Source organism: Mesorhizobium sp. P160219, from assembly GCF_057786095.1.
In genome coordinates this window covers 6,552,287-6,608,429 of the sequence record NZ_JBYNWG010000001.1, presented here as the reverse complement: position 1 = coordinate 6,608,429, position 56,143 = coordinate 6,552,287, and the positions used below count along the sequence as shown (strand labels likewise).

Annotated in this window: 53 protein-coding genes (2 of these 53 cut by a window edge); 27 read left to right on the top strand and 26 right to left on the bottom strand. The window is 63.1% G+C overall.

All coding sequences use genetic code 11. From position 1 onward, the window contains the following. The 7 genes from phnE to AC3EMP_RS31990 all read right to left on the bottom strand — a co-directional run. Positions 1-270 carry the 5' portion of a phosphonate ABC transporter, permease protein PhnE gene (gene phnE / locus AC3EMP_RS32020; RefSeq protein ID WP_023669831.1) on the bottom strand. It extends 687 nt beyond the left edge of the window, so the window shows 270 of its 957 coding nt (coding positions 1-270); it begins with the start codon at positions 268-270; its stop codon lies beyond the left edge, outside the window. 56 nt (positions 271-326) lie between these two features. Next, a complete protein-coding gene (gene phnD / locus AC3EMP_RS32015) occupies positions 327-1,235 on the bottom strand; it encodes a phosphonate ABC transporter substrate-binding protein (protein ID WP_023698997.1) in 909 nt (302 codons plus the stop codon). 148 nt (positions 1,236-1,383) lie between these two features. Continuing rightward, the gene (gene phnC, locus AC3EMP_RS32010; protein ID WP_023669829.1) at positions 1,384-2,241 is read right to left on the bottom strand and encodes a phosphonate ABC transporter ATP-binding protein; all 858 of its coding nucleotides are present in this window, start codon (positions 2,239-2,241) and stop codon (positions 1,384-1,386) included. Positions 2,242-2,371: 130 nt separating this feature from the next. Next, positions 2,372-2,989 carry a DapH/DapD/GlmU-related protein gene (locus AC3EMP_RS32005; RefSeq protein ID WP_023669828.1) on the bottom strand — a complete coding sequence of 206 codons (618 nt, stop codon included), beginning with the start codon at positions 2,987-2,989 and terminating at the stop codon, positions 2,372-2,374. After that, a complete protein-coding gene (gene phnL / locus AC3EMP_RS32000) occupies positions 2,986-3,693 on the bottom strand; it encodes a phosphonate C-P lyase system protein PhnL (protein ID WP_023712301.1) in 708 nt (235 codons plus the stop codon). The genes AC3EMP_RS32005 and phnL overlap by 4 nt, the downstream gene beginning before the upstream one ends. A gap of 208 nt (positions 3,694-3,901) precedes the next feature. Further along, on the bottom strand, positions 3,902-4,678 hold the full coding sequence (gene phnK, locus AC3EMP_RS31995; protein WP_023669826.1) for a phosphonate C-P lyase system protein PhnK: 777 nt from the start codon (positions 4,676-4,678) through the stop codon (positions 3,902-3,904). After that, complete coding sequence (locus AC3EMP_RS31990; protein WP_023726432.1) at positions 4,675-5,574, bottom strand: alpha-D-ribose 1-methylphosphonate 5-phosphate C-P-lyase PhnJ; 900 nt, start codon at positions 5,572-5,574, stop codon at positions 4,675-4,677. The genes phnK and AC3EMP_RS31990 overlap by 4 nt, the downstream gene beginning before the upstream one ends. A gap of 65 nt (positions 5,575-5,639) precedes the next feature. On the opposite strand from AC3EMP_RS31990, the gene AC3EMP_RS31985 reads away from it, so the two are divergent. Then, positions 5,640-5,843, top strand: coding sequence for a hypothetical protein (locus AC3EMP_RS31985; RefSeq protein WP_023669824.1), 204 nt, complete (start codon positions 5,640-5,642; stop codon positions 5,841-5,843). A 2-nt stretch (positions 5,844-5,845) separates the two neighbouring features. Here the strand turns inward: AC3EMP_RS31985 and AC3EMP_RS31980 are convergent, their stop codons facing one another. The 3 genes from AC3EMP_RS31980 to phnG are packed head-to-tail and all read right to left on the bottom strand — an operon-like array spanning position 5,846 to position 8,031. Further along, entirely contained in the window at positions 5,846-6,958 is a 1,113-nt protein-coding gene (locus AC3EMP_RS31980) for a carbon-phosphorus lyase complex subunit (protein ID WP_023669823.1), read from the bottom strand. Further along, a complete protein-coding gene (gene phnH, locus AC3EMP_RS31975; protein WP_023669822.1) occupies positions 6,959-7,570 on the bottom strand; it encodes a phosphonate C-P lyase system protein PhnH in 612 nt (203 codons plus the stop codon). Further along, a complete protein-coding gene (gene phnG / locus AC3EMP_RS31970) occupies positions 7,570-8,031 on the bottom strand; it encodes a phosphonate C-P lyase system protein PhnG (protein ID WP_023669821.1) in 462 nt (153 codons plus the stop codon). Before phnG ends, phnH begins: the two co-directional genes overlap by 1 nt. 96 nt (positions 8,032-8,127) lie before the next feature. Here phnG and phnF point away from each other — a divergent pair, with 96 nt between their 5' ends. Further along, a complete protein-coding gene (phnF, locus tag AC3EMP_RS31965) occupies positions 8,128-8,898 on the top strand; it encodes a phosphonate metabolism transcriptional regulator PhnF (protein WP_245261350.1) in 771 nt (256 codons plus the stop codon). 99 nt (positions 8,899-8,997) lie between these two features. On the opposite strand, the gene AC3EMP_RS31960 is transcribed toward phnF, so the two are convergent. From AC3EMP_RS31960 to AC3EMP_RS31930, 7 genes are all read right to left on the bottom strand, one after another. Next, positions 8,998-10,017 (bottom strand): zinc-binding alcohol dehydrogenase family protein, encoded by a 1,020-nt coding sequence (locus AC3EMP_RS31960; RefSeq protein WP_023669819.1) that lies wholly within the window; start codon positions 10,015-10,017, stop codon positions 8,998-9,000. 73 nt (positions 10,018-10,090) lie between these two features. Then, positions 10,091-11,056, bottom strand: a complete 966-nt coding sequence (locus AC3EMP_RS31955) for an ABC transporter permease (RefSeq protein ID WP_023669818.1) — start codon at positions 11,054-11,056, stop codon at positions 10,091-10,093. A gap of 35 nt (positions 11,057-11,091) precedes the next feature. Continuing rightward, entirely contained in the window at positions 11,092-12,615 is a 1,524-nt protein-coding gene (locus tag AC3EMP_RS31950; RefSeq protein WP_023828310.1) for a sugar ABC transporter ATP-binding protein, read from the bottom strand. A 147-nt stretch (positions 12,616-12,762) separates the two neighbouring features. Further along, on the bottom strand, positions 12,763-13,755 hold the full coding sequence (locus AC3EMP_RS31945; RefSeq protein WP_023669816.1) for an ABC transporter substrate-binding protein: 993 nt from the start codon (positions 13,753-13,755) through the stop codon (positions 12,763-12,765). Between the two features lie 12 nt (positions 13,756-13,767). Beyond that, the gene (locus AC3EMP_RS31940; protein WP_023669815.1) at positions 13,768-13,983 is read right to left on the bottom strand and encodes a hypothetical protein; all 216 of its coding nucleotides are present in this window, start codon (positions 13,981-13,983) and stop codon (positions 13,768-13,770) included. Between the two features lie 73 nt (positions 13,984-14,056). After that, a complete protein-coding gene (locus AC3EMP_RS31935; protein WP_352711748.1) occupies positions 14,057-15,055 on the bottom strand; it encodes an aldo/keto reductase in 999 nt (332 codons plus the stop codon). A gap of 52 nt (positions 15,056-15,107) precedes the next feature. After that, the gene (locus AC3EMP_RS31930; protein WP_023754237.1) at positions 15,108-16,613 is read right to left on the bottom strand and encodes a UxaA family hydrolase; all 1,506 of its coding nucleotides are present in this window, start codon (positions 16,611-16,613) and stop codon (positions 15,108-15,110) included. A gap of 256 nt (positions 16,614-16,869) precedes the next feature. Between AC3EMP_RS31930 and AC3EMP_RS31925 the strand changes: the two genes are divergently transcribed. The 5 genes from AC3EMP_RS31925 to AC3EMP_RS31905 all read left to right on the top strand — a co-directional run bounded on the left by AC3EMP_RS31925 (position 16,870) and on the right by AC3EMP_RS31905 (position 21,221). Continuing rightward, entirely contained in the window at positions 16,870-17,772 is a 903-nt protein-coding gene (locus tag AC3EMP_RS31925) for a GntR family transcriptional regulator (protein WP_023686615.1), read from the top strand. Positions 17,773-17,983: 211 nt separating this feature from the next. Then, positions 17,984-18,340 (top strand): DUF2946 family protein, encoded by a 357-nt coding sequence (locus AC3EMP_RS31920; protein WP_352711746.1) that lies wholly within the window; start codon positions 17,984-17,986, stop codon positions 18,338-18,340. 104 nt (positions 18,341-18,444) lie between these two features. Then, positions 18,445-18,984, top strand: coding sequence for a copper chaperone PCu(A)C (locus tag AC3EMP_RS31915; RefSeq protein ID WP_352711744.1), 540 nt, complete (start codon positions 18,445-18,447; stop codon positions 18,982-18,984). A gap of 39 nt (positions 18,985-19,023) precedes the next feature. Then, positions 19,024-19,542, top strand: coding sequence for a YcnI family copper-binding membrane protein (locus tag AC3EMP_RS31910; RefSeq protein WP_023686612.1), 519 nt, complete (start codon positions 19,024-19,026; stop codon positions 19,540-19,542). A gap of 53 nt (positions 19,543-19,595) precedes the next feature. Continuing rightward, positions 19,596-21,221, top strand: a complete 1,626-nt coding sequence (locus AC3EMP_RS31905; RefSeq protein ID WP_352711741.1) for a copper resistance CopC/CopD family protein — start codon at positions 19,596-19,598, stop codon at positions 21,219-21,221. Between the two features lie 25 nt (positions 21,222-21,246). On the opposite strand, the gene AC3EMP_RS31900 is transcribed toward AC3EMP_RS31905, so the two are convergent. Beyond that, positions 21,247-21,684 (bottom strand): VOC family protein, encoded by a 438-nt coding sequence (locus AC3EMP_RS31900; protein WP_023692002.1) that lies wholly within the window; start codon positions 21,682-21,684, stop codon positions 21,247-21,249. A gap of 206 nt (positions 21,685-21,890) precedes the next feature. Between AC3EMP_RS31900 and gndA the strand changes: the two genes are divergently transcribed. After that, positions 21,891-23,318, top strand: coding sequence for an NADP-dependent phosphogluconate dehydrogenase (gndA, locus tag AC3EMP_RS31895; protein ID WP_352711739.1), 1,428 nt, complete (start codon positions 21,891-21,893; stop codon positions 23,316-23,318). A 34-nt stretch (positions 23,319-23,352) separates the two neighbouring features. Here gndA and AC3EMP_RS31890 read toward each other — a convergent pair whose 3' ends face one another. Next, complete coding sequence (locus AC3EMP_RS31890) at positions 23,353-24,396, bottom strand: LacI family transcriptional regulator (RefSeq protein ID WP_023700133.1); 1,044 nt, start codon at positions 24,394-24,396, stop codon at positions 23,353-23,355. Between the two features lie 392 nt (positions 24,397-24,788). Between AC3EMP_RS31890 and AC3EMP_RS31885 the strand changes: the two genes are divergently transcribed. The 7 genes from AC3EMP_RS31885 to mgrA all read left to right on the top strand — a co-directional run bounded on the left by AC3EMP_RS31885 (position 24,789) and on the right by mgrA (position 32,140). Beyond that, a complete protein-coding gene (locus tag AC3EMP_RS31885; RefSeq protein WP_023683028.1) occupies positions 24,789-26,027 on the top strand; it encodes an ABC transporter substrate-binding protein in 1,239 nt (412 codons plus the stop codon). An 81-nt stretch (positions 26,028-26,108) separates the two neighbouring features. Further along, entirely contained in the window at positions 26,109-27,002 is an 894-nt protein-coding gene (locus tag AC3EMP_RS31880; RefSeq protein ID WP_023704232.1) for a carbohydrate ABC transporter permease, read from the top strand. Beyond that, positions 26,995-27,930: a carbohydrate ABC transporter permease gene (locus AC3EMP_RS31875; protein ID WP_023669802.1), complete on the top strand. Its 936-nt coding sequence runs from the start codon at positions 26,995-26,997 to the stop codon at positions 27,928-27,930. The genes AC3EMP_RS31880 and AC3EMP_RS31875 overlap by 8 nt, the downstream gene beginning before the upstream one ends. Before the next feature lie 5 nt (positions 27,931-27,935). Continuing rightward, positions 27,936-29,036, top strand: coding sequence for an ABC transporter ATP-binding protein (locus AC3EMP_RS31870; protein ID WP_023686606.1), 1,101 nt, complete (start codon positions 27,936-27,938; stop codon positions 29,034-29,036). Between the two features lie 99 nt (positions 29,037-29,135). Then, complete coding sequence (locus tag AC3EMP_RS31865; protein WP_023669800.1) at positions 29,136-29,882, top strand: sugar phosphate isomerase/epimerase family protein; 747 nt, start codon at positions 29,136-29,138, stop codon at positions 29,880-29,882. Between the two features lie 11 nt (positions 29,883-29,893). Further along, positions 29,894-31,036: a Gfo/Idh/MocA family protein gene (locus AC3EMP_RS31860; RefSeq protein ID WP_023754239.1), complete on the top strand. Its 1,143-nt coding sequence runs from the start codon at positions 29,894-29,896 to the stop codon at positions 31,034-31,036. Between the two features lie 57 nt (positions 31,037-31,093). After that, positions 31,094-32,140, top strand: coding sequence for an L-glyceraldehyde 3-phosphate reductase (gene mgrA / locus AC3EMP_RS31855; RefSeq protein ID WP_352711734.1), 1,047 nt, complete (start codon positions 31,094-31,096; stop codon positions 32,138-32,140). Between the two features lie 80 nt (positions 32,141-32,220). Here mgrA and AC3EMP_RS31850 read toward each other — a convergent pair whose 3' ends face one another. After that, positions 32,221-33,312, bottom strand: a complete 1,092-nt coding sequence (locus AC3EMP_RS31850) for a S1 family serine peptidase (protein WP_023754241.1) — start codon at positions 33,310-33,312, stop codon at positions 32,221-32,223. A gap of 401 nt (positions 33,313-33,713) precedes the next feature. Here AC3EMP_RS31850 and AC3EMP_RS31845 point away from each other — a divergent pair, with 401 nt between their 5' ends. Both AC3EMP_RS31845 and AC3EMP_RS31840 read left to right on the top strand, forming a co-directional pair. Then, on the top strand, positions 33,714-34,793 hold the full coding sequence (locus AC3EMP_RS31845) for a trypsin-like serine peptidase (protein WP_023754242.1): 1,080 nt from the start codon (positions 33,714-33,716) through the stop codon (positions 34,791-34,793). 188 nt (positions 34,794-34,981) lie between these two features. Beyond that, complete coding sequence (locus AC3EMP_RS31840) at positions 34,982-36,784, top strand: MORN repeat-containing protein (RefSeq protein WP_245261351.1); 1,803 nt, start codon at positions 34,982-34,984, stop codon at positions 36,782-36,784. Between the two features lie 29 nt (positions 36,785-36,813). On the opposite strand, the gene amrB is transcribed toward AC3EMP_RS31840, so the two are convergent. The 5 genes from amrB to AC3EMP_RS31815 all read right to left on the bottom strand — a co-directional run bounded on the left by amrB (position 36,814) and on the right by AC3EMP_RS31815 (position 45,129). Beyond that, positions 36,814-38,532, bottom strand: a complete 1,719-nt coding sequence (amrB, locus tag AC3EMP_RS31835; RefSeq protein WP_023704226.1) for an AmmeMemoRadiSam system protein B — start codon at positions 38,530-38,532, stop codon at positions 36,814-36,816. A gap of 149 nt (positions 38,533-38,681) precedes the next feature. Further along, a complete protein-coding gene (locus AC3EMP_RS31830; protein ID WP_023704225.1) occupies positions 38,682-41,684 on the bottom strand; it encodes a caspase family protein in 3,003 nt (1,000 codons plus the stop codon). Positions 41,685-41,717: 33 nt separating this feature from the next. Next, positions 41,718-42,431 (bottom strand): DUF4760 domain-containing protein, encoded by a 714-nt coding sequence (locus tag AC3EMP_RS31825; RefSeq protein ID WP_023700125.1) that lies wholly within the window; start codon positions 42,429-42,431, stop codon positions 41,718-41,720. Further along, entirely contained in the window at positions 42,428-42,808 is a 381-nt protein-coding gene (locus AC3EMP_RS31820) for a hypothetical protein (protein ID WP_245260181.1), read from the bottom strand. Before AC3EMP_RS31820 ends, AC3EMP_RS31825 begins: the two co-directional genes overlap by 4 nt. Positions 42,809-42,909: 101 nt before the next feature. Continuing rightward, on the bottom strand, positions 42,910-45,129 hold the full coding sequence (locus AC3EMP_RS31815) for a caspase family protein (protein WP_023704223.1): 2,220 nt from the start codon (positions 45,127-45,129) through the stop codon (positions 42,910-42,912). A gap of 293 nt (positions 45,130-45,422) precedes the next feature. Here AC3EMP_RS31815 and AC3EMP_RS31810 point away from each other — a divergent pair, with 293 nt between their 5' ends. Beyond that, entirely contained in the window at positions 45,423-45,827 is a 405-nt protein-coding gene (locus tag AC3EMP_RS31810) for a Fur family transcriptional regulator (protein WP_023669789.1), read from the top strand. A 203-nt stretch (positions 45,828-46,030) separates the two neighbouring features. On the opposite strand, the gene polA is transcribed toward AC3EMP_RS31810, so the two are convergent. Beyond that, the gene (gene polA / locus AC3EMP_RS31805) at positions 46,031-48,958 is read right to left on the bottom strand and encodes a DNA polymerase I (RefSeq protein ID WP_023700122.1); all 2,928 of its coding nucleotides are present in this window, start codon (positions 48,956-48,958) and stop codon (positions 46,031-46,033) included. A gap of 444 nt (positions 48,959-49,402) precedes the next feature. Here polA and AC3EMP_RS31800 point away from each other — a divergent pair, with 444 nt between their 5' ends. The 9 genes from AC3EMP_RS31800 to AC3EMP_RS31760 form a co-directional block, all read left to right on the top strand. Beyond that, positions 49,403-50,788, top strand: coding sequence for a M20/M25/M40 family metallo-hydrolase (locus AC3EMP_RS31800; RefSeq protein WP_352711728.1), 1,386 nt, complete (start codon positions 49,403-49,405; stop codon positions 50,786-50,788). A gap of 77 nt (positions 50,789-50,865) precedes the next feature. Beyond that, positions 50,866-51,486 carry a ribonuclease D gene (locus AC3EMP_RS31795; protein WP_023698188.1) on the top strand — a complete coding sequence of 207 codons (621 nt, stop codon included), beginning with the start codon at positions 50,866-50,868 and terminating at the stop codon, positions 51,484-51,486. Positions 51,487-51,566: 80 nt separating this feature from the next. Next, entirely contained in the window at positions 51,567-51,773 is a 207-nt protein-coding gene (locus AC3EMP_RS31790) for a hypothetical protein (protein WP_023683046.1), read from the top strand. A gap of 105 nt (positions 51,774-51,878) precedes the next feature. Further along, entirely contained in the window at positions 51,879-52,133 is a 255-nt protein-coding gene (locus AC3EMP_RS31785; RefSeq protein ID WP_023683047.1) for a GlsB/YeaQ/YmgE family stress response membrane protein, read from the top strand. A gap of 25 nt (positions 52,134-52,158) precedes the next feature. After that, complete coding sequence (locus tag AC3EMP_RS31780; protein ID WP_023683048.1) at positions 52,159-52,305, top strand: hypothetical protein; 147 nt, start codon at positions 52,159-52,161, stop codon at positions 52,303-52,305. A 143-nt stretch (positions 52,306-52,448) separates the two neighbouring features. Then, a complete protein-coding gene (locus AC3EMP_RS31775; protein ID WP_023669780.1) occupies positions 52,449-52,631 on the top strand; it encodes a type II toxin-antitoxin system HicA family toxin in 183 nt (60 codons plus the stop codon). 63 nt (positions 52,632-52,694) lie between these two features. Then, entirely contained in the window at positions 52,695-53,105 is a 411-nt protein-coding gene (locus tag AC3EMP_RS31770; protein WP_023669779.1) for a type II toxin-antitoxin system HicB family antitoxin, read from the top strand. A gap of 183 nt (positions 53,106-53,288) precedes the next feature. Next, positions 53,289-55,565 (top strand): transglycosylase domain-containing protein, encoded by a 2,277-nt coding sequence (locus AC3EMP_RS31765; protein WP_023669778.1) that lies wholly within the window; start codon positions 53,289-53,291, stop codon positions 55,563-55,565. Between the two features lie 130 nt (positions 55,566-55,695). Beyond that, positions 55,696-56,143, top strand: partial view of an SDR family NAD(P)-dependent oxidoreductase gene (locus AC3EMP_RS31760; protein ID WP_023669777.1) — the 5' portion only. It continues 305 nt past the right edge of the window; only the first 448 of its 753 coding nucleotides appear in the window; the start codon lies at positions 55,696-55,698; the stop codon falls past the right edge of the window.

Here is a 56,143-nt window from a genome sequence, read left to right as displayed (position 1 = left end):
GTCATGCGGCGAGGCGATGTCGAACAGCGCCCGCCAGACGTCGTTCCAGTCCTTCGGGATCAGCCAGCTGAGGAAGTCGAATATATGCGGCAGCCGGTCCCAGAAGTGACCGGCATTGGCCTCGTCGGCGAACCACATGCTCGACAGCGTCGCCGCCAGCAGCAGGCCGATGCCGAGGATGGTATAAAGCCGCCGCAACGATATCTGGCGCTGCCAAGCGTTGGCTACCTGCAGGGTCGCGTTGGAGCGGGCTGTTGCTGAGATGGTCATGATCGGGACATGCAAAAAGGGCGGCGTTTTTCACGTCGCCCTTTCTGATTTTGCCGTCAGCCGCCGATGGCTGCCTTACGGGCTTCGACGATGACGTTGTAGAAGTCAGGCTTGACCGGGACGTAACCGGTGAAGTCGCCGCCTTCGACGCCTTCGAAACAGGCCTTGTCTTTCTTCGGCAGGTCGGTGAAGAAGGCGGCAAGCTTGGCGGTCATGTCGTCGCCGAGCGCGGTGCGCACGACCAGCGGGCCGTTCGGGATCAGGCCCGAGCGCCAGACTTCGACGAAGTCGTTGGGGTCGACGGCGCCCTTGGCGGTGACCTTGTGGAAGGTGCCGGAGGTGTAGCCGTTCTTGAAGTCGCCGATGCCGGAGGAATCGTCAACCGCAACGTCGACCTTGCCGTCGCGAACGGCGAGGATGTTGTTTTCATGGCCGCCATTGAACTGGGTCGAGGCGAAGTAGGCGTCGTTCGAGGCGCCGGTGTCCTTCGGGATCTGGGTCAGCGGGATCAGGTAGCCCGAGGTCGAGTCCGGATCGGCGTAGCCGAGCTTCTTGCCCTTGGCCGACTTGATGTCGGTAATGCCCGAAGACTTCAGCGCCAGGCCGATGGAATAATAGCCGGTGGCGCCGTCGGTCTGCTGGGTGGTGAGGACCGGGGTGACCGCCTTCGGGTCCTTGATGTAGACGCTGGCGTAGCCGGAAGCGCCGAGTTCGGCGAAGTCGAGCGTGCCGCCGAGCAGGCCCTGGATGACGCCGTCATAGTCGGCGGCGGGGAACAGCGAGACCTTTTCGAAGCCGAATTCGGTCTTCAGGTGATCGGCCAGGCACTGATAGTTGCGCAGGCGGTCGGTTTCGTTCTCTCCGCCGAGGATGCCGACGCGGAATTCCTTGAGGTCGGCCGCATGCGCGGCGCTGGTTGCCATGGCGAGAGCCGAAACGGCGCCGAATACCATCTTCCTGAACATTTGATGTCTCTCCTGTAAGTTCCGGCCCCGCGCCGGCAGCGTTCTTGATTTTTGCAAGTGCCCTTGACGCGGGCGGTCGATCCAGTGCGGCTCAGTTTTGGTCCATGATCTTTTCCGAAAACCGGTATCCACTTTTCGGGATCATGGATCAGTACCCGGGGAATGCGGGCTCGAGCGGGCTGGCGGATGCGGCGATCTTTTGCTTGTAGGCGATGCTGGTCGAGGTGATGGCCTCGGAGATATCGACGCCGTTGCCGTCGGCGCCATAGACCAGGCGCACGGCCTCGCGGTTGAGCGCTTCCGGCGGACCGTCGAAGACGATCTTGCCGGCAGCCATGCCGATGATGCGGTTGCAATAGGTGCGGGCGGTGTCCAGCGTGTGCAGATTGGTGACGACGGTGATGCCTTCGCGCAGGTTGATGTCCTGCAGCGAGTCCATCACCACCTTGGCGTTGAGCGGGTCGAGCGAAGCGATCGGCTCATCGGCGAGCAGCACCTTGGGCTGCTGCATCATGGCGCGGGCAATGGCGACGCGCTGCTGCTGGCCGCCAGACAGCGTGCCGGCTGGCTGCAGTGCGGTGCGGGCGATGTCGAGGCGCTCGAGTGCTGCAATCGCCTCAGCGCATTCGGCGCGGGTAAACATGCCGAGCAGGTTGGAAAAGGTCGAGCGATGATTGAGACGGCCGAGCAGCACATTGGTCAGCACATCGAGGCGCGGCACCAGGTTGAACTGCTGGAAGATCATGGCGCAGTCGCGCTGCCAGCGTCGCAGCGGCGAGCCACGCAGCCGCGAGACCTCGGCACCGTCAAAAAAAATCGATCCCTGGCTGGGGTCGATGAGACGGTTGATCATGCGGAGGAGGGTGGATTTGCCGGCGCCGGAACGACCGATGATGCCGACCATCTGGCCCTGCGGGATCGACAGGTCGATGGCGCTGACAGCGGTGTTCTTGCCAAATCGGCGCGAGACGCCGCGGATTTCGAGCGTGGCAGGGGTCGATAACATCGAAGAGTTCCAGACCTGAATTGATCGTCTGGTTCTCGCCTAGCGCAGCGACATGAACCTGCCATGTCATCACGATGTCAGTTTTGTTACGCTCCACAGCCGTGCGGCAAGTGGGGGTGGTCGCACCCGATCAGGCGCCGTATTTCTCGAGGAACGCGTCTGCCTCGAGTACGCGAAAATCGTCGAGCGCGGCGCGCAGCCTGGCGTGGTCCCAGTCCCACCAGGCGAGCGCCTGGTAGCGTTCGGCCGTGCGGCGATCGAAACGCTCGCGGATCGGCTTGGCTGGCACCCCGCCAACGATGGTGTAGGGCGCGACATCCTTCGACACCACAGCGCCGGCGCCTACGGCAGCACCATCGCCGACGGTGACGCCGGGCAGGATGGTCGAGCCGTGGCCGAGCCAGGTGTCGTGGCCGATGGAGACGCGTTTGGCGCGGCGCTGGGCGAAGAATTCTGTTTCGTGCTCGGCGTCGTCCCAATAGTCGGAGGCGCGATAGGTGAAGTGATGCAGCGTCGGCCGCCAGGTCGGGTGGTTTGTGGCGTTGATGCGCACGGCGGCGGCTATGTTGGAGAACTTGCCGATGGTCGCGCACCAGACGACGCAGTCCTGCATGATGTAGGAATAGTCGCCGAGGATGCTTTCGGACACGCGGCTGCGGTCGGCGATCTCTGTCCAGCGCCCCAATGTCGAGTTCTCGACCTGCGCCGTGGCGTGGACCAACGGCGCTTCCGATAGTTTCCTGCTCATGCAGCGATTTTTCCGGCGGCGAAAGAGGTCACGTCGATGATGCGATCGGCGACGGCGTCACGCACATCCGGGTCATGGAAGATGCCGAGCAAGGCGACACCGCCGGCCTTCTTGGCGGCGATCAACGCAACCACAACGTTGCGGTTTTTCGAATCGAGCGAAGCTGTCGGCTCGTCGAGCAGCAAGACCGGATGCTCGGTGATGAAGCCGCGCGCGATATTGACGCGCTGCTGCTCACCGCCCGAGAAAGTCGCCGGCGGCAGCGCCCAGAGCTTTTCCGGCAAATTGAGCTGCCCCAGCAAGGTGCGTGCTTTTTTCCGCGCGCTCTCGCGGTCCTCGCCGCGTTCGACCAGCGGCTCGGCGACCACGTCGAGCGCGGAGACGCGCGGCACGGTGCGCAGGAACTGGCTGACATAGCCGATCGTCTGGCGGCGCACGGAAAGCACCGTGCGCGGGCTGGCGATGGCGAGATCGATCAGGCCGCCCTCATGCTGAACGATGATCTGGCCTTCATCGACGGCATAATTGCCATAGAGCATTTTCAGGATCGAGCTTTTGCCGGCGCCGGAAGGCCCGCCGAGCACGGCGCATTCACCGGCCCGGATCGAGAATGAGACGCCGGCGACAACCGGCAATCTGATGCCGTCGCGCAGATGCATGGTGAAGCTTTTGGCGACGCCGGAAACAACGAGGGGCGTCGGCATCAGAAGGTTCTCCAATCGTTGTTCGTCCGCGGGCCAACACCCCCCTCTGCCTTGCCAGGCATCTCCCCCTCAAGGGGGGAGATTGGCTGTCGCGTTCGACTTCGCCATTCTTCTGCATCGTAGAAGGGGCGGGACATAAAAGCTGCTGATCTCCCCCCTTGAGGGGGAGATGGCCGGCAGGCCAGAGGGGGGTGCCTTGGCGCCATCTTCACACCTGTAGAATCGAGGAAACAAGCAATTGCGTGTAAGGCGCGCGGGGATCGTCGAGCACGCGATCCGTCAGGCCGCTTTCGACGACACGGCCGTCTTTCATCACCATCATACGCTGCGACAGAAGCCGGGCGACGGCGAGATCGTGGGTGACGACGATGGCCGCCAGGCCGAGATCGGTGACCAACCCGCGCAGCAAATCGAGCAGGCGCGCCTGCACCGAGACGTCGAGGCCGCCGGTCGGCTCGTCCATGAACACCAGCCTCGGTCCGGTGACGAGGTTGCGGGCGATTTGCAGGCGCTGGCGCATGCCGCCGGAAAAGGCGCGCGGCTCGTCGTCGATGCGGTCCTCGTCGATCTCGACGCGCGACAGCCAGTCGACGGCAGTGGCGCGGATCTTGCCGTAATGGCGGTCACCGACCGCCATTAGCCGCTCGCCGACATTGGCGCCGGCAGACACCGTCATGCGCAAGCCGTCGGCGGGGTTCTGATGAACAAAGCCCCAGTCGGTGCGCATCAGGAAGCGGCACTCGGCCTCGCTCATACGGTAGAGTTCGCGGAACTGGCCGTCGCGCATGCGGTAGCTGGCGGTGCCAGAAGATGGTAGCAGCCGCGTCGACAGGCAGTTGAGCAGCGTCGTCTTGCCGGAGCCGGATTCGCCGACGACGGCCAGAACCTCACCCGGCCACAGGTCGAAGGTGACATTCTCGCAGCCGACGCGCGAGCCGTAGAATTTGGACAGTTCGGAGACGCGCAGCAGTGGGTCGCCGGTCATTCTGCTGGCCTCATCTTTCCTGCGGTAACATGGCTTTCAGCCGCAAGGTGGCCGCGATGTCCTTCGGCGCGCCGCTTCTCGCAATGGTCGGTGTCGGAGCAGACGAACATGTGGTCGCCATGGTCGTCGAGGATGACCTCGTCGAGATAGACATTTTCCGCCGCGCACAGCGCACAGGGCAGGTCGAAGGTCTGGACCTCGAAGGGATGATCCTCGAAGTCGAGGCTGACGACATCGGTGAAGGGCGGCACGGCATAGATGCGCTTTTCGCGCCCGGCTCCGAACAGTTGCAGGGCCGGCGAACGGTGCATTTTGGGGTTGTCGAATTTCGGCGTCGGCGAGGGGTCCATGACATAGCGGCCCTCGACCTTGACCGGATAGGCATAGGTGGTGGCGATGCGGCCGTGTTTGGCAATGTCCTCGTAGAGCTTCACATGCATCAGGCCGTATTCCTCGAGCGCATGCATTTTGCGCGTTTCGGTTTCGCGCGGCTCGAGGAAGCGCAACGGCTCGGGTATCGGCACTTGGTAGACTAGAACTTGGCCGGCGCTCAGCGGGTGTTCCGGGACGCGATGGCGGGTCTGGATGATGGTGGCGCTGGCGGTATCGGTCGTCACCGCGACGTTGGCTACCTTCTTGAAGAAGGCGCGGATCGAGACGGCATTGGTGGTGTCGTCGGCGCCCTGGTCGATGACTTTCAGCACATCGTCCGGCCCGATAATCGAGGCGGTGACCTGCACGCCGCCAGTGCCCCAGCCATAGGGCATCGGCATTTCGCGCGAAGCGAAGGGAACCTGATAGCCAGGGATGGCGATGCCCTTGAGGATCGCCCGGCGGATCATCCTTTTGGTCTGCTCGTCGAGATAGGCGAAGTTGTAGGTGGCGATGTCGGTCATGGCGATCAAATCCACTCCCTGCTATTGCATTGACGCCCAGAAAACGGAAATAAAGGCGAAGTCGAATGACTCAGACCGGTTGGATCCAGATTGCAATTCTGCTTCTGGCGTTTGTCTGCGTGGTCGGTTTTGTACCTCGGCGCTTGTTTCTGCCTGCTTCCAGAGATGGCGCGCATGTCACAGGCGGAAACGGCAGCTACGTCGGCGGGCATAGCAGCCATTCCCATGACGGCGGCAACGGGGATGGCGGCAATGGCGGGGGCGATTAGGCTCATTCGGCCGCCTCCCGCTTCTCTTCCACCTTTGCAGGGTTCTCTCGAGCTTCGTATTCGGCGCGCATGCGGCGCACCAAATCGAGCTCGGCCTGGAAGTCGACATAGTGCGGCAGCTTCAAATGCTCCACGAAGCCGGTCGCCTGAACATTGTCGGAGTGCGAGATGACGAACTCCTCGTCCTGCGCGGCGGCGACGACATCTTCGCCGAGTTCCGTTGCGCGCAGCGCGCGGTCGCACAGCGCCATGGCCATCGCCTTGCGCTCGCTTTGGCCGAAGACCAGTCCGTAGCCGCGGGTGAATTGCGGCGGCGCCTTGGCCGAGCCCTTGAACTGGTTGACCATCTGGCATTCGGTGACGCGGACCTTGCCGAGCAGCACGGCGAAGGGCAGTTCCGGCACGTCGAGTTCCAGCTCGACCTCGCCGATACGCACCTCGCCGACAAAGGGGTGGTTGCGGGCATAGCCGCGCTGGGTGGAATAGCCGAGCGCCAGCAGAAACCCTTCATCGCCGCGCGACAGCGCCTGCAGGCGGATGTCGCGCGCCATCGGAAACTCAAGCGGCTCACGGGTGATGTCGCCGGGGACATGGTCCTGCGGCATGTCGCCATCCGGCTCAATCAGCCCTTCGCGGGCGAGGATCGTCGAAACGCGCGGCATGGCCTGCGTTTCCGTCTCGCGCTGCAGCGGTTCGGCGACATCGGCGCCGGCGGCGAGTTCCGGGTCGAGCAGGCGGTGGGTGTAGTCGAAGGTAGGCCCAAGCAGCTGGCCGCCGGGCAAATCCTTGTAGGTCGCCGACACGCGCCGCTCGACCAGCATGGCGCCGGTGTCGATGGCGTTGGTGTAGCCGAAGCGCGGCAGTGTGGTGCGGTAGGCGCGCACCAGGAAGATCGCCTCGATCATGTCGCCGCGCGCCTGGACTATGGCGAGCGCCGCCAGTTCCCGGTCGTAGAGCGATCCTTCGCTCATCACCCGGTCGACGCCGAGCGCCAGCTGTTCGACGATCTGGTCGAGGCGCAGCGCCGGCACCGAACGGTCGCCGCGACGGCGGTCCGCAAGCAGACTGTGGGCATTGGCGATTGCGACTTCGCCGCCTTTTACCGCGACATACATTTATGCCTCCATCGTCTTGATGCGCGTCGTGCGCGGCAGGCAGGCGATACCGTCGGGCGCCGCCAGGATGATGTCGACGCCGCGCGGAAAGCGCTGGCTGTTCTGCTTCCACTGTTCGACGAAATGGCGCGGCATCTGCGCCGGCGCGATGGTCGCCGTCTTTTCGATGCCTGGGCCTTCGAGCAATAGCGGCGCGCCGGAGGTGAGATCGCTGACCTGCAGGATCAGTGTCGTCGAACGGTCGGGATAATCCTGCGTGCCTTGCGAAAGACCGTCGAGGGCGGCCATCTCGGCCGGCGTGGCGACCAACGCGAAATGCGCATCGGCAGGTGTGTTGGCGAGTGGCGCGCCGGCGTGGAAGCCGAGCCAGGATTTGATCGCTGCCGATGCCTGCAAAGCAGGATCGAGCCAGAGCGGTGTGTCGTTGTCGCAGAGCGAAAGTGCAATGGCGCCGGCGGTTGCGGACAGCGGCGAAGGGGGGCGGGCGAAGGCAGGCAGAGGCCGCTCGCTGCCCGGCCGCGCCATGGCATCCATGACCGCGCGGAAGACCGCCTGGGCGTTGAACACCGGATCGGCGAAGCCGCCGTCGATCCATTGGGCTGCGATGTCCATCAGTCTTCTCCGCGCACCATGGTGAAGAAATCCACTTTCGTTGCCGCCGTCTCGGAGCGGCGCTTTTCGCGCGCCTCGCTTTGGGCGGCGCGCAGCGGTGCGACCAGCGCACTCTCGACCGTCTGCCGATGGGCGGGATCCTGCCAAAGTGCATCGGCGATTGCCGCAAGCTTCGCCTTCTGCCTGTCGCGCCCGAGCATGTAGCTGTGGCCGACCTGTCCGGAAGAGAGCCGGACGGTGGCGCGGGTGACGGTCACTTCACCGACATTGAAGGGCGCGCCGCCGCCGCCGATGCGGCCACGCACGGTGACCAGACCGGTTTCCGGGCCGCGCAAAAGCTCTGCTTCCGAGATCAGGCCGGCCTCATTCCACAGCCGGGCGATGTCATCGCCACTGGCCTGCGCCAACGTCGTCATGACGGCTTTGCGCTCGGCCTGGTCGCGGGCTTCCTGTCCTCGCATGGACAACTCCCTGAATGTATATAATTTGTCTAGTGATATAGACAATTATACAAATTATACCTATTATCTAACTTGTGTCCATGACGGGTGGATGACATGGGCGGGAGCGTGGACGAAATGGTGGCTCAAAAGGGCGCGAGCAGCATCGAACGCCGTAGCGGTGTCGCGCTGTGGCGGCAGATTGCGGACCTGATCCTGCATTCGATCGCCGCCGGCGATTTTGCCGAGAATGCCGCGCTGCCGCCGGAAATGGCCTTGGCCGAACGCTACGGCGTCAATCGCCACACGGTGCGCAGCGCCATATCGGCCCTGGTGCAGGACGGCGTGCTGCGGGCCGAGCAGGGACGCGGCACCTTCGTCTTTTCGCGCAAACGGCTGTCCTATCCGATCGGCGCGCGCACTCGGTTTTCGACCGGTCTGCAAGGGCAAACATCGGAACGGCACATCGTGCTGCTAGCTTCTACAGTTGAGTCGGCCAGTCAGCGCGTCGCCGAGGGGCTTGGTCTGGCAAGAGGGGCTGAGGTGATCCGCCTGGAGACGCGCGGCGAAGCCGATGGACGGCCGGTGTCGCGCGCCGCCGCCTGGTACGAGGCGAAGCGTTTCGCCGGCATCAATGCTGCGATGGCCGAAACCGGTTCGGTTACCGCCTCGCTCAAGCGTTTCGGCATTGACGATTATCTCAGGCAATCGACGGTGCTGTCGGCCCGCCATGCCGATGCCGCCGATCTCGCCGACCTCGATCTGCAGCCCGGCGCAATCGTGCTGGTGGCGGTCGCCGTCAACGTCACACCGGACGGCCAGCCGATCCAGTTTGCCGAAACACGGTTTCCGGCGGAGCGGGTCGAGCTGAAACTGTCGGCGCTGTAGCGGGGTCGCGCCTATTTTTCAGCGGCCTGGCGTTTTGAGGACGGAGTGGGAGTCAACCTGCGCGGGTCGTCGTCATTCGGGCCGGGACCACCTGCGATGTTATGCCCCAACCTCGATCACAGCCTTGATCAACCCCGATTTCTCATGCGCCCAGCGGGTGAGATCATCCGGCGTGCCGGCCAGCGTGGTGCGGTGGGTGACGAGTTTTGCCAGCGGCACGGCGCCGTTGCGGATCGAGGCGGCGACGTGGTCGAAATCGACTTTCAGCGCGTTGCGGCTGCCGATCAATGTCATTTCCCGCTTGTGGAATTCCGGGTCGGAAAAGACGATGTCGTCCTTGACGACACTGACCAGCACGAGCGTGCCACCATGCGCGACATGTGCGAAGGCCGACTGCACCGAGGCGGTGTTGCCGGTGGCGTCGAAGACGATGTCGAACCCTTCGCCGCCGGTTGCCTCGCGCACCAGTTCGGCTGCCGCTTTTTGTGAGGCGTCGAGCGTGGCGAAGCCGAGTTCGCCTTTTGCAAAATCCAGCCGCTCCGTGCTCATGTCGAGCAGGCTGACATCGAGCCCGGCGATGCGCGCAAACAGCGCTGCGCCAAGGCCGATCGGCCCGGCGCCGATGACCAGCGTGCGGGCGCCTGGTTCGGCGCGAGCGCGCCGCACGGCATGCGCGCCGATGGCGAGGAATTCCACCGCCGCCGCATCGGCCAGCGACAAGCCGTTTGCCGGATAAAGATTCTGCGCCGGCACCAGGATCTGCTCGGCCATGGCGCCGTCGCGATGGACGCCAAGCACTTCGATCCTGACGCAGCAATTCGGCTTGCCGTGCCGGCAGGCGATGCATTTTCCGCAAGCGAGATAGGGATTGATGATGACGGGCTCGCCCACGGCAAGGTCGACATCTTCGCCGGTCTCGACGACGGTGCCCGACACTTCATGGCCCATGATGCGGGGATAGGCAAGGAACGGGTGCTTGCCTTCGAAGATGTGGTAGTCGGTGCCGCAGATGCCGACATGGCTGACGGCGACCAGCGCCCAGCCGGCAGGCGGCGCTCCTGGCGCCGGCCGGTCTTCCAGGACAAGCTCGCCGGGCGAGCGGCAGACAACAGCTTTCATTCGGCAATTCCAGTGTTTCTCAAAAAGGCGCCGGTCCGTTGTTAAGCAGGCCGGCGCAGAAGGTCAGGGAGAATTACTTGCCGCGACGGCGCAGCCCGTCGAAATAGACGATGATTATGATCAGCGCGCCGGTGATGATGCGCTGCCAGAACGAGTTGACGTTGAGCAGATTGGCGCCGTTGTTGATGGTGGCCAGGATGAAGGCGCCGAGCAGTGGGCCATGCACCGAGCCGACGGCGCCGAACAGCGAGGTGCCGCCGATCACCGATGAGGCGATCGCCTGCAACTCCCAACCTTCCGCCTGGGTCGGGTTGCCGATGCCGATGCGCGCCGCCAGCAGCACGCCGACGAAGGCCGCGCATAGGCCCGACAGCGTGTAGGCCATGTAGATGGTGCGCTGGACATTGACGCCCGAGAGGCGCGAGGCCTCGGCATTGGATCCCACAGAGAAGAGATAGCGGCCCCAGCGGCTGTGGTGCAGGAAGATGTAGGCCGGGATACCGACCAGGATCACCATCCAGAACAGATTGGGGATGCCGACAAAGGAACTGCGCGAGAACGCGGTGAAGCTGTCGCTGTTGATGTTGATCGAATTGCCGTTGGTCATCAACAGGCCGATGCCGCGCAACGAGGTCAGCGTCGCCAGCGTGATGATGAAGGGCGGCAGGCCCATCTTGACGATGCCGAAGCCATGGAACAGGCCGATGGCAACGCCGACCAGCAGCGTCACCAGAATGGCGACCCAGATCGGGAAGCCGGCATTGATCATCATGGCGACAATGACGGTGGCGAAGCCGACCACGGCGCCGACCGAGAGGTCGATGCCGCCGGTGATGATGACGAAGGTCTGGCCGACCGCCATGATGGCGATCATCGAGCCCTGCCGCAAAAGATTGGCGATGTTGTTGGAGGACGCGAAGCTCGGCGTCGCCACCGACAGCACGATCCAGAGCAGAACCAGCAACGCCAGAAGCGTCAGCCCGAACAGGACGTTGTAGTTCCGTTTCGGTTTTTCGATCGCGGCGGTTTCGATGCTCATGGTTCCTCCCGTTTCTTCTTGTCTGGACGGCGTTTTCAGCCGATCGCCTGCGTCAGCACGTCTTCATGGCTGGCGGCGCGAAAACCGTGGCTGGCGACCAGTTTGCCGCGCCGGAACACGTGCAGCGTATCGGCGAGCTCGTAAACCTCGGGCAGATAGGACGAGATCAGGATGATGCCGGCGCCCTTGGACAACAGTTCCCCGAACAGGCGGTAGATCTCGGCCTTGGTGCCGACATCGACGCCGACGGTCGGCTCGTCGAAGATGAACAGCTTGGCGCCATGCGCCAGCCATTTGCCGATGACGATCTTCTGCTGGTTGCCGCCGGACAGGCTGGAGGCCAGGGCGCCGCGCGTCGGCGTTTTGATGCGGAGGCCGGCGATCTGGCGATCGGCCTCGGCCTTTTCCTTCGCACCGGAGATCAGCATGTTGCTGGAGATGCGCTTGTAGATCGGCAGGTTGAGGTTGAGGCCGACCGGCAGGTTCAGGCACAGGCCCTGGTCGCGGCGGCTTTCCGGCGCCAGCGCCATGCCGAGCTTGATCGCGTCGTGCTCGGAATTGATGTGGACCGGCTTGCCTTGCCAAAGGACCTGTCCGGCCGACTTCTTGTGGCGGCCATAGAGCGTGGTGACGAACTCGCTCCGCCCGGCGCCGATCAGGCCATAGAGCCCGACGATCTCGCCGGCGCGCACCGTCATCGAGACGTCTTCGAAACCCTTGCCCGACAGGTTTTTCGCTTCAACGATCACGGCACCGGGGGTGAAATGCTCCTTATGGTAGACTTGCTCGATCGAGCGGTTGATCATCATCTTGACCAGCTCGGCGTCATTGGTCTCGGCAATGTTGCGGGTGCCGACCAGCGTGCCGTCGCGCAGCACCGAGACGCGATCGGCGAGTTCGAACACCTCTTCCATGCGATGGCTGATGTAGATGATGGTGACGCCTTCGCCCTTGAGCCTGCGGATCAGCGTGAACAGCTGGTCGGCTTCCTTGCGGGTGAGATAGGCGGTCGGCTCGTCGAAGATCAGGAATTTGGTGCCGCGCACGGTGGCGCGGGCGGCGGCGATCAGCTGCTGCTGGCCGATGGTGAGGTCACCCAGCATGACATGCGCCGGCAGGTCGAAGCCGAGACCGTCGATGATCTTCTGCGCTTCCTTGACCATGGCGCGCTGCTGCAGGATGCCGAAGCGCGAATTCTCCTCGCCGAGGAACATGTTGGCGGCGACGGTGAGATGGCGACAGAGCACGACCTCCTGATGCACGGCGTTGATGCCCAGCGCCATTGCCTCGTGCGGGGTTGCCAGCGCTGCCGGCTTGCCCTCCCAGATGACATCGCCGGAGGTGCGCGGCATGACGCCGGTCAGAAGCTTGATCAGGGTGGATTTGCCGGCGCCGTTCTCGCCGACGATGGCGTGGATCTCACCTGCCTTGAAGGCAAGGTGAACGGGCTTCAGCGCATGCGTGCCGGGATAGCGCTTTTCCAGCCCGTGCAGTTCGAGGATCGTCCTGCCGGGCGCTAGCGTTGGGGCCGGGTGCAGTTCCTGCGCCATGGGCGTCATGACAATCCTCCCAGATTGGCCTTACGATTGGCACGTCGCGATGCAGTCAAGCCGCATCGTCGAGGTGATTCAAGCCGGTGGATATTCAAGCTTGTATCCGGTGTTTCCGGGGCGCGAGGCCCCGGAAAGGATTTTTGGTCGACGGGCTCAGAGCTTCGGGTTGAGCAGGGCGTCGATCTTGGGGTCTTTCATGTTTGCCTTGGTCACCAGGTTGGCGCCGGTGTCGACATTGGCCTCGACCTTCTCGCCCTTCGAGGCGGCGAGCGCGGTCTTGATGCCGTCATAGCCCATCCGGTACGGATCCTGGACGACGAGCGCGGAAATGACGCCGTCATTGAGGAACTTGATCAGCTTCTCGTCGCTGTCGAAGCCGACCAGCGCCAGCTTGCCGCCAAGGTTGTTCTCGGCGACTGCCTGACCGACGCCCTGCGCCATGATCAGGTTGGACGCGAAGATGCCCTTGAGGTTCGGGTTGGCGGTGATCAGGTCGGTGGCGATGTTGAGACCGGTCGTTGCCTGGCCGTCGGCATATTTGTCCGCGACGAGCTTGAGCCCCGGATATTTCGCGGCCAGCTGCTCGGTGAAGCCCTGCTTGCGCTGCTCCAGCGAACCGGCGCCCGGGGCGTTGGTGATCAGGGCGACGTCGCCCTCGATCTTGCCGCCATTGGCTTCGCCGATGGCTGCTGCAAGACCGTCAGCGGCGACGCGTCCGCCCTGCACATTGTCGGTGGTCAGGAACGAGGTGAACGCCTTGGAGTCGGCGCCGGAGTCGATGCCGATGACCTTGACCTTGCTGGCCGCTTCATCGATCGGCTTGCCGAGCGCCTTGAATTCGGTCGGCGCGATGACGATCGCGGCCGGGTTGCCGGCGACGGCATTCTCGAGGATCGAGACCTGGCCGTTGACGTCGGTTTCAGCCTGGGCGCCGAGTTCGGGTACGTTGACGCCGAGATCCTTGCCGGCCTTGCGGGCGCCGGCCAGGACGATCTGCCAGTAGAAGGACGTGGTGTCCTTGACGATGATCGGAATGGTCACGTCCGCCGCCGAAGCCGGCGCCGTGTGCAGCGTGCCGGCAAGCATCGAGGCGGCAGCTAGTGCCATCAGTGAGCGGCGGTTGAGAATGCTGGTCACGAATTTCATTAGGAATCCTCCCTAGATCGCCCGGTGAAGGTTGCGGAAGCTCCATTTGGATAGGCGCGGCCCAAACAGAACTTTATCAATAAAAAACAGTTGCCGCTTTTTGATAGTGCATCGGTCCGGCCGACGCAAGCGGTGTTTCATATCGGCCTGCGCATGGCTTGGCGGGGAAACCTCCCTGCCGATCCTCAGTGCCACGTCCAGACGCTCCCGATCCTCCTTGATCATCATGGAATATTAATTCCACCGTCGAGTCAATATGGAATATTCATTCCTTCTTGAGAGCCGTGATCGTGGCGTTTCGTCAGCCGAGCTCCTGCACGATGGTATAGGGAGCGTAGCGGGCGAATTCCGCTTGCGGCACCTGGACGTCGAACAGGTCGAGGTTGCGCGTCAGGTTGGCGGGCTTGGCCGTTCCGGTCAGCACGCTGGCCACGACAGGCTCCTGCAGCGGAAACTGCAATGCAGCCGCCGCCAGCGGATATCCGCCCTCATCAGCGATTTTCTCCATCGCCCCAACACGCTCGAGTATGTCCTGCGTCGCCGGCAGATAATCGAAATGCGCGCCGTGCACCGGCCCGGTCGCCAGGATGCCGGAGTTGAAAACGCCGCCGATGATGAGCGAAGTCTGTCGCTCACGACACAGCGGCAGCAACTCGGCTTCAGCCGAGCGGTCGAGCAGCGAATAGCGGCTGGCCAGCAGGATGCAGTCGAGCGGCGCTTCGCACAGCACGTCGAGGCAGATCTGCACCTCGTTGACGCCGAGCCCATAGGCGGAAATCACGCCGGACGTTTTAAGCTCTTCCAGCGCCTTCAAGCCGCCGTCGATCAGCTGGCGAAAGTGCAGCTTCGTCTTCTCGACGCCATGTGTGTAGGTGCCGATGTCGTGCACAAACAGGATGTCTATCCGGTTCAGCCCGAGCCGGGCATAGGAGAACTCGACCGAGCGCATGATGCCGTCATAGGAGTAGTCGTAGTCGAGCGCGAAGGGCAGCGGGTCGACATAGGAATGATCGGGAACCTGGTCTTCCGGCACCGGGCGGAACAACCGTCCGACCTTGGTCGACAGCACATAGGAATCCCGCGGCTTGTAGCGCAGGAAATCGCCGGTCCGCCGTTCCGACAGGCCGAAGCCATAGAAGGGCGCGGTGTCGAAATAGCGCAGGCCGGCATCCCAGGCTGTCTGCAGCGTCTCCATCGCCGCTTCGCGCGGACACGCCCGGTAGAGCCCGCCGATCGCCGCCCCGCCGAAGCTTATCTCGGTTACCTCGAGCGCAGTCGTGCCGATGCGGCGTTTGTCCATCCACAGCCTCCCCTTGTGAGCCGTCTTTGCAGCCCGCTTTTTTCGTCGGTGGTTAGAGCGTCGCGCCGAGGTGCCACGGCACGAACTCGTTGTCGCCGTAGCCGAACGCCTCGCTCTTGGTCTTGCGGCCCGATGCCGTCTCGACGATGAGTTCGAAGAGTTCCCGGCCCATGCCGGCGATGGTCTTCTCACCCGAAGCGATGACGCCGCAATTGACGTCCATGTCCTCTTCCATCTGGTGGTACATGGTCGAGTTGGTGGCGACCTTGATCGACGGCGTGGGCCGGCAGCCGAAGCAGGAGCCGCGGCCGGTGGTGAAGACGATGATGTTGGCGCCGCCCGCCACCTGACCGGTCGCCGAGACCGGGTCGTAACCGGGCGTGTCCATGAACACCAGGCCACTGCCGGTGACCTTTTCGGCATAACCGAAGACGCCGTTGAGCGGAGTCTGGCCGCCTTTGGCCACGGCGCCCAGCGACTTTTCCAGGATGGTGGTCAGACCGCCGCGCTTGTTGCCGGGCGAGGGGTTGTTGTCGATCGAGGCGCCGTGCTTGGCGACATGGTCCTCCCACCATTTGACGAAACCGTCGAGCTTCTTGGCGATCTCCGGCGTTGCCGCGCGATAGGCGAGCAGATGTTCGGCGCCATAGATCTCCGTCGTCTCCGACAGGATGCCGATGCCGCCGACGCCGGCCAGGATGTCGACCGCCGCTCCCAGCGCGGGATTGGCGGTGATGCCCGACATGCCGTCGGAACCGCCGCATTGCAGGCCGACGACGATCTCCGAGACCGGGATCGGCTCGCGCTGATACTGGCCGACTTCCTCGGCGATTTCGGCGAGCACGCCCATCGCCTTTGCGACCGATTTGCGCGAACCGCCGGCGTCCTGGATGTTGAAATGGCGTTTTCCCGCCGCCGCACCCTTCTGGCCGTAAAGGGTGAGCTGGTTGACCTCGCAGCCGAGGCCGACCATCAACGCGCCGCCGAAATTCGGATGGCGGGTGTAACCGGCGAGCGTGCGGTGCAGTACCATCATGCCGTCGCCGGTGCCGCTCATGCCGCAGCCCTGGCCATGGACGATCGGGACGAAGCCGTCGATCCCCGGATATTTCGGCAGCAGCACGCGGTTGGCCTCGTCGGCGATGGCGTGGCAGACGGTGGCCGAGCAATTGACGCTGGCGATGATGCCGATGAAGTTGCGGGTGCCGGCACGGCCATCGGCGCGACGATAGCCCATGAATGTCCGGGCGCGGTCAGCTTCGGTGGCATGCTCCGCTTCGCTCGGCGGCACCACCGGCAGACGGCCGGACTCGAAGACCAGATTGTGCGAATGGACGTGGTCGCCGGGCGCGATGTCCTGGGTGGCGCGGCCGATGGCCTGGGCATACTTGACCACCGCCTCGCCGGCGGCGATAGGCTTGGTCGCCACCTTGTGGCCGGGCTCGATCAAGGCCGTGGCGAGGGCGCCGCCGGGCAGAGGGGTGCCGATCTCGATGCGGCCATTGGCGACCGCGACATTGTCGGCGGGGGACAGAAGAATGCTGTTCGAGGCGTTCACGGGCAGTTTCCTGGGTCTGTTCCTGGGGATGCGCGGATTGACACGCGTCTGTTTACATATAATGTCTTTTATCGTGAAAAAACATTTGTGCGTCAATTGTTTTTTCAGGAGGAGACCATGCGTCCGATGGACGCTTGGCTTGTGGGGACGGCGTCTTACACGCAGAGCGTTTTGCTTTGCCGGGTGAGCGCCAGGACATATGTGATATCGCGCTTCAAGCCAGCCACAGCAAGCGCCGGCGCGCAACGGGGCAGGGATGTCGAAGAGCAACAACGTCTACAAGGACGCTTACAACAGGGGTCTGCGGCTGCTCGATGAGACGCAGAGCCTGCCGTCGGAGCCGGAGCTGGGCACTTTGCTTGGCGTCAGCCGTACCACCGTGCGCACCATTCTGGCGCGCATGGAAGAGACCGGGCTGATCGCGTGGAACAAACGCAGCAAGACAGTGCTCAGGACGCCGAAGCCGGATGATTTCTTCCCCGAGGAGGAGACAGACACACTGGCCCAGATCATCGAGCGGTCGTTTATGCGCAGGTTGCTGGCCGGCGGTGCAGAGGCCGGCATGCAGATCAACGAGCTCGAACTGGCGCGCGAGATCGGCGTCGGGACCACCAGCGTGCGCGAGTTCCTGATCCGCTTCTCCCGCTTCGGCCTGATCGAGAAGCGGCGCAACAGCCACTGGGTGCTGAAAGGATTTACCCGTGCCTTTGCGCTCGAACTCACTGAAATCCGCGAGATGTTCGAGATACGCTCGGCGGCGGCCTTTGCCGCCTTGCCCGGGGATAGTCCGGTCTGGGCGGATCTCGACCGGCTGGAAGACGAGCACCGGCTTCTGGCCAGCGAAATCGCCATCCGCTTCAACGAATTCTCGGAGCTAGACGAGCGCTTCCACCGGCTGATCCACCGGGCGTCGCACAACCGCTTCATCGTCGATTTCTACGACGTCATCGCCATGATCTTTCACTACCACTACCAGTGGAACAAGGCGCAGGAGCGCGAGCGCAACGAAGTCGCGGTGAGCGAGCATCTCGCCTACATCGCGGCGCTGAAATCGCGCGATCTCGGCAAGGTCGACGCCGCCTGCCGCAAGCATCTGAAGTCGGCACGCCACACGCTGTTGACGTCGATCCCGGAAATCGGCGGCCGCCCGGCTTCCTGAGCGCGACGTCCGAAGGGACGTTATGCGCACAAGATCTCTGCCTCATGCCGTTATCCCAAACCGCTGCGCACTTTTGTGCGACATGGATCGAACGCGCCGCGTTGCCGCAGCGATGATTTGGCGATTTTCCGCCGACATGCCGCGTGCTAGATATCCACGCGTTGCTGCGTGAAGAGGCAGGTCTTTGGACTTCCGGCGTAAGAGATGGAGCATGACGGTCGCCTTTGTCGCGGCCTGTGTGCTGCTGCTCCAGTCGACGCTCGGCGTGCTTGCTTTCGGCATTGCGCCGGATGCCTCGCAACTCGACGCTTTCGGCAACGTCATCTGCAGCCATGATGGGGCGGTCCAGCTTCCCGGCGGCGATCCGCACCAGCCGCACATGCCGGCATGCTGCATGCTCGGCTGCAGCATGGCCTCCGTCGCCTATGCGCCGCCGGCAGGCGTCGGCGTGGCGCCGGTGAGCCTGTCTTTTGAAACAGTCGCGTTTCTTCCGCCGGCAGTCAGGCATCCCGACGTTACGCGCGAGCGCTCTCCGGCCAATCCGCGCGCGCCGCCGCTTGCGGGCTGAAAACCGCCGCTCGCTTTGCGTAACCTGCGCAGGCGATAATCATCCAATGACAAACACGTTCGCAGCCCGACAACGGCGCGACCTCATATTCATGGAGCCTACCCATGTCCCGTTTTCGTCATGCCGGCGCGTTGCACCGCAGTGCCCCTTTCTCCATCACTATCGAGCAGCGTCTCGGCAGCGCCCTCTTCGCCTTTGCACTGTTGTTCGCCGGCCCCCATTCCGTCCTTGCGCATGAGTTCAAGGCCGGTGACATCGAGATCGAGCATCCCTGGTCGCGCGCCACGCCGGCCGGCGCCAAGGTTGCCGGCGGCTATTTCACCATCGTCAACAAGGGCAGCGCAGCGGACCGGCTGCTGTCGATTTCCTCCGACATTTCGGGGAAGGCCGAACTGCATGAAATGGGGGTGAAGGATGGCGTCATGACCATGCGCCCGGTCAGTGGCGGCCTGGACATTCCGGCGGGCGGCAAGATCACGCTGGGTCCCGGCGCCTACCACGTGATGTTCATGGATTTGAAGCAGCCCCCTAAAGAAGGCCAGATGTTTGCCGCTAAGCTGACTTTCGAGAGGGCCGGAACCGTGACCGTCGAGTTTGCCGTGCAAGCCATAGGCAGCGCGCCACCCCTGGAAGACAACGACTGACCAATTATTGCCAATCAATTTTTTCGAGAGGGACCCATCATGAACAAGCATCATTTGCCGGCCGCTGCATTCCTCGTCCTGGGGACAAGTGCCGCCTTCGCCCATATCACGCTCGAAACACAGGAGGTTGCGGTCGGTTCGACCTACAAGGCCGTGCTGCGCGTGCCGCATGGCTGCGACGGCAAGGCGACGATTGCCGTGCGCGTGCAGATCCCGGAAGGGGTGATCGGGGTGAAGCCGATGCCCAAGCCCGGCTGGACGCTGCAGGTCAAGAAAGGCAAGTACGAGAAATCCTACCAGCTCTATGGCGAGGCGGTGACCTCGGGCGTCAAGGAAGTCGACTGGAGCGGCGGCAGCCTGCCGGATGAATTTTATGACGAGTTCGTCTTCCGCGGCACGTTGGCCGCCGATCTGCCGGCCGGGCAAAAACTCTATTTTCCGGTGGTGCAGGAATGCGATGGCGCCACCACGCGTTGGATAGAGATTCCGGCGGCTGGTCAGGATGAGGATGCGCTGGAAGATCCGGCGCCCGGCCTCAACCTGCTGCCCAAGAAATGATGCATTGGCGGCGCGCTGCTTCGAAGCGGCGCGCCGCTGTTTTGGTGGATGGCATGAACGTGGCCTGTTTTCAGCGGATAGAACGGACAGCCGGCAGGTGCTTCGGCCTGCTGGCCGCGATCCTGCTGCTTGCCGTCCTTGCCACGCCAAACCAGGCCTTTGCCCATGCGGCGCTGATCAAGGCCGAGCCTGCCGACGGCGCGGTTCTGGAGCGAGCGCCGACGCAATTTTCGCTGACCTTCAGCGAGCCTGTGTCGCCGCTGGTGCTGACCTTGGTGCGGCCCGACGGTACGCCTGTCGCTTTGACCTCGTTTCGGTTGAGCGACCAAACGGTTGAGATCGACAATCCACAAAAGCTCGGGCCGGGCACCCATGTCTTGAGCTGGCGGGTGATTTCCGCCGATGGCCATCCGGTCGGCGGCTCGGTGCTGTTTTCCGTTGGCGCGCCAAGTGCGGCGCCGGCGGTGGGGGAAGCTGTCGATATAGATTTGCGGTCAGCGATCTGGACCGGCAAGGTTCTTCTCTACATCGGGCTTTTCCTCGGCATTGGCGGCGCCTTCGCGCTGACATGGCTGGCGCAAGGCCAGCGCTCAGGCCAGCGCTTCGTCATTGCCGCCATCCTGTGCGGGCTGGTCGCAGCACCCCTGTCGCTCGGGTTCCAGGGGCTGGACGCGCTGGGCGCGCCACTCGCCCGGCTGGCGCAACCGGTGGTCTGGCGGACGGCGCTTGGCACCAGCTTCGGCTGGACGGTGCTGATTTCGCTGGCGGCGCTCGGGCTTGGCCTGCTGTCGTTGGTCGGATCGCGTGCTGGCGCCAGGCCGTTGGCGCTCGCCGGGCTGGCCGGTGTGGGTGCAGCCCTTGCCGCCAGCGGCCATGCCAGTGCAGCCGAACCGCAATGGCTGACGCGGCCTATGGTGTTCCTGCATGGCGCCGGCATCGCTTTCTGGGCTGGAGCATTGCTGCCGCTCGGCCTGGCGTTGAGCAGCCAATCGGTGGAAGCCGGGGCGTTCCTGCGGCGGTTTTCGCGCGCGATCATGCCCGTGGTGGTAGTGCTTGCCGCCGCCGGTGTGGTGCTCGCCATCATCCAGGTGCAGACACCGGCGGCACTGGTCAACACCGCCTATGGCCGGCTGCTGCTGATCAAGCTGGCGCTGCTGGTGTTTCTGTTCACGCTGGCGGCGGTCAATCGATGGCGGCTCACCGCCTTGGCCGAGGCCGGAGCGACGGAAGTGCGGCGACGGCTTAGCCGCTCGATCTCAGTCGAAATGCTGATCGTGCTCCTGATCTTCGGCGTTGCCGCCGGCTGGCGCTTCACGCCGCCGCCACGGGCCCTGGCAATCGCCGCGGCACAACCGACGTCGACCCATATCCACACTATGAAGGCGATGGCCGACATCGACATCACGCCCGGCCATACCGGGGAGGTCACCGCCTCCATCGTCATCATGGATGGCGATTTCGGCCCGCTCGACGCCAAGGAAGTGACGCTGGTGCTGTCCAAGCCCGATTCGGGGATCGAGCCGATCAAGCGTCCGGCGACCAAGCCAGGCGACGGCACCTGGCGCGTCGATAATCTCGTCATTCCGATTCCAGGCCGCTGGACGGCGCGGCTCAATATTCTGGTTTCGGATTTCGAAGTGGTAAAGATCGAAGCGCCGATCGATATCCGCGCCGAGTGATATTCAGCCCGCCTGCGAAGGGCGCTCAGCCGAGTTCCTGGGCTAACCCGATGAGATGCCCTTCCGGCCCGCGGATGTAGCAGAGCCGATACACGTCCTGGTAACGGACGACTTCACCGGCCAGCTGCGCGCCACGCTTGCGGAGCCTTTCAAGCGTGTCGTCGATGTCGTCCACGGTAAACATGACGCGCAGGTAGCCCAGGGCATTGACCGGGGCGTTGCGGTGATCGGCGACGACCGTCGGCGTGAGGAAGCGGGAGAGCTCGAGCCGGCTATGGCCATCCGGTGTGCGCATCATGGCAATCTCGACGTGCTGATCGCCGAGCCCGGTGACACGTCCGGCCCACTCGCCTTCGATCGTCGCCCGCCCTTCCAGTTCGAGGCCGAGCTCGCGAAAGAAAGCAATCGTCTCGTCGAGGTCATCGACGACGATTCCGACATTGTCCATCCGTTTGACTGCCATATGTCCAACCTATCGCCATATGTTCGATCGGCAAGGCGTCGCCTGGTCACCAACTGACCCTTCCTGACTCGGTTTGACACAACGCCGACGCAACACAATTCGGCGAGGCGGTTGACGTGGCGCGAAAGGCCCGTCAATCATCTCGCCGAAAAATGGGCATCCCGAAAAACGCGGCCTCAACAAAATCCGAAAGCAGGGAAGAAACGATGGAAAAAGCCGAAATCGGCCTGATCGGCCTTGGCACAATGGGCTCCAACCTCGCGCTCAACATTGCCGAGCACGGGCACCGCATCGCCGTCTTCAACCGCACCAAGGCGCGCACCGATGCCTTCCTCGAAGGCGCCGGTTCGCTCAGGGACATGGTGGTGCCCTGCTACAGCCTGGAGGAACTGGCAGCTGCGATCAAGCCGCCGCGCCCGATCATCATCATGGTGCTGGCCGGCAAGCCGGTCGACGAACAGATCGAAGCGCTGCGCGGCGTGTTGTCTGACAACGATATCGTCATCGATGCCGGCAACGCCAACTTCCGCGATACGATGCGGCGCTTTTCGGAACTGTCGGGCTCGGGTCTCACCTTCATCGGCATGGGCGTATCGGGCGGCGAGGAAGGCGCGCGCCACGGGCCGTCGATCATGGTCGGCGGCACCGAAGACTCCTGGAAGCGCGTCGAACGCGTGCTGACCGCGATCTCGGCCAAGTTCAAGGATGAACCGTGCGCTGCCTGGCTTGGCACAGACGGCGCCGGGCATTTCGTGAAAACCATCCACAACGGCATCGAATATGCCGACATGCAGATGATCGCCGAGATCTACGGCATCCTGCGTGACGGTCTCGGCATGGGGCCGAAGGAGATCGGCAAGGTCTTCGAGGACTGGAACAAGGGCCGGCTCGATTCGTATCTGATCGAGATCACCGCCAAGGTGCTGGCCGCCGACGATGCAAAGACCGGCAAGCCGGTGGTTGACATCATCCTCGACCGTGCCGGCCAGAAGGGCACCGGCAAATGGTCTGTCATCGAGGCGCAGCAGCTCGGCATTCCGGCGACGGCCATCGAGGCGGCGGTGGCGGCCCGCGTGCTGTCCTCGATCAAGGATGAGCGGCAGGCGGCCGAAAAAGCCTATGGCAATATCGGCGTCACCAAGATCTCTGGCGACAAGGCGGCACTTCTGAAAGACCTGGAGCTGGCGCTGCTCGCCGGCAAGATCGCCGCCTATGCACAAGGTTTCGCGGTGATGAGCGCCGCCTCGAAGGAGTTCAACTGGAACTTGCCGATGCCGACCATCGCCAAGATCTGGCGTGCCGGCTGTATTATCCGCTCGCAGATGCTCGACACCATGGCGGAAGCCTTCGGCTCGGGCGGCGCGTCCACCAACCTTTTGATGGCGCCGGCTTTCACCACCATGATGCAGGAGGCGCATCCGTCGCTTAGGCGCACCGTTGCCAAGGCATCAGAAGCAGGCTCGCCGGTGCCTGCACTGGCGTCGGCACTTGCCTATTTCGACAGCTACCGCCAGGGCCGCGGCACCTCGAACCTGATCCAGGCGCAGCGCGACTTCTTCGGCGCGCATGGCTTCGAGCGCATCGGCGAGCAGGGCGCTTTCCATGGGCCATGGGGAAGTGGAGCGGCCGGATAGGGTCAGGTGAGGCGGACCTCTCAGGTCGTGCCAGTCAGCCCTGATACGCGACGACGTCGCCTGGCTTGACCACAGTCTGCAAAGAGCCAGGTGCCGCGCCGCCTATCCAGCCCAGCACGGCGCGGGCAAGCTCGGTGCCGGCGAGGCGGAAATCTTCGTTGACGATCAGCAACTCCCGGCGGAACAGATGCAGCAGTTCCGACGATTGCTTGGACACGACATCGACGTCGCGGCCGAGTTTCAGGCCGGCATCCTCGATGCCGGCGACGATGGCCAGCGTTGCTGCGGCGGCGCTGCTGACGAAACCGTCCGGCCTGACGTCGCGGCGCATCAACTGCGCGGTCCGCGTCCTGATCTGATCGATCGACTGGTCGATCGAAACAGCGTTGAACGGCACTTCGCTGGCGTCGACCTCGCTCAGTGCGTCGGCAAAGCCATTGACCGTGTGGTCGTAATAGGTGAGCCCGACCGGCGGCGCTACCAGCGCCAGCCGGCGCCGGCCGACGCTGGCCAGATGGCGCACCGCTTCGGCGGCGAAGGCGTAATTGTCGAAGTCGTGATAGGGGTGGACAAGCCCCATATCGGTGCGGCCATGTGTGGCAAAGGGTATGCCACGCTCCAGCATGTAGCGGGCGCGCGGATCGTTGGGCTGCGTGCGTGAGATGATGACGCCATCGGCCGAGCCGGACTCGACCAGATACTTTACCGGGTCCAGCGGATCCTGCGAGCGCGAGTAGGGCGTGACGATCAGGTGATAGGGTGTGTCGGCAATGACCTCCGAGACGCCGTAGATGATGTCCGAGACAAAGCTCATGATCTCGCGCTCGGTATTGAGCACGAGGCTGATAACATTGGTCTTGCCGGTCCGCAGGCGCACGCCGGCGCGGTTCGGCCGGTAGCCGATCTGCCTCGCGACGAGTTGAACCCGCCGCCTGGTCTCGGCGCCGATCTCGGGTGCATCCTTGAGCGCGCGCGAGACGGTGGTGACGCCGAGCCCGGTCATGAAGGCAAGCGTCTTCAGCGTCGGCCGCTCATGCGCCGACGCCTCGTCGTCCTTGTCCGTCTGGTCCCTGTCCATTCGTCCCGCCCCGTCAGGCGCATAGCAGCCGCCGGACCAGCCGACAATCGCTTCGATGACGATGTGGCACGGTTCTTCGCAGTCAGGCCTCAATATACTGAAACGTTACAGATTTCCAACATCGCAGCGCGTGGGCCTCTCAAGCCATGGTTTTGGCAGGGTTTTGGCGGCCAGAAACGTAGCGCGACAATCAGGTTCGAGACGGTTTTCTTGCGCTGCAGCATGATTTTGCAGCGCAGCACCCGGTTTTGCGCGCAGTTTGCCGGTTCGCACGCAACGAATTTGTTCGCGCCTCGAAAAAACATTCGAGCGCGTTTATCTCAGGGGTTGCACGCACCGCATAATTGCCGTATCGAAAATCTGTAACGTTTCAGATTCTGGGAGGAACCGAAATGCGCTATAGACTTTTGACCGCTGCCCTTGCCGCGACGGCCGCGCTTCAGCTTGCCGGCCCGGCGGCCGCCACCGACCTGGAAGTGACCCATTGGTGGACATCGGGCGGCGAGGCGGCGGCGGTTGCGGAATTCGCGAAGGCTTTTGACGCGACCGGCAATCACTGGGTCGACGGCGCCATTGCCGGATCCGGCGGCACGGCACGGCCGATCATGATCAGCCGCATCACCGGCGGCGATCCGATGGGCGCCACCCAGTTCAATCACGGCCGGCAGGCCGAAGAACTGGTGCAGGCCGGCCTGATGCGCGACCTCACCGATGTCGCCACCAAGGGCAAGTGGACGGAAATCGTGCGGCCGAAGAGCCTGCTCGACAGCTGCACCATCGACGGCAAGATCTATTGCGTGCCGGTCAATATCCACTCCTGGCAGTGGTTGTGGCTGTCGAACGAAGCCTTCGAGAAGGCCGGCGTGCCGCTGCCGAAGGACTGGAATGAATTCGTGGCGGCAGCGCCCGCCCTGGAAAAGGCGGGCATCATCCCGCTCGCTGTCGGCGGACAGGCCTGGCAATCTTCCGGCGCCTTCGACGTGCTGCTGGCGGCGGTCGGCGGCACCGACGCGTTCCTCAAGGTCTACAAGGACAAGGATGCCAAGTTCGCCGCCGGGCCCGAGATCGCCAAGGTCTTCAAGGCCGCCGACGATGCCCGCAAGATGGCGAAGAACACCAATGTGCAGGACTGGAACCAGGCAACCAATCTCGTCATCACCGGCAAGGCCGGTGGCCAGATCATGGGTGACTGGGCGCAAGGCGAGTTCCAGGTTGCCGGCAAGGTCGCCGGCAAGGACTATGCCTGCCTGCCGGGCCTCGGTCTGAACGAAGTGATCGCCACCGGCGGCGACGCCTTCTATTTCCCGCTGCTCAAGGATGCCGACAAGTCCAAGGCGCAGGAGGTGTTGGCAGAGACGCTGCTCGACCCCAAGACTCAGGTCGCCTTCAATCTCAAGAAGGGCTCGCTGCCGGTGCGCGGTGACGTCGATCTCAATGCGGCGAACGACTGCATGAAGAAGGGTCTGGCGATCCTCGCCAAGGGCGCCGTCATCCCGTGGACTGACCAACTGCTTTCGCAGGACACCCAGAAGCAGAAGGAAGATCTCTTCGCCGAATTCTTCGCCAAGCCGGACCTGACCATCGAAGACGCGCAGAAACGCTTCGCCGACCTCATCGCTTCGGCAGACTGACGTTGGAGGCAATACACCTCGCTCCCGGTCTTGCGAAAGCAGGGCCGGGATAGCACCGCCCTTACCCAGCCGGCTGACGAGATGAGCAAGAGCGAACGCCCCAACCCGCTGTTCCGCAACCTCAATGCGAAGGTCGCCTCGATCCCGATGATCCTCACCGCGTCGGTGGTTTTCGTCGGCGGCACCGTCTGGACGGTGTTCTATTCCTTCACCAATTCGAAGCTGCTGCCACGGCTGAATTTCGCCGGGCTCGATCAGTATTACCGGCTGTGGGTGACGCCGCGCTGGCTGATCTCGATCGAGAACCTTTTGATCTACGGCGCGATCTCGCTGGTGTTCTCACTGGTCATCGGCTTCCTGCTTGCAGCGCTTCTCGACCAGAAGATCCGTTTCGAGGACACGTTCCGCACCATCTTCCTCTATCCGTTCGCGCTTTCCTTCATCGTCACCGGCCTGGTCTGGCAGTGGCTGCTCAATCCGGATTTCGGCATCCAGCATGTGGTGCGGGACCTCGGCTGGACGAGCTTCAACTTCGACCCGCTCTACAATTCCAGCATCGTCATCTACGGCATTTCGATTGCGGCGCTGTGGCAAGGCACCGGGCTCATCATGTGCTTGATGCTGGCCGGCCTGCGCGGCATCGACGAGGACATCTGGAAGGCGGCGCGGGTAGACGGGATCCCGATGTGGAAGACCTATCTGTTCATCGTCATCCCGATGATGCGGCCGGTTTTCATCACCACGCTGGTCATCATCGCGTCGGGCATCGTCAAGGTCTACGACCTCGTTGTCGCCCAGACCAGCGGCGGCCCCGGAATCGCCTCCGAAGTGCCGGCCAAATATGTCTACGACTACATGTTCTTCGCACAGAATCTTGGCCAGGGCTTTGCCGCCTCGACCATGATGCTGCTCTCGGTGGTGATCGTCGTCGTGCCGTGGGCCTACCTTGAATTCGGAGGCAGGAAGCGTGGCTGACCCGGCCGTCCCTTTGCCCGCCAGCGCGGGTGCCGCCGAGCGCGAAGCCTCGGGGCCGCGCGGGCCGAAGCCGCGGCATGTCTTCTCGCGCCGCAACATCTTCCTCTATGGCACGCTGATCGTGGTGGCAGTCTACTATCTGCTGCCGCTCTATGTGATGGTGGTCACCTCGCTTAAGGGCATGCCCGAGATACGGATGGGCAATATCTTCTCGCCGCCGCTCGAAATCACGTTCGAACCGTGGGTGAAGGCGTGGGCGACCGCCTGCACCGGCCTCAATTGCGACGGGCTTTCGCGCGGCTTCTGGAATTCGGTGCGCATCACCGTGCCGTCGGTGCTGCTGTCGATCGCGATCGCCTCGGTGAACGGCTATGCGCTCGCCAACTGGCGCTTCAAGGGCGCCGACACATTCTTCGTCATCCTGATCGTCGGCGCCTTCATCCCCTATCAGGTGATGATCTATCCGATCGTCATCATCCTGCGCGAGATCGGACTCTACGGCAGCCTCAGCGGCCTGGTGATCGTCCATTCCATCTTCGGCATGCCGATCCTCACGCTTTTGTTCCGCAACTATTTTGCCTCGATGCCGGAAGAGCTGTTCAGGGCGGCACGGGTCGACGGCGCCGGCTTCTGGGGCATCTTCCTGCGGATCATGGCGCCGATGTCGCTGCCGATCTTCGTCGTCGCCATCATCCTGCAGGTGACCGGCATCTGGAACGACTTCCTGTTCGGCGTCGTCTACACCCGCCCCGACACCTATCCGATGACGGTGCAGCTCAACAACATCGTCAATTCGGTGCAAGGCGTGAAGGAGTACAACGTCAACATGGCCGCCACCATCCTGACCGGGCTCGTGCCGCTCATCGTCTACTTCATTTCCGGCAAGCTTTTCGTGCGCGGCATCGCCGCCGGTGCGGTGAAAGGGTGATGGCGATGACGGCAGCCAACGGCACCAGCGTTTCGATCCAGGACCTGTCCCTGAATTTCGGCTCTGTATCGGTGCTGCAGACCCTCAATCTCGAGGTCGCAGAGGGCGAGTTCATCGTGCTGCTCGGTCCCTCGGGCTGCGGCAAGTCGACCTTGCTCAACTGCATCGCCGGGCTGCTCGATATTTCCGAAGGCCGCATCTTCATCAAGGGCAAGAACGTCACCTGGGAAGAGCCCAAGGATCGCGGCATCGGCATGGTGTTCCAGTCCTATGCGCTTTATCCGCAAATGACGGTGGAGAAGAACCTGTCGTTCGGCCTGCGCGTTGCCGGCGTGCCCAGGGATGAGATCGCCAAGCGCATCGCACGCGCCGCCGAGATCCTGCAGATCGAGCCGCTTTTGCAGCGCAAGCCCGCGGCCTTGTCCGGCGGCCAACGCCAGCGCGTGGCGATCGGGCGGGCGCTGGTGCGCGACGTCGATGTCTTCCTGTTCGACGAGCCACTATCCAATCTCGACGCCAAGCTGCGCTCGGAACTGCGCGTCGAAATCAAGCTTCTGCATCGCAAGCTGCAGAACACCATGATCTACGTCACCCACGACCAGATCGAGGCGATGACGCTGGCCGACCGTATCGCGGTCATGCGCGGCGGCGTCATCCAGCAGCTCGACGCGCCGCAGACGATCTACAACCGGCCGGTCAACCGTTTTGTCGCGGGCTTCCTCGGCTCGCCGGCGATGAATTTCCTCGAAGGGGAGCTGGAAGCCGGTGCTGCTCCGGCGTTCAGGACCGACGGTGTTTCGGTGCCGCTCGACCGCTATACCTTTGACGGCACGGAGCGCCCGGCCGGCGCTTGCGTGCTGGGCATCCGGCCTGAACACATCGCTTTCGGTGACGCTGCAAAGTCGATGCCGTTTTCCGCCGGCGGTTCGGTCGAGATCGTTGAGCCGATGGGTTCCGACACGCTGGTGTGGACCAAGCTTGCCGGCCGCAACTTCTCCTTCCGCGTCGAAGCGGAACGGACGCTGCGCAGCGGCGATCCGATCCAGTTCGGTTTCGATCCGGCGCGCGCCTCGCTGTTCGACGCTGCGACCGGCAATCGCCTGTGACCCTCTAGAATCATCCGCAAACCATCCTCCCAAGAACGACCGAAACGATCCCCCGAAAACATCCCCAAGCCTTAACCACCCAAGAAACGGACAGAGACGATGAACTGGTCATTCCAACTCTACAGCGCCCGCAATTTCCAGCCGTGGGACGGCATCCTGAAAATGCTCGGCAAGCTCGGCTACAAGGAAGTCGAAGGTTTCGGCGGCGTCTATGACGACCCCACGGCGTTCCGCGCCGAACTCGACAAGAACGGGCTTTCGATGCCGACCGGACATTTCTCGATCGATGCGCTGGAGAATGATTTCGACGGGGTACGCAAAACAGCCGACGCACTCGGCATCACGCTCGTCATCTGTCCCTATCTGCTGGCCGAGCAGCGGCCGGCCGACGCTGCCGGCTGGCGCGGCTTTGGCGAGCGTCTGGCCAAGGTCGGCGAGACCGCAAAAAAAGCCGGCTACGGCTTTGCCTGGCACAACCATGATTTCGAGTTCAAGACACTCGCCGACGGCTCGGTGCCGCAGGATCACATCCTGTCGGCTGCGCCCGACATCGGCTGGGAGATGGACGTCGCCTGGGTAGTCCGCGGTGGCGTTGATCCGCTGCCGTGGATCGAAAAGCACGGCAAGCGCATCAGCGCCGTCCATGTCAAGGACATGGCCAAGTCAGGCGAAGGCCTTGACGAGGACGGCTGGGCGGATGTCGGCCACGGCACCATCGACTGGGCCGGCCTGATCAAGACACTTCGGGCGAAGAGCGCGGCCAAATATTACGTCATGGAACAGGACAACCCCAACGATATCGAGCGCTTCGCCAGCCGCTCGCTCGCATCCGTCAAGGCTTACTAGGAACAATCATCATGGCAAAGAAACTGGGTATCGGCGTCATCGGCTGCGGCAACATCTCGAAAGCGTATTTCTCGCTGGCGCCGCTGTTTCGCGGCATTGAGATGCGCGCCTGCGCCGACATCAACATGGACGCGGCCAAGGCACGGGCGAAGGAGTTCAAGCTGCGCGCCGAGACCGTCGAAGAACTGCTCAAGGATGACGAGATCGACATCGTCGTCAACCTCACCATCCCGGCGGTGCACTACGGGGTGTCGAAGCAGATCCTCGATGCCGGCAAGCACGTCTATTCGGAAAAGCCGTTCGTGCTGTCGGTCAAGGAAGGCCTCGACCTCAAGAGCCGGGCCGAGAAGAAAGGGCTGCGCATCGGTTCGGCTCCGGACACTTTCCTCGGCGGCGCGCACCAGCTGGTGCGCAACCTCATCGACACCGGCGCGCTCGGCAAGATCACCAGCGGCACATGTCATGTGATGGGCCACGGCATGGAGCACTGGCACCCCAATCCCGATTTCTTCTTCCAGCCGGGCGCCGGGCCGGTGCTCGACATCGGGCCCTACTACATCACCAACCTAATCCAGCTGATCGGGCCGGTGAAGCAGGTGGCGGCCTTCGCGACAACGCCTGCCAAGGAGCGCACGATCTCGTCGAAACCGCGCGCGGGCGAGAAAATCCCGGTCAACACGCCGACAACGATCCACGGCCTGCTGGAGTTCGAGAACGGCGCCGTGATCACGCTCAACACCAGCTGGGACGTCTGGGCGCATGGTCACGCGCCGATGGAACTCTATGGTGAGACGGGCACGGTGTTCGTGCCGGATCCGAATTTCTTCGGTGGCGACGTGCGCATAACCAAGGCGGCAAAACCGGTGAAGAAACTGCCGAAATGGCAGCATCCGTTCGGCGTGCCCAACGAAATGCACGGCCAGGGCATGATGGCCAACTACCGCACCGCAGGCCTTGCCGACATGGCGCTGGCGATCGCCGAGGGCCGGCCGCATCGTTGCTCGATGGAGCTCGCGCTGCATGCCGTCGACGTCATGACCGGCCTGTTGCGGTCGGGCGAGACCGGCAAGTTCGTCGCCATGCAGACCAGCTGCGAGCGGCCGGCTGCACTCGGCGTCAAGGACGCAAAAGAACTGTTGGCGAAGCAAAAATGAGGTAGAAGGGTGTCGGCGCGCTCGCGCCGACACCCATACAATCCAGGATCTGTACCCATGCGCTGGCAGCCGGCTGAACACCGCTATGAGAAAATGCTCTACAACAGATGTGGGCGATCCGGCCTGAAACTGCCGGCGATCTCGCTCGGCCTGTGGCACAATTTCGGCAACGACACGCCGCACAAGACCAAGCAGGCGATCGCGCGCAAGGCCTTCGATCTCGGCATCACCCATTTCGATCTCGCCAACAATTACGGTCCGCCGCCGGGCTCGGCCGAGATCGCCTTCGGCGAGATATTGCGCACCGACTTCGCCAGCTATCGGGACGAGCTGATCATCTCGACCAAGGCGGGCTATGAGATGTGGGCAGGGCCTTATGGCGAATGGGGCAGCCGCAAATATGTGCTGGCGAGCCTCGACCAGAGCCTGAAGCGGATGGGGCTCGACTATGTCGACATCTTCTATTCGCACCGCTTCGATCCGGATACGCCGCTTGAGGAAACGATGGGCGCTCTCGACCATGCGGTGCGTTCCGGCAAGGCGCTCTATGCCGGCATCTCGTCCTACAATTCGCAGCGCACGCGCGAGGCCGCCGACATATTGAAGCAGCTCGGTACGCCCTGCATCATCCATCAGCCGAGCTATTCGATGCTCAACCGCTGGGTCGAAGAGGACGGACTGCTCGATACGCTGGAAGGGCTCGGTGTCGGATCGATCGTGTTCTCGCCGCTGGCGCAAGGCATGCTGACCGACAAATATCTCGGCGGCATCCCCGAGGGTAGCCGCGCCAGCCAAGGCAAGTCGCTGCGGCCCGCCTTCATCAACGAAAAGACCATCGCTAACATCCAGGCGCTGAACGCGATCGCCGGCAAGCGTGGCCAGACGCTGGCGCAGATGGCGCTAGCCTGGGTGCTGCGCAAGGGCCGGGTCACCTCGGCGCTGATCGGCGCCAGCCGGCCCGAACAGGTCGAGGACTGCGTCGGCGCGCTCAAGGTGCTCGAGTTCAGCGATGCCGAGCTCGCCGAAATCGACACTTACGCACGCGACTCCGACATCAATCTGTGGGCGGCGTCGGCCGAGCGCAAGGGACCGCCACGGAAGTAAGCGGAACAGCCGGCACCGGACATGAATTAAAACGGCGGGAAAGATCCCGCCGTTTTGCGCTTATCAAGCTTCGGGCCCGTTCAGGGCTTCTTGGCCGTGCCGAGACCGGCCTTGGGCGCCGCCGCGGCTGCCGGAGCCGGGGTCTTCATCTTGGCTTCGATCCAACCGGTGTAGTTAGCCAGCCGCGTGTAGATGCCGTAGGCATTCTTGTGGCCGCAAGCGGCGGTGCCGTCGGACGGACCTTCGCCCCAGGAGACGACGCCGACCTGGACCGGACCGCTGGCGCCGGTCATGAACAGCGGACCGCCGCTGTCGCCGTTGCAGGCGTCGCGTTCGCCGCTGTCGGTGCCGGCGCAGATCATGTTCTTGGTCAGCGGATCCGACATATCGGCGGCGATCGCATTGGCGGCGGCATCGATGCCCTTTTCCGAATAACGCATCCGGTGGGAGAGATCGCCAAGTGCCGCCTTCAGGTCATGCGCATAGATCGACTTGATGCCGCTGTTGCAGGCAGCGCTCGGCTCGAGATCGAGATCGGCCACCATCAGCGCGGTCGGGAAGGTGCCGTCCTGCATCTTGCCCCAGCCGATGACCGTGGTCTTGCCGCTGTCTGGCGTCGGCTCATTGGTGATCTTGATGACCGGCGCGTCGGCGGGCTCCGCCAGCCGGAGCAGGCCGAGATCATTGTCCAGCGTCTGTTCGCTGTAGCCCTCGTTGACGATGACCTCGACCACCTTGTAGCGCTTGCCTTCGGTAAGATCGGTGGCGCCGGTCAGCACGGTCACCGTATCGGGCGAAATCGGCCGGCCCTTGTCGTTGAGGCAGTGCGCCGCCGTCAGCACCCATTGCGGAGCAATCAGGCTGCCGCCGCAGAATTGCGCGTTCGGCTGCGAGGCCGGGCTGGGGTCCAGCCGGGCGCTGGTCAGCAGCGCCACCTGGAACGGATAGGCCCCTTTGTCGGCTTCCTTGCCGCCATAGACGCGGTCGGCCCCGTCGGGGCTCTCGGCCTTGGCCTTGTCCCGGGATTCGGCAACGCGCTGCATCGGCGAGACCGCCGCTTCCGGCCTGGCGGCGTCGTCGGCTGCATAGAGCGCGTTGACGGCGGGGAAAGCGGCCGCGATGCCCAGCAGCGATGCAGCGGCAAGCGGCCTGAACCGATGGATAATGTTCACCTTGAAACCCTCCTGAGATGAAAAATGCCGAGCCATGCCGCCATGACGCATAACCAACAGAATCGGTAGCGGTACCTCGATCGCCTTCTGCCAGAACGAACGACATCCGCGCGGTTATAAAACCGAAATACCACTTTTGCTAATCGTGCCCATCGGGCAGAGCCCACCCAAACCCTATAGCCCCCCACGGGCTACGTGGAAGCGATTTGTCATTGCCAATGTTGAATTATTTTAGGCAGTATATCGACGCGGGTGCGTTTGGCGGAGGGCTTTAACGAGGCCGCCCGGACCGATGATCCGATACGGGCGGGTAACCAAACTAATTTTTTAACTCCACCACGATCTCGACAATATTTCTGTATTTTGCTCCACTCCTTGCTGACTTTTGGGAGAGTCTCACCATGACGAAACTGACAACCACTATCATTGCGTCCGCACTGCTATCCACCGCACTGTGGACGGTGCCTGCCTTCGCCGCCGATCCCGGCTCAGCGAATGCCGGCAATGGCGAAAGCATGCGCGATCTCGGAACGGGCGACTACCAGCCCGGCCGTGCAAAGCCGATCGCGCCGCCGAAACTGACCGAAGATGAAGCCAGCCGGGCAGCGCCGCTGACCGACGAGGGCACGGCGGTCAAATCCTATGGCATCGTCGGACGTTCCGCCGATGGCAAGGACATCAAGATCGATGCAGGCGAGACGCTGAAGGACCTTGTCATCAAGGAATTGAACGCGCCCGCCAACACACCGAACGCCGACAAGACCGGATTGACGGGCGGCGACGAAGCCGGCCGCCAGGTGTTCGGGGCCGACGATCGCGAGCAGATCAAGAACACCAAGACCTACCCGTTCACCGCGATCGGGTATATCGAAGGCAAAGCCAAGAGCGGTTACGGCAGCTGCTCGGGAACCCTGATCGGTCCGCGCACGGTGCTCACCGCCGCGCATTGCCTCTACAGCAATGAAGACAAGGCTTGGCTCGACGACGTCATCTTCGTGCCGTCGCTCAACGGCAACACCGCCGACGATGCACCGTTTGGCGCTTTCAGCTACGAGAGCGTCTATATCCTGCAGGGCTTCATCGACAATTATCAGGGTTACTACGGCTCGGTCATTCCGTGGGACCTCGGCATCATTACGCTGAAGCAGGATGTCGGCACCAATCTCGGCTGGCTGGGTTATGCCAACTATGAGAACCTCGGCGATTTCACCGCAAACATCGTTGGCTATCCCGGCGACAAGCCGATGGGAACGATGTGGAAGGCGACCTGCGAAGTGAAAGCCGAAAACGTCGGCGCGGAGTATTTCCAGTACGACTGCGACACCTATCCGGGGTCGAGCGGCAGCTCGGTCTACGCCTACGACAATGGCGCCAAGCAGCGCGTCGTCACCGGCGTGAACGTGGCCGAAAGCCCCAACGCCAACACTGCGGTGCGCCTGAACGCTGCCAACGTGGCGTGGATCAACAGCCTGTACAAATAAGGCCCGATCTTTCGCCGGCAAACAGCGGCGATAACCAGCACTACCAAACCGGCGGCGGGACGTTCCTGCCGCCGGTTTTTTTGTATCGAAACACCTCTCTTGCACTGTGTTACAGCGGTGCTTACGCTAGGCGATCCAAGGGGTTGGGTAAGATGGCGCGGGCAAGAATGATCTTCGGAGTCAAAGCGATGGCGGCTGCATCCATGCTGGCCGCACTGACATGCTTTTCCGCTATGGCCGATCAAGGCGGTGCCACACCCGATGGCGCCTGGGCCGAGCGGGTGCAAATCCTCTATAAAAGCGAAACACGTTCGGTGCTGCGCAAGAATGTACGGGTCTGGGATTCCCACCCGGAATTGGGTCTTGATTTCACCTGGGAGCCGGCAGCCGGCGTGTCGCCGGACCGCACCGTCGCAGCCGACGGCACCGTCAACGGCAAGGGCAGGCTGGTCTGGCGCGTACGCGGCTCGGCGAGCTATGACCCCAAGACGATCTATTCCAGCTATTTCGGCGAGATCAGGAATGGCCGCCCCGAAGGACAAGGCCGGCTGGAGCTGCGTTCAGGCGAGGTTCTCGACGGCCGTTGGGTCGCCGGCCAGCTCGACGGCCATGCGATCCATGTCGATGCCGACGGCAATCGCTATGAAGGGCAATTCAGGGCCGGTGTGCCGAATGGCGAGGGCAGGCTGGAGACGAAGACAGGCGAGATATTCGTCGGCTCTTTTGCCGATGGGCTGAAGGACGGCAAGGGCCGCACCCGGCTGCCCGGCGGCACCGTCTACTGGTCGCAATGGGCGATGGGCAAGGAGATCGGCGGTGCGCGCCCCGACGTGCTGGCCGATGCCAGAGTGGGCGGGTTGCTCAAGGCGCAGACCGGCGGCGGTTCCGCCGACAAGGTCGAGATCGGCATTGCCGTCGACCAGCGCATGTCGCAGCAGGCCGACATGCAGTACCAGCATCTGGTGCGCGACGAAGACATCGCGATCTATCCGGTGTCGGACCAGTACAACGATGCCTGGAACGGCACCGGAGAGATTCGTACCGGCAATGTCTATGAAGGCATGGACTGGGAGACGGCGCCGGCCTTCGCCGAAGTCGACCTCAAGACCACCGACCAGTCGAGGGTCAAGATCGACAGCCTGGAAATGAAGGTGGCCGCGAGCGAGGCCTACCGCAAGCCGATGCTGTCGATCAGCGAGCACTATGGCTGCGTCGGCTTCCGCCCCGACTTCTCGATCGTCAACAATGGCTGGGGCGACGTGAAAGACATGAAGATGTCGATCCAGTTCACCAGGACCGACGAGGAGGACAACGCGACCGGCGAGCCGAGCCGCATGTTCACGAAGGACATCGGCACTTTCGGCGATGGCGTCGACGTCTCGATCAAGGACGTGCTGACTGAAGCCGGCGTCGACACAACCACGCTCGAGACCGAGCGCTTCACCTGCCCGTCAAGGGACAGCCTGGATGTCTGCCGCGCCCAGGTGGCCAACAAGGTCAAGTTCGGCGACGTTGCCGATTACATCAGCGGCAGCGTCGAGAAAATGAGCGTGACCGGGATTGGCAAGCTCGATTATTCCTGGGCGGACGATCAGGGCGCTGTCTACCAGCAGAGCGAGCCGTTTCGCGTCATCGTCTCGCTGGTCAGCATCGAGGTCCCAGAATCGCTCGCCGAATGCGGCGATGGCGGCGGCGCGTCGCCCGAAGCGCTGCGCTACCAGAACATCGAATTTCCGATCGGCAAGACCGATTACAGCATCCCCATGCCGGTGCGCGGCAACAAGAATCTCAGCGCCTACACGGCACGGCTGAAAATGTGGTCGTCAATGTCGTCGATCCATCGCTTCAGCATCGCCGCCCATTTCGCCGATGGCAGCACACGCGAGAGCAAGCCGGCCACGTTCTTCTATTTCAGGCCGAAGCAGTCGCTGTTCGAAACCAGCACCAAGCCGGCGGTCTGCTATCTGCCGGAAGATCTGCAAGGCTGTTGAGGTCCTGTCACGTCCTTTCGGGAATCGCGTCATTTCGAGCCCATCTCGAAAAAATTGGGCAGCGGGATCAGCCGGGCAAAGATCGTGTCCTGGCTGAACACCCTGAGTTCCAGCATCGACCCGGACGATCGTTCGGCTTTCTGGTCGAACAGGAAATTGCCGAGCGAATAGATCTCCGCAACATCGCCGCCGCCGAGCGGCAGGATCGCCTCGCTCGATACATGTGGATGACCGCCGACGATTGCCGTGACACCGCGCAGCCGCATCTGGTCGGCAAGCATCTCCTCGCGCGGCGACGGCTCCGTCTTGTACTCGCGGCCCCAATGGACGAAGGCAATCACCGGCCGCTCGGCATTGTCGTGCAGCAGCCGGTCGAGCAAAGCAGGCGTCAGAAGGTCGGTGTTCCTGGAGCCGTTGGTATCGATGTCGGTCAGCCCGACCAGGTCGAGATCGGCAAGCGCCAGCGTCTCGCCCTGCCCGAAATGGGCGATGCCGGCCGCATCGAGTGCGGCCAGCGTCTCGGCATAGCCTGACGGGCCGAGGTCGTAGGCGTGATTGTTGGCCAGGCTGACAGCGGCGACATGCAATTTCTTGAGCATGTCGATGGCGAGGTCTGCGGGCATGGCCAGCGTCATGTCGTCGATCGCTTCAGGGACGTTGGGCAGGATCACGCCTTCGAGATTGACGATCAGCGGCCGCGAGCGGGTCAGGGCCAGCACGCTTTCGACGATCTTCTCGGCAACACCGTCGCGGACCAGGATCTTCTTCATGGCGCGGCCGAAATTCACGTCGCCCGCGAAATAGTAGAGCTTGTCGTCGGGACGGGCAGGATTGTTGAAGCCGGGGCCGAAGGTGCCGAACAGCGCCACGACATAGCTGGTGGTGCGCTCGACATAGTCGCTTGAATGCGCCTGCGAGTTCTCGTTGGCGACGACCAGCGGCGCAGCACCGAACAGTTCGCGCTGCAGCCTGGTCTGGATATAGAGCGCACCGACCGAATCGGCGTGATCCGGCTGGCGCAGCGCCGCGATGCCGTCGAGCGAACCGGCGGCGAGCATGTTCAGCGTCTGCTGGTCGAAACGCCTGGCTTCGTGCTGCGGCAGATAGTGGGAGAAATCGGTGGATTCGACGATCAGCGTGTCCTTGTCGACGATCGCTTTCAGCGCCTGCGCCAGCCGGTCCCAGTCGGCTCGCTTGGCTTTGACCGACATCGCCACCGGCACGATTTCAGCTTCGGGGAAATAGTGATGCAGGAAAGGCAGCATCGCCTGCACGCCATGCTCCCTGGCGAACAGGCAGGAGTCTTCGACCATGTCGCTGTTCGCTTCCAGAAGGTGCACGGCTTCCGTGTCGGCCTGGACTGGACCGAGCACTGTTTCAAAACCGCGCGGCGTCGTGGCGAAGAGTTTCTGCGTCTCGTGGAAATGGTCCGGCGACAGGATGACGATGCGCTTGTAGCGGAAGCCGGACGCGGCGTGGAAACCGAGTGCGACGAGATCTGCGACGAGCAGGTGGTGGGGGACTGTGATGCCGGTGAGGCGTTGGTTGGACGGCTCGATTCTGGCGACGGCGGCGATGGCGTCGGTGAAGAGTGTGGGGTCGGAGTAGAAGGACGGGAAGTTTGTGTCGCCGGGCGGGCAGGTGATGGGGGCGGCAGACGCTTGAAGCACTGAGAGGATAAGCAAGGCGGTGGCAAAGACCAGAATGCTGGTCCGTGCCCAGGCACCCCCCGCTGTCCTGCCGGACATCTCCCCCGCAAGGGGGGAGATTGGATGTCGCCTCGGCTTTCGCCAATCATCAACCTTGAAAATAGATCTCCAGCAATGAAGAGACTGATCTCCCCCCTTGCGGGGGATATGGCCGGCAGGCCAGAGGGGGGTGCCTGGGCGCCGACCTCTCACGGCTCAGCCAGCACAATGTTCTCCACGCCGCCGACATAGTAGAACGGCTTCTGCTTGGACGCGGTCAGCCGCAGCACTTCGCGCGAAATGTAGTCGGCGAGGCCGAACAGCGTCACGCCGCCGTCGGAGGTCTTGGCCCGGCCGCGCAGGCCTTCGAGGATCGAATAGGTGAAGACGCCATGGCCGAGCTCGGGCAGTTCGGCGGCGGTGTTGTTGGCAGCGGTGGCCGAGAAGACGACGATGCGTGCGTCCTGCGCGTCTTTTTCCAGGCGCGGGTTGAAGGCGTTGGCGGCGTGGCAGGTGTCGAGCAGCATGAAGCGCAGGCCCTTGGCCCGCTCAACCGATTTCTGGATGTCGCCCCAGTCGACCAGCGAGGAGCGCTTCCAGCGGTCGGGATCCTGTTTGCGGCCGTCCGTGGGGATGAAATAATAGTCTTCGTCGATGTTGATGCCGTGACCGGCGACGAAAATGATGGTGGTGTCGTTCTCGCCGGGTTTGTCGAGGAAATCGGCGAGCTGGTCGTCGATCGTGTCGGAATCCGGCTCCAGGATGCTGTCGGCGTTGGCGACCTTGAAAACGTCCTTGCCGGCATCGGGCGCCTCATCCAGCGCTTCGCGGTTGACCAGAACCAGCGTCTCCATCGCCGAAAACAAGGGCGCGGATTTCTGCGAAATCACCTTGAGGAATTCAGTGGCGTCATCGACGGGATAGCGCAGATCGCAGGCGTGGCCAGCGCATGCATCGGTGAGGAAAGGATATTTGTCGACGCCGATCACGGCGACGTAGAGCTTGCCCTTGTTGGCTGGACTTTCGGTTTTCCTGGCAAGTGCTGTGACACTGCGCTCGGTCAGATAGCCGAACTCGTTGGTGCCGGTGATGCGAATGGTGTTTTCGCCATTCTCGACCGGCACTTCGACGATGGTGCTCTTGCCGCCATCGATTGACCGAGCGGTGACATCGCCGACATTGCGGCTGTCCGACAGGATCGAAAATCCGGCGACATCGGCGCCGGCTTCCTGCGCGCCCGAAATCTCGACGGCGACATAGCCCTCGCGGACGTTGCTCTGGTCGGCGGCAAGCTTGATGCCGAATTCCGGCGGTTTGCGCTCGAGCAGCTTTTCCAGCTCGCGGTCGACGCCGGGGCGCATTTCCTGGACCGCCTGTTCGGCGCTGCGCAGGATGATGGCCCGGCGCACCATTTCCGGGCTCCAGAGATATTTCTTCAGCTGGCCGGCGCTGATGAAACGCCCTTCGTGGTCGCGGCCCTGATTGACGTGCCAGCCGATCAACTTGTCGCCATCGGCGGAGGAATAATAGTAGCCCTGCGGCATCCAGGCGATCCATTCGGAGCCGGCGAAGAACATCGACACTATCAGTTTGTGGCTCTTCAAATTCCACAACCGCACGGTCTGGTCGGCGCTGCCGGTGACCAACAGCCCTTCCTTCTCGGCGGCAACCATGGCGTTGATCTCGCCGGTGTGGCCGGTGAATTCACCCGATACATCGGCGGTCGCGGTTTTGTATTCCAACAGCGTGCCGTCGCTGCCGCCGGTGATCAGGCCAAGCCCATTGCCGATCAGCGTGTAAGCCGAATGGACGAAGCCATTGGTGGCGGAATTCTCGATGCTGTGCATCACCTTTCCGCCGCTCGCGATTTCGAGCACGGCATTCTCCAGGCCGTCCTTGCCGCCGGGGGCAGCACGGAGCGACCACTCACCCTCTGCGAGTGCCGCGCGGGCATAGGCGCCCTGTTCCGCAAACGCCACCGGGTCCTCGAAGAACCGCTCGGCCGTCGGTAGCGCCAGCACCTTGTCCAGCGTGCCCTGCAGCTCGGGACAGGACACGCGTTCAGGGCAGGGGTTGGTGTTGCCCCAAGCGATGGAGCTGCTCGCCGCATCGATCCCGATCGCCGTCACCGGTTCGCCGACCCCTTGCAGCAGCGCCTTGCGCTCGCCGGTCATGGGGTTCCAGACCTGGATGGCGTTGCGGGTGCCGCCGGCTGTCGCCACCAGCGAGCCGTCGGCATTGCCGGCGCCAGCAAAGACCGTGCCGTCATGGCCGTTATAGTCGAGCAGTTGCTCGCCGCTGTCGATATTCCAGACCGCCGAGCGATGCTTGTCGGCGCAGCGATAGCTGCATGACGCAACAAGCCGCGAACCCGTGGCGAAGCTCAGAGCGCCGATCTGGAAATCCTGCTTCGGCATGGCGCGGACGAATTTGCCGTCGCTGGCCCGCCAGAGCTGGACGTCACCGTCCTTGCTGCCAGTGGCAAACAGGCTGCCATCCAATGACACGGCGAGTGCGGCGACGCCGACATCCCGCAGCGGTTCGGCCTCGGTCGGCAAGGCGATTTCCTCAGCCTTGGCCACATCCCAGAGCCTTATGCCGTTGTCGGTGGTCGTCGCCACCAGCCGGGTTCCCGCAGCGGCGAAGGCGAGCTTTTCCACACGCCAGGAATCGGCATCGAGTTTTTCCGCCAGCGTCCAGCCCGACGCGGATTTGTCGTCCGCCCGCCAGAGGTAGACGAAACCATCGCCACCGCCGGCGGCGAGCGTGTTTCCGTCGGGTGAAAAGGCGACATCATAGATGGCATAGTCGGCGGCCTTGAGCACGGTTTTGATCTTGCCGGTGGCGAAATCGAACAGCCTGATATCGCCATAAGGGGCCTTGTCGCCGATGCCGGCGCCGAAATAACCGCCGGCGGCGATCGTCTTGCCATCCGGCGACACGGCAATCGCAAAGACCTTGCCGTCATTGCCATTGCCAAGATAGCCGCGAATGGTGCGCAGCGTCACCCCGCTCTGCCAGTCCCAGATGCGGATGGTCTTGTCGTCAGATGCGGAGACCAGTTCCTCGCCGTCCGGCGTGAAGGCAAGGTCGGTGACCCTGGCGCTGTGGCCGCCGGTGTTGAGATCGAGGTGGAAATCGAGGTCCTCGGCACCGGCGGTTGACGTTAACGCCAGAAGACCGACCAGGATTAGCCACCGGATAGCACGCAAGGGATGGGAGCTGCCCGGCACCTTGTTGCGCCGCTATTTGGAGTCGGCGGGCGGCGCCGACCCGTGACGCACATAATTCTCGATCGCCTGGGCATAACTGGCGGAACCGGCCTTGCGCTCTTTTTCGATGTAGCCGGCAAAATAGCTCCAGAACGACACCGCATAGTCGCGGAAATAGGCATCGGCGACATCGCGCGAACAGAGCTTGCCCTCAACGCAGATGGAGAGACGATTGAGGAAATAGACGATGCGATCAAAATTGTCGTTGAAATCGGCGATCGGCATGGTGCCGCCGCCGGCAGTCATCGCCTCAATGCCAATGCGTTGCCGGAAGACCCGTTCCTCGGTCGGCGACGGCGTGGCGCTGAGCAGATTGTCGTATTTGGCGTTGAGCGACGAGAGGCGCTCCTTGAGCGCGCGCTGCGCCTGCTGAAAATCCTTGCTTTCCCAAAGCTCGACCAGCGACATCGTCTGCTCGACGCGCTTCTGTTCCTGGTTTGCCAGAAACTGGAAGACCGAGAAGCCCAAGGTGAAGACGATCGCCAGGCGCACGGCGAGACCCGACCAGGCATAGATCAGCATGCGCCAGTCGCGGTCGGTGAACGGGTTGGCTTCCTTCTTGATCTCGTGACTGCTCGGCCACGGAAAGCCTTCGGTGGTTTCGGGCAAGGTCGCCGGCTTCTTGGCCGGTGCCGGCGCCGATGTGGCTGGCGATTTTTGCGTTGCAGTGCCCCCCGGCTTTTTCATCCGCAGCTGTCCAGTTGGATAATGGCGGTGGGATCGAGCACGATGCCGGGTGTCTCCAGCTTCTTTTTCAGGCAATCGAGCTGCGTGCGCGAAATCATGAACTGCACGTCCGGTTCGGCAGCCGCCTTGCTGGGTGACGGCAAGGGCTCGACCACGCCGCGCGAGGCGCAGCTGGAGAGATCGACGACAACGGCCGTGTTGCCGGTCTTGGCGATCTGGTCGTACTGGTCGAGAAAGCAGGTGGCGAGCTCGGAGTTGGTGACGATCTGCTTGGCGCACAGGCCGCAATTCTCGTCCGCCGAGGCGCTGGCAACCAGCAACAGGCTTCCGGCAAGGCCGGCCGTCGCTGCACGCCAGGAGAGCACGGGGATAGTCACTGATGTCCTCATCTGTTGCATTCAGCCGCGGCGCATAGAAGTGTCGCGAGCCGGGAATGTTCATATATCACGCCGGCAAGAGCCGGCGAAGCGATGTCAGGTCAGGCGCGGGGCACCGTCTCCATCGGGAAGATCATCACCGCGCCTTTGGGACCGCTCTTGTCGGCAAGCCGCATCACCGAGCGCGTCGCCGGCGCCATGCCGATGTCGGCCAGCATGTCGGAAAAACCAGGCGTTCCCGATGCGGCACGCGTCACGGCGCGCACGCCTTCCTGGGCAAGAAAGCTCAGATCCTCTTTCTCGCTCTGCGGCGGCGCCTCGGTCAGCACGGCAATCATGCGCTCCATGCCGAAGCTGGTGTCGGTGAAGGCGAGCAGCCCTTCCTTCAGGCCCTGATCGGCCTGCTGGTTGATCGGCGCCAGCCGCTCGGCGACGATATGGGTGATCGAATAGTCGCTGCCGATGTAGAGCACGTTGATGTCGACGAACTCGTCGGACCCGTTCTTGGCCGCAATGTGTACCTGATCGCCCGGCGAAACGCGCGGCACCGTCGAGGATTCGATCGGCTCCAGCACATCGCTGTCCTGGCGCTTGATCAGGAACTGGACGCTGACCTCGTCCGGCCGGTAGTCGGACGCCGCGGCGAGCCGCGACAGGCCGGTGGCGCGGAAGATCGTGGTCAGGTTCTTGGCTGTGTTTTCCGCAAGCTTGTCGCGGCCATCCTGATGGATGACGATGCGCGGCGGCTTGCTGCCGTCCTTCAAGCTGATGTCGCCGGACGCCGGCAGGAACCACAGCGCCGGTTCGTCGCTGGCGTTGGCGGCAGCGCCGTCCATGGATTTTTCGCGCAGCACCGCAAGCCGCAGATCGGCGCTCTTGCCGGGCTCGACCAGCGCGATGTGGAAGCCGGACTTCGGCTTCGCCACCAATTCGTCCAGAACCGAATTGACCAGCTCGGTTTCTTTATCGAGCCCTGCGGTCGGCGCCGGCTTTGCCACCAGCAGCTTGTAGTCGACTGCGAGTTCGGCAACGCGCGCATAGGCGCCGGCGGGCACCGCCGTCGGCGCAAGCGCCGGCTTGCCGTCGAATTCGACCGGTGCGAGCTGGCTTTCGAGGTTTTTTGCCAATTTCACTTCGAGATAGCCGACGGCGTCGGAGAGCTTCGACAGCGCCGAAGGCAAAATGGCGAGCTTGCTGCCGGGGGTCAGACCCTGCAGCAGCCCGGCGCCGATCGCGACATCGCCGTCCTTGACGGCAATCGGCCATTGCATGACGGCGTCGGTCTTGTCGGTGCCGAACACGCGGGCGTCCAGTTCGCCCTCGAACAGGGGCGTCGGCCTTGTGCGGCCGTCGGCCGAATATTGCTGCAGCACGGCCTGGCCGAGCTGGCGATAGGTGACGTTGGGGTTCTCGGCCAATTTCGACAGGATGGTGAAGGTGAACAGGCCGAAGCGCGGCGCGTCGGGCGTGCCCTTGGGCAGCGGCATTTCCGGCGTCGTCTCGACCGTCTGCGCGGCATAGAAGGCGACCAGCTTGCCCCTGGCGATCGGCTCTGCGCCGGTCGGCGTCAGGTTGAAGGCCGGCTTGCGGCCGCCATTCTCGTCGAAACCGCGCGATGCGCTTGCCGAGATGTCGTCATAGGCCTTCACCGCCGCTGCTCTCGCCGCGTTGTCGCCGCCGACGAGGTCGGCGAACTCGACCTTGCGCTCCAGTTCGTCATCGACTTCCGCGGCGCGCGTCGCGGTGCCCGAATGGCAGCAGTCGAACACCACCCAGACAAAGGCGCCCTTGTCGCGGATGGCGTCGAGTGCGGCGCCGACCTCGTTGTCGACCAGCGCGTTCGGCACGCCCTCTTCGCGGTTGATCCATTTGTCGATATCGGACGGCAGGAAAATCTCGTCGAGGCCGTCGGTCTCGTCACCGGCCTTGGCTTGCGGCTGCTGGGCGCCGTGGCCCGACAGATGCAGATAGACGAAATCGTCGCGTTGCACCTTGCCGGCGAGGTCGGCAAGGGCGGCCTTGATCGCCGCATGCGTCGGCGGGCCGTTGGCGCCTTCGACGTCCTTGGCGAGCAGGATCACATTCTCGGCCGAGAACTTCACCGGATCGGGCGTGTTCTTCAGGAGATAGTCGCGCACCAGGCCGGCATCGTTCTTCGGCCCGATCAGCCAGTTCTTCTGCGGCAGGTTCGGATAGTCGGTGCAGGCAACCAGCAGCGCGTGATAGGTGCGCGAGGCGGCGAGAGCGCGGAACGAAACCGTACCGGCAGCCACAAGCGCCGACGTGCCGACGAGCAGCGTCCGTCGTGTCAGTTTGATCATAATTGCTTCCCCAAGCCCGATCGAATTTGCAAGTGCGGCACCTTTCGTCGCGAATTTTGTCAGTATTTTGAATGTGGTCGGTGCCGTCAATCGGCGGTGGTGGTCATGGTGTCGATGGCGATAACGGAAACAGTGGCAAAAAGCCTGCTTCATCGCTATCTCAAGAGAATTGAGACCGTCGCATGGCAGAAATGATTTGCGAGCGGCGCTGGATCAAACAGATGGAACGATGTCGTCCGAGAACCGCTCCACACTTTTCGGCATCATGCTCTAAACGATCGGAAAACGGGATCATGGCGGCAAGGGATGTGCTGACGAAGAATCAGCTGAGCGTGCTCGAAAAGCTCGAGGCCGCCAGCGGACCGCTCAGCGCCTATACGCTTCTCGACCAGCTGCGCGAGCGCGGTTTCCGCGCGCCGCTACAGGTTTACCGGGCGCTCGACAGCCTGGTGAAGTCAGGCTTCGTGCACCGGTTGGAAAGCCTCAACTCCTTCGTCGCCTGCGCCGAACCGCACGACCATACGCATTCGATGACAGCCTTCGCTATCTGCGACACATGCGGGCAGGTGATGGAGATGTCCGACCATGACGTCGACCATCGGCTGGACGAATGGGTGCGCTCGACCGGGTTTGCTGCGAAGAAGGCGGTGATCGAGTTTCGAGGGACGTGTGCCAAGTGCCTGGCTGAGGCTGCCTAACGTTTCGACGCTGGCGGGACAGCACCCCCTCTGTCCTGCCGGACATCTCCCCCGCAAGGGGGGAGATTGGCAGTTCAAGCGCTGCGCCCATTGCAGCAACGTCGGAGATTGGCGAAACCGGAAGTGGCGGCTGATCTCCCCCCTTGCGGGGGAGATGCCCGGCAGGGCAGAGGGGGGTGTGAAGGATCGCGGCGTATCCGGCGCTAATGCGCCTCGTCCCAGTTGTTCGCTGCGCGGGCATCGACATGCAGCGGCACCGACATCGAGATGGCCGGCATCGGCGCGTTCTCCATCACCCTGCGCACCACGGGGATCGTCGCCTCGACTTCCGCTTCAACCGTCTCGAAGATCAATTCGTCATGCACCTGCAAGAGCATGCGGGCGGACAGGCCGGCCTTTTCCAGCGCCTCGTCCATATGCACCATGGCGCGGCGGATGATATCGGCAGCGGTGCCTTGCAGCCTGGCGTTGATCGAGGCGCGCTCGTTGAAGGCACGGATCGACGGGTTTGACGACCGGATCTCAGGATAGTGGATGCGGCGGCCGAAGATGGTTTCGACGAAGCCATGCTCGCGGGCATAGGCTTTTGTTGCCTCGATATAGTCGCGGATGCCGGGGAAACGCTCGAAGTATTTCTTGATGTAGGCGCCGGCCTCCTCGCGCGGGATCGACAGCTGGTTGGCCAGCCCAAAGGCCGAGATGCCGTAGATGATGCCGAAATTGATCGCCTTGGCGCGGCGGCGCACTTCGGAAGGCATGCCTTCGACCGGCACGTTGAACATTTCCGAGGCGGTGATGGCGTGGATGTCGGCGCCATTGGCGAAGGCCTGCTTCAACTGCGGGATCTCGGCGACGTGGGCAAGCACGCGCAGTTCGATCTGGCTGTAGTCGGCCGAGACCAGTTTCTGGCCCTTGTCGGCGATGAAGGCCGTCCTGATCTTGCGTCCCTCCGCGGTGCGCACCGGGATGTTCTGCAGATTGGGATCGGAGGAGGACAGCCGGCCCGTCGTCGTTGCGGCCAGCGCATACGATGTGTGCACGCGCCTGGTGTCGGGATGGATGAAGCCGGGCAGCGCGTCGGTGTAGGTCGATTTCAGCTTGGTCAGCTGGCGCCAGTCGACGATCTTGCGCGGCAGTTCGTGGCCTTCGGCGGCGAGGTCTTCCAGAAGCTGCGCGGAGGTCGACCATTGCCCGGTCTTGGTCTTGGAGCCGCCGGGCAGGCCCATGCGGCCGAACAGGATGTCGCCGAGTTGCTTTGGCGACCCGATGTTGATGCGCTCGCCGACAAGGCCGTAGATCTCCTCCTCCAGCCGTGCAGCGCCTTGCGCCAGCTCGCCGGAGAGCCGCGACAGGATCTGGCGGTCGACCGAGATGCCGCGCTGTTCCATCCGCGCCAGCACCGGCACCAGCGGCCGTTCCAGCCGCTCATAGACCGAAACCAGGCCCTTGGCGGCAAGTCGCGGCTTCAGCACCTGCCATAGCCGCAGCGCTACGTCGGCATGGCCGGCGGCGTAGGCGGTCGCCCGGTCGATGTCGACCTGCTCGAACCCGACCGAGCTTCTGCCGGAACCGGCGAGATCCTTGAGCGGCGTCGTGGCATGGCCGAGCCATTTGTCGGCAAGCGAGGACAAAGTGTGGTGGCCGGTGCCGGCGTCGAGCACATAGGAAATCAACATCGTGTCGTCGAAGGGTGCGATATCGATGCCGTGGCGGCTCATGACGACGATGTCGTATTTGGCGTCCTGGGCGATCTTGAGCACCGATTTGTCTTCCAGCAACGGCTTCAGCAGCGCCAGCGCCTCGCGGACCGGAATCTGGTTCTCCAGCGTGCCGCCGCCGAGCAGGTCGCCAGCGCCGCTCTTGTGGGCGAGCGGCACATAGGCGGCGCGGCCGGGGCCGATCGCCAGGGAGAAACCGATGAGGTCGGCCAGCATCGGATCGGAAGACGTGGTTTCGGTGTCGAAGGCGACGGTTCCGGTCTCCTTGGCTTGGGCCAGCCAGGTCTTGAGCGTTGCCGTGTCGCGGATGGCGACATAGGCGGCAGGATCGATTTTGGCCGCGGCGGCCGTTTCCAGGCGAAGTGCGGCAAGCAGCGAAGGCGCGTCCCCGGCCCTTGCGGTTTCGGATTTGGCTTCATCCTGTGTTGCCGCAGGCACCGGTGTGCCGGAGCCGACATCGGGGCCGTGCGCGGTGTCGGCGCGCTCGACGGTGACGGCGACAGCCTGCACATCGCCGGCTTCGGTGCTGGTCGCCTCGGCCACACGGCGGGTCAGCGAGGTGAATTCCATGGTTTTGAGAAAGCCGATCAGCTTCGGCCCATCCGGCGCATGCAGCACGAAATCGTCGAGCCCGTCGGTCACCGGCACGTCGTTCTTCAGCGTCACCAGCTGGCGCGATATGCGCGCCTTGTCGGCATTGGCGATGATGGATTCGCGCCTCTTGTCCTGCTTGATCTCGCTGGCCCGGGCGAGCAGCCCGTCAAGGTCGCCGAACTGTTCCAGAAGCTGCGCCGCCGTTTTCGGCCCGATGCCGGGTACGCCCGGCACATTGTCGACGGAGTCGCCGGTCAGCGCCTGCAGGTCTATCATCTTTTCCGGCGGCACGCCCCATTTCTCGATGACTTCGGGGATGCCGATCTGGCGGTCCTTCATCGGGTCGTACATGCCGACCGTGGGTCCGACCAGCTGCATCAGATCCTTGTCAGAGGAGATGATAGTGGTGTCGCCGCCGGCCTCGCACGCCAGCCTGGCATAAGTGGCGATGAGGTCGTCGGCCTCGTAGCCTTCGATCTCGATGCAAGGCAGGTTGAAGGCCACGGTTGCCTGGCGGATCAGACCGAATTGCGGGATCAGGTCTTCGGGCGGTGCGTTGCGGTTGGCCTTGTATTCCGGGTAAAGATCATTGCGGAAGGTTTTCGACGAATAATCGAAAATGACCGCTAAATGCGTCGGCACGATGCCTACATCGGTGTTGCGGGCGTCCTGCATCAGCTTCCACAACATGTTGCAGAAGCCGGAGACCGCGCCGACCGGCAGCCCATCGGATTTGCGGGTCAGCGGCGGCAGCGCATGATAGGCGCGAAAGATGTAGCCGGAGCCGTCGATAAGGAAGAGATGGTCGCCTTTTTTCATGCCGGCAGGGATAGCGCGGCAGGACGGCGCGGTCCATGGCAAAGGCGGGCTTCCAACAGGTGTTGCGGCGACATGCTGACAGAGCCTGCCTGCCGATAGGTCCTGCTGCTGTTTGCCTCGGCGCTCACGGCTATGTTACAAAAGTGTAATTTTTGTGCCCTTGAAACGCCACGATCCGAGACACAAATAAAGGTCATCGGCAGTTTTCGCCGAGTCCGGAGCAAGGCCCGTCCCCCGCCTATCCCGGACAATTGCGGCAGCCTATCCCCCCTCTCCGGGCTGCCGCATCGTTTCGAGTAAAAGACCGCCGTGGTTCCCCTCCACCACGGCGGTTCTTTTTTGCCTTCTGACAAGTGTTTACGGTCCGTGGTCCAACGATCGCGGGCTTTTCGTTTTGATGCGCTGCCTTTACGGTCCCGGCACCGAAAAGAAAGGCCCGCAGTAATGTCCACCATTTCCTCCGTCCTCGACCGTCTCGACAAAAATCTCGACCAGAGCCTGGAGCGCCTGTTCGGCCTGCTCCGCATCAAGTCGATCTCCACCGATTCAGACTATACCGCCGACTGCCGCAAGGCCGCCGAATGGCTGGTGGCGGACCTCAAGCTGATCGGCTTCGACGCTTCGGTGCGCGACACGCCGGGACACCCGATGGTGGTTGCGCACCATGAAGGCCCCGCCGGTTCGCCGCATGTGCTGTTTTATGGCCATTACGACGTGCAGCCGGTCGATCCGATCGAGCTTTGGGAGAACGACCCGTTTGCGCCGGCGGTCAAGGAGATCGAGCCCGGTCACAAGGTAATCACCGGCCGTGGCTCGGCCGACGACAAGGGGCAGCTGATGACCTTCGTCGAGGCCTGCCGCGCCTGGAAGCAGGTGCATGGCAATCTGCCCTGCCGCATCACCATCCTGTTCGAGGGCGAGGAGGAGTCCGGTTCGCCGTCGCTGAAGCCGTTCCTCGAGGCCAATGCCGATGAGCTCAAGGCCGATTTCGCTCTGTTCTGCGACACCGGCATGTGGGACCGCGAAACGCCGTCGATCTGCGTTTCGCTGCGCGGAATGGTCGGCGAGGAGGTCACCGTCAAGGCCGCCGATCGCGACCTGCATTCGGGCCTCTATGGCGGCGCCGCCGCCAACCCGATCCGCATCCTGGCGAAAATCCTCGCCGACATCCATGACGAGAACGGCCACATCACCATTCCCGGCTTCTATGACGGGGTCGAGGAAACGCCGTCGCAGATCCTGAAATCATGGGAAACTCTGGGCGAGACCGCCGAAACCTTCCTCGGACCGATCGGCCTCTCGATCCCGTCGGGCGAAAAAGGCCGCTCGGTGATGGAACTGACCTGGGCGCGGCCGACGGCCGAGTTAAACGGCATCATCGGCGGCTACACCGGCAAGGGGTTCAAGACGGTGATCGCGGCGGAAGCGTCGTCGAAAATCTCCTTCCGCCTCGTCCACAAGCAGGACCCCGAGAAGATCCGCGCCGCGTTCCGGGAATTCGTCAAGGCGCGCATTCCCAGGGACTGTTCGGTCGAATTCCACCCGCATGGCGGCGGGCCGGCAATTCAGCTTTCCTACGACTCGCCATTCCTGGCCAAGGCCAAGACTGCGCTGTCGGATGAATGGCCGAAGCCAGCGGTGACGACCGGCAGCGGAGGCTCGATACCGGTGGTCGGCGACTTCCAGACCTATCTCGGCATGGAATCGCTGCTGGTCGGGTTCGGGCTCGACGACGACCGCATCCACTCGCCCAACGAGAAATACGAGCTGACCTCCTTCCACAAGGGCCAGCGCTCCTGGGCGCGCATTCTCGATGCGCTGACGCGCTGAGGAGGCTGGGAAGTTTTCTTGTTGATTTTTCAGCGGATCGCGGCGAGGACGAGTTACGCCGCGATCCGGAGACAACTATGCCCGACATCCGCTTCCACAAGAACGATCTGCCCGACCTCGCCCACTACAATGTCGACGCGGTGGCCATCGATACCGAGACGCTGGGGTTGAACCCGCACCGCGACCGGCTTTGCGTGGTGCAGATCTCGCCCGGCGATGGCTCGGCCGACGTGATCCAGATCGCGCCCGGCCAGAAGAAAGCGCCGAACCTCGTCAGCCTGCTCCGCAACCGCGGCATATCGAAACTGTTCCACTACGGCCGTTTCGACCTCGCCGTGCTGTACAATGCCTTCGGCGTCATGCCGGAGCCGGTGTTCTGCACCAAGATCGCCTCGCGGCTGACCCGCACCTATACCGACCGGCACGGCTTGAAGGACATCTGCTTCGAACTGCTTGGCGTCGGCCTGTCGAAGGCGCAGCAATCGTCGGACTGGGCGGCCGAGACCCTGTCGCCCGAACAGCTCGAATATGCCGCTTCCGACGTTCTCTATCTGCACCGTCTGCGCGAGGTGCTGGCTGGACGCCTGGCGCGGGACGGGCGCACCAAGGAAGCCGACGCCTGCTTCCGCTTCCTGCCGACGCGTGCCAAGCTCGATTTGATGGGTTGGGACGAAGAGGATATTTTTGCCCACAGCTGATGGCCTTCGGATAACGCTTCCGGCAGCCTTGCAACCAGACACGCGTCGTGGCGTTCTGTCGACTCAATGAGGGGGATGACGTGGCAGACCGCAAACCGATAGCGACCGCCCCGACGGATGGATCCAAGGTCACTGTTCTGTGGAAGGACGGCGCCGGCGTCGTCAGCGAATCCGTCGGGCAATATCGCGACGGCGCCTGGTGGGTCTACACCGACAGCGATACCCAGAAAAAGGTCGACCCGACCAGCTGGCGGCCAGTCTCCAGCGACGATGACGACGATCAATGAGCGCCGCTGGCGGGTGCAACTGCTTTCGCATAGCCTGAAGTCGTTGATATCGAGGCCGATTCGGGGCCTTCCGCTCCGTAGCCTCTCTTCCTGGAGGAACGCGTCATGGGCATCGAAAGCCTTCTCATCTTCATCATAATCGGCGCCATTGCCGGCTGGCTCGCCGGCCTCATCGTCTCGGGCTTCGGCTTCGGCCTCATCGGCAACATCGTCGTCGGCATTATCGGCGCCCTGATCGCCGGCTGGCTGTTTCCAAGGCTGGGCTTCGCAATCGGCGGCGGCATTCTGGCTGCCATCATCAACGCCACGATCGGCGCTGTCATCCTGCTGGTGCTGGTCAAGGTCTTGAAGCGAGCGTGACGCTCGATACGAAACGGAGCGCGCCATGAAACAGAACACCCTCTATCTCCTCATCGGCGCGCTCTTGGTCGTGGTCATTGCGCTAGGTATCTATGTCTATCACGAGCAGACCAAGCCAAAGGGCGTGGAGCTGAAGATCGACGACAAAGGCATTTCGATCCAGCAGAATTGATGATGTCCGCCTGCGGGTGGCGCTGATTTGTCATCCAGGCATTTTACGGCGATTGGGAGTTTCCTTGTGCAAATATTTGCACATCGTGATTGACTTTCGTTTCCACTATGTGCAAAAATTTGCACATAGATTTGAGCCGAGAAATGAACGAAACCAACACCGCCAAAGTCAAGGCCCGGCTCGAGAGGGAAGGCTGGAAGAACGTCGGCGGCACGAAGCATGACAAGTACAAAAAAGACGGCATGCCGACGATCATGGTTCCTCGCCACAAGACTCTGACGCCGTTGGTAGCTCGGTCTATAGCCAAGGCGGCAGGCTGGGAATAAACCGACCTCATCGCGTTCCGAAGCCTAATGGACATAAAGTCGGAATAAGGAAAGCTGTTAGATATGTCTCGCTATGTCGCACTCGTGGATGCTGCCGACGGCTTTGTCGGCGTCTCGTTTCCCGATGCTCCTGGCTGCGTCGCGCAGTCGGAAAGCCGGGACGAGGCTGTAAAGGACGCTATGGCCGCGTTGGCCGAATGGGTGGCTGAAGAAATCGCGGACGGCCGTAAAATCCCCACTCCTCGCAAAGTCGAGGCGCTTTTAGAAGATGCTGAGGTTCGAGCAGCGCTCGCCGCTGGCGCTATCTTGATGTCCGTGCCCTTGATCCGAGATGCCGGCCGTCCGGCCCGGGCCAATATCTCGTTGGATGCCGGTTTGCTCGCCGAGGCTGACGAAACAGCCAATCGGTTGGGGGTCACCCGATCGGCCTTTGTCGCCGCCGCGTTGCGAGACAAGATCCGTCAAACTGTTTGAACAGTGATCTCGGGCACCCGCCAAAGTACCGCGTTGCCGACGCCTGTTAGCCAGCGGCAGTGGATTTTAGAAATTCTTAAGGAATTTCAGAAGGGTGCATAAACCCTGCTTTAACGCGCCCTTAAACCGCCGCATCTACCCTCCAACCCGAGCGCCATTGATACCGGGAAGACAGCGCAACGCATGGCGAACCGCAGAGACAGTCGCGTCGAACCCAGCTTCGAGGGATCGCCAAAGGCGAAATCCGCGGCCGGTTTTTCGGTGAACGAGGAGGATCGGGTCGTGCCGGCCAATCGCAAATCATCTTCGGCGCGCAAAACCTCCAAGGCAAAATCATCGTCACGCGGCAAGCGCGGCAAACCCCGGCGCGGGCTGTTCGGCGTGATGGCCCGGATGTTCTACTGGTGCTTCGTGCTCTGCATCTGGGGCGGCATCGCGGTGGCCGGCATCGTCGTCTATTACGGCGCCAAGATGCCGGCGGCGACCACCTGGTCGATCCCCGACCGTGCGCCCAACATCAAGATCGTCTCGGTCGACGGGCAACTGCTTGCCAACCGCGGCATGAGCGGCGGCGAGGCGGTCGGCCTGCACGAAATGTCGCCCTACATTCCGGAAGCCGTCATCGCCATCGAGGACCGCCGCTTCTATTCGCATTTCGGCATCGACCCGATCGGCCTGTCACGCGCCATGGTGACCAATGTTCTGGGCCGGCGTTTCTCGCAGGGCGGCTCGACGCTGACCCAGCAACTGGCCAAGAACCTGTTCCTGAAGCCCGACCGCACGCTGGAGCGCAAGGTGCAGGAAGTGCTGCTGGCGCTGTGGCTGGAGCACAAGCATACCAAGGACCAGATCCTCGAAATGTACCTCAACCGGGTCTATTTCGGCTCCGGCGCCTATGGCGTCGAGGCGGCCTCGCGCCGCTATTTCGGCAAGAGCGCGCGCGACGTCACTCTGTCGGAGGCGGCCCTTCTCGCCGGCCTCTTGAAGGCGCCGTCGCGACTGTCGCCGGCGCGGGATCCGAAGGCGGCGGAGGAGCGTTCGCAGCTGGTGCTCGCCGCCATGCGCGACGAAGGCAAGATCAGCGCCAAGGAACTGGCCTCGGCGATGAGCGCGCCGGCAACGCGCGCGCCATCCTACTGGACCGGTTCGGAAAACTACGTCGCCGACACCATCATGGAAGAGCTGCCCGATTTGATCGGCGACGTGCGCAGCGACATCGTCGTCGACACCACCGTCGACCTCAACCTGCAGAAGCTCGCCGAAGAGTCGATCCGCCGGCTGATCGACGAGAGCGGCAAGAAGCTCAATGTCAGCCAGGGCGCGCTGGTCTCGATCGACAATTCCGGCGCCGTGCGCGCCATGGTCGGCGGCTACGACTATTCGACCAGCCAGTTCGACCGCGCCTCCGAAGCACGCCGTCAACCGGGCTCGGCCTTCAAGCCGTTCGTCTATATGGCCGCGCTGGAAGCTGGTCGCACGCCCGACAGCGTGCGCAACGACGCACCGATCAAGATCGGCAAGTGGACACCGGACAATTACGGCGGCAAGTATTTCGGCAAGGTGACGTTGGCGACCGCTTTGGCGAAGTCGCTGAATTCCGTCGCGGCACAGCTAACCATGGAGGTCGGCCCCGACGCGGTGGTCGAGGCGGCGCATCGCATGGGCATCCAATCCGATCTGATCGCCAACACCTCGATCGCGCTCGGCACCTCGGAAGTGACGCCGCTGGAGCTGACATCGGCCTATGTGCCGTTCGCCAATGGCGGCTACAAGCCCGACATCCATTTCATCCGCCGCATCACCACGACCGAAGGCAAGGTGCTCTATGACGACAATGGCGGCAGCGCGCCGCGCGTCGTCAAGCCGAACATTGTCGGCATGATGAACTCGATGATGACCGGCACGGTCGAGATCGGCACGGCGAAGAAGGCGGCCTTCGCCTGGCCGTCTGCCGGCAAGACCGGAACCAGCCAGAATTCGCGCGACGCCTGGTTCGTCGGTTACACCGCAAACCTCACCACCGGCGTGTGGTTCGGCAACGATGACGGCACGCCGATGAAGAAGGTCACCGGTGGCGCGCTGCCGGCACAGGCCTGGCACGAGTTCATGGTGGCCGCGCATGAAGGTGTGCCGGTCCGGCCGCTGCCCGGCACCTGGAAGTCGACGCCGCCCGACACCATCGTGCCCGACGATATTCCGTCAGTCGATAACAATCAGGCGGCGCCGTTGCCTGCCGTGGCCGTCAGCCGTTCTGAGCCTGCTGCCGCACCGGCACCTGCTGCTGTACCCGCACAAGCACCGGTCCGCCGTCCGGCCGAAACCGTCGATGCCGACGGTTTCAACATGCCGGGCGACGGCGGCACCACGGCCTCGATCAAGCATCCGGTACCGCCGGGCAGCGTCGGCGGCCCGACCAAGAAGCGGAAAACCTCAATCCTGGATATTCTCGGCGGCGGCTGAGTGGCTCGTCATTCTAGCTTCGAACCAAATGCGAGCTGGCAATCCGTTCCTCATATGAGAGCTGCGGTGACAATTCGGCCTCTCGCCACCTTCGCGGCATTCGGCTACATCTCCGGCCGGAGTGACAGACATGGCTGAGACCGACACCAGAAAAACCATCGTGCTGACCGGAGCCAGCCGCGGCATCGGACATGCCACGGTCAAGCGCTTTTCGCGTGAGGGCTGGCGGGTCATCACCTGTTCGCGCCAGGCTTTTGCCGAGGATTGCCCGTGGCCAGCCGGCCCAGAGGACCACATCAAGGTCGATCTCGCCGACCAGGAGGATGTCGGCATCGCCGTCTCGGAGATCCGTCACCGGCTGGAAGCGCATGGCGGGCAATTGCACGCGCTGGTCAACAATGCCGGCATTTCGCCGAAGCTCAAGGACGGCAACAGCCGCATGGATTCGATCGACACGCCGATGCATGTCTGGCGCGACGTGTTCCAGGTCAATTTCTTCGCGCCGATCATGCTCGCGCGGGGCCTCTTCAAGGAGCTTGCTGCAGCAAAAGGCTCGATCGTCAACGTCACCTCGATCG

Excerpts from the sequence above, each read along its gene's own strand:
- phnD (WP_023698997.1), bottom strand. The coding sequence starts at position 1,235 with ATGTTCAGGAAGATGGTATTCGGCGCCGTTTCGGCTCTCGCCATGGCA.
- phnC (WP_023669829.1), bottom strand. The coding sequence starts at position 2,241 with ATGTTATCGACCCCTGCCACGCTCGAAATCCGCGGCGTCTCGCGCCGA.
- AC3EMP_RS32005 (WP_023669828.1), bottom strand. The coding sequence starts at position 2,989 with ATGAGCAGGAAACTATCGGAAGCGCCGTTGGTCCACGCCACGGCGCAG.
- phnL (WP_023712301.1), bottom strand. The coding sequence starts at position 3,693 with ATGCCGACGCCCCTCGTTGTTTCCGGCGTCGCCAAAAGCTTCACCATG.
- phnK (WP_023669826.1), bottom strand. The coding sequence starts at position 4,678 with ATGACCGGCGACCCACTGCTGCGCGTCTCCGAACTGTCCAAATTCTAC.
- AC3EMP_RS31990 (WP_023726432.1), bottom strand. The coding sequence starts at position 5,574 with ATGACCGACATCGCCACCTACAACTTCGCCTATCTCGACGAGCAGACC.
- AC3EMP_RS31985 (WP_023669824.1), top strand. The coding sequence starts at position 5,640 with ATGACTCAGACCGGTTGGATCCAGATTGCAATTCTGCTTCTGGCGTTT.
- AC3EMP_RS31980 (WP_023669823.1), bottom strand. The coding sequence starts at position 6,958 with ATGTATGTCGCGGTAAAAGGCGGCGAAGTCGCAATCGCCAATGCCCAC.
- phnH (WP_023669822.1), bottom strand. The coding sequence starts at position 7,570 with ATGGACATCGCAGCCCAATGGATCGACGGCGGCTTCGCCGATCCGGTG.
- phnG (WP_023669821.1), bottom strand. The coding sequence starts at position 8,031 with ATGCGAGGACAGGAAGCCCGCGACCAGGCCGAGCGCAAAGCCGTCATG.
- phnF (WP_245261350.1), top strand. The coding sequence starts at position 8,128 with ATGGGCGGGAGCGTGGACGAAATGGTGGCTCAAAAGGGCGCGAGCAGC.
- AC3EMP_RS31960 (WP_023669819.1), bottom strand. The coding sequence starts at position 10,017 with ATGAAAGCTGTTGTCTGCCGCTCGCCCGGCGAGCTTGTCCTGGAAGAC.
- AC3EMP_RS31955 (WP_023669818.1), bottom strand. The coding sequence starts at position 11,056 with ATGAGCATCGAAACCGCCGCGATCGAAAAACCGAAACGGAACTACAAC.
- AC3EMP_RS31950 (WP_023828310.1), bottom strand. The coding sequence starts at position 12,615 with ATGACGCCCATGGCGCAGGAACTGCACCCGGCCCCAACGCTAGCGCCC.
- AC3EMP_RS31945 (WP_023669816.1), bottom strand. The coding sequence starts at position 13,755 with ATGAAATTCGTGACCAGCATTCTCAACCGCCGCTCACTGATGGCACTA.
- AC3EMP_RS31940 (WP_023669815.1), bottom strand. The coding sequence starts at position 13,983 with ATGATGATCAAGGAGGATCGGGAGCGTCTGGACGTGGCACTGAGGATC.
- AC3EMP_RS31935 (WP_352711748.1), bottom strand. The coding sequence starts at position 15,055 with ATGGACAAACGCCGCATCGGCACGACTGCGCTCGAGGTAACCGAGATA.
- AC3EMP_RS31925 (WP_023686615.1), top strand. The coding sequence starts at position 16,870 with ATGTCGAAGAGCAACAACGTCTACAAGGACGCTTACAACAGGGGTCTG.
- AC3EMP_RS31920 (WP_352711746.1), top strand. The coding sequence starts at position 17,984 with ATGACGGTCGCCTTTGTCGCGGCCTGTGTGCTGCTGCTCCAGTCGACG.
- AC3EMP_RS31915 (WP_352711744.1), top strand. The coding sequence starts at position 18,445 with ATGTCCCGTTTTCGTCATGCCGGCGCGTTGCACCGCAGTGCCCCTTTC.
- AC3EMP_RS31910 (WP_023686612.1), top strand. The coding sequence starts at position 19,024 with ATGAACAAGCATCATTTGCCGGCCGCTGCATTCCTCGTCCTGGGGACA.
- AC3EMP_RS31905 (WP_352711741.1), top strand. The coding sequence starts at position 19,596 with ATGAACGTGGCCTGTTTTCAGCGGATAGAACGGACAGCCGGCAGGTGC.
- AC3EMP_RS31900 (WP_023692002.1), bottom strand. The coding sequence starts at position 21,684 with ATGGCAGTCAAACGGATGGACAATGTCGGAATCGTCGTCGATGACCTC.
- gndA (WP_352711739.1), top strand. The coding sequence starts at position 21,891 with ATGGAAAAAGCCGAAATCGGCCTGATCGGCCTTGGCACAATGGGCTCC.
- AC3EMP_RS31890 (WP_023700133.1), bottom strand. The coding sequence starts at position 24,396 with ATGGACAGGGACCAGACGGACAAGGACGACGAGGCGTCGGCGCATGAG.
- AC3EMP_RS31885 (WP_023683028.1), top strand. The coding sequence starts at position 24,789 with ATGCGCTATAGACTTTTGACCGCTGCCCTTGCCGCGACGGCCGCGCTT.
- AC3EMP_RS31880 (WP_023704232.1), top strand. The coding sequence starts at position 26,109 with ATGAGCAAGAGCGAACGCCCCAACCCGCTGTTCCGCAACCTCAATGCG.
- AC3EMP_RS31870 (WP_023686606.1), top strand. The coding sequence starts at position 27,936 with ATGACGGCAGCCAACGGCACCAGCGTTTCGATCCAGGACCTGTCCCTG.
- AC3EMP_RS31865 (WP_023669800.1), top strand. The coding sequence starts at position 29,136 with ATGAACTGGTCATTCCAACTCTACAGCGCCCGCAATTTCCAGCCGTGG.
- AC3EMP_RS31860 (WP_023754239.1), top strand. The coding sequence starts at position 29,894 with ATGGCAAAGAAACTGGGTATCGGCGTCATCGGCTGCGGCAACATCTCG.
- mgrA (WP_352711734.1), top strand. The coding sequence starts at position 31,094 with ATGCGCTGGCAGCCGGCTGAACACCGCTATGAGAAAATGCTCTACAAC.
- AC3EMP_RS31845 (WP_023754242.1), top strand. The coding sequence starts at position 33,714 with ATGACGAAACTGACAACCACTATCATTGCGTCCGCACTGCTATCCACC.
- AC3EMP_RS31840 (WP_245261351.1), top strand. The coding sequence starts at position 34,982 with ATGGCGGCTGCATCCATGCTGGCCGCACTGACATGCTTTTCCGCTATG.
- amrB (WP_023704226.1), bottom strand. The coding sequence starts at position 38,532 with ATGTCCGGCAGGACAGCGGGGGGTGCCTGGGCACGGACCAGCATTCTG.
- AC3EMP_RS31825 (WP_023700125.1), bottom strand. The coding sequence starts at position 42,431 with ATGAAAAAGCCGGGGGGCACTGCAACGCAAAAATCGCCAGCCACATCG.
- AC3EMP_RS31815 (WP_023704223.1), bottom strand. The coding sequence starts at position 45,129 with ATGATCAAACTGACACGACGGACGCTGCTCGTCGGCACGTCGGCGCTT.
- AC3EMP_RS31810 (WP_023669789.1), top strand. The coding sequence starts at position 45,423 with ATGGCGGCAAGGGATGTGCTGACGAAGAATCAGCTGAGCGTGCTCGAA.
- polA (WP_023700122.1), bottom strand. The coding sequence starts at position 48,958 with ATGAAAAAAGGCGACCATCTCTTCCTTATCGACGGCTCCGGCTACATC.
- AC3EMP_RS31800 (WP_352711728.1), top strand. The coding sequence starts at position 49,403 with ATGTCCACCATTTCCTCCGTCCTCGACCGTCTCGACAAAAATCTCGAC.
- AC3EMP_RS31795 (WP_023698188.1), top strand. The coding sequence starts at position 50,866 with ATGCCCGACATCCGCTTCCACAAGAACGATCTGCCCGACCTCGCCCAC.
- AC3EMP_RS31785 (WP_023683047.1), top strand. The coding sequence starts at position 51,879 with ATGGGCATCGAAAGCCTTCTCATCTTCATCATAATCGGCGCCATTGCC.
- AC3EMP_RS31780 (WP_023683048.1), top strand. The coding sequence starts at position 52,159 with ATGAAACAGAACACCCTCTATCTCCTCATCGGCGCGCTCTTGGTCGTG.
- AC3EMP_RS31775 (WP_023669780.1), top strand. The coding sequence starts at position 52,449 with ATGAACGAAACCAACACCGCCAAAGTCAAGGCCCGGCTCGAGAGGGAA.
- AC3EMP_RS31770 (WP_023669779.1), top strand. The coding sequence starts at position 52,695 with ATGTCTCGCTATGTCGCACTCGTGGATGCTGCCGACGGCTTTGTCGGC.
- AC3EMP_RS31765 (WP_023669778.1), top strand. The coding sequence starts at position 53,289 with ATGGCGAACCGCAGAGACAGTCGCGTCGAACCCAGCTTCGAGGGATCG.